The 56,823-nt window shown below is 74.0% G+C and carries 48 protein-coding genes (1 of these 48 cut by a window edge); 30 read left to right on the top strand and 18 right to left on the bottom strand.

Translation table 11 applies throughout. The features are described 5' to 3' along the window. Together ACIGAN_RS01835 and ACIGAN_RS01830 are read left to right on the top strand one after the other, a co-directional pair. Positions 1-812 carry the 3' portion of a DNA-3-methyladenine glycosylase 2 family protein gene (locus ACIGAN_RS01835; protein ID WP_399854438.1) on the top strand. 598 nt of this gene lie to the left of the window's left edge, so only the last 812 of its 1,410 coding nucleotides appear in the window; the start codon falls outside the window, past its left edge; its stop codon occupies positions 810-812. After that, positions 809-1,441 (top strand): methylated-DNA--[protein]-cysteine S-methyltransferase, encoded by a 633-nt coding sequence (locus tag ACIGAN_RS01830; RefSeq protein ID WP_399854437.1) that lies wholly within the window; start codon positions 809-811, stop codon positions 1,439-1,441. The genes ACIGAN_RS01835 and ACIGAN_RS01830 overlap by 4 nt, the downstream gene beginning before the upstream one ends. On the opposite strand, the gene ACIGAN_RS01825 is transcribed toward ACIGAN_RS01830, so the two are convergent. Next, complete coding sequence (locus ACIGAN_RS01825; protein ID WP_399854436.1) at positions 1,389-1,871, bottom strand: DUF456 domain-containing protein; 483 nt, start codon at positions 1,869-1,871, stop codon at positions 1,389-1,391. The two genes, ACIGAN_RS01830 and ACIGAN_RS01825, sit on opposite strands and share 53 nt — an antisense overlap. 1,299 nt (positions 1,872-3,170) lie before the next feature. Here ACIGAN_RS01825 and ACIGAN_RS01820 point away from each other — a divergent pair. Then, complete coding sequence (locus ACIGAN_RS01820) at positions 3,171-4,214, top strand: protein phosphatase 2C domain-containing protein (protein ID WP_399854435.1); 1,044 nt, start codon at positions 3,171-3,173, stop codon at positions 4,212-4,214. A gap of 66 nt (positions 4,215-4,280) precedes the next feature. Next, on the top strand, positions 4,281-6,023 hold the full coding sequence (locus ACIGAN_RS01815; RefSeq protein WP_399854434.1) for a pyruvate dehydrogenase: 1,743 nt from the start codon (positions 4,281-4,283) through the stop codon (positions 6,021-6,023). Between the two features lie 6 nt (positions 6,024-6,029). Here ACIGAN_RS01815 and ACIGAN_RS01810 read toward each other — a convergent pair whose 3' ends face one another. Then, complete coding sequence (locus ACIGAN_RS01810) at positions 6,030-7,844, bottom strand: helix-turn-helix transcriptional regulator (RefSeq protein WP_399854433.1); 1,815 nt, start codon at positions 7,842-7,844, stop codon at positions 6,030-6,032. A gap of 249 nt (positions 7,845-8,093) precedes the next feature. Between ACIGAN_RS01810 and ACIGAN_RS01805 the strand changes: the two genes are divergently transcribed. Together ACIGAN_RS01805 and ACIGAN_RS01800 are read left to right on the top strand one after the other, a co-directional pair. Then, a complete protein-coding gene (locus ACIGAN_RS01805) occupies positions 8,094-8,717 on the top strand; it encodes a hypothetical protein (protein WP_365088095.1) in 624 nt (207 codons plus the stop codon). 428 nt (positions 8,718-9,145) lie between these two features. Further along, complete coding sequence (locus tag ACIGAN_RS01800; protein ID WP_365088094.1) at positions 9,146-9,637, top strand: ATP-binding protein; 492 nt, start codon at positions 9,146-9,148, stop codon at positions 9,635-9,637. Between the two features lie 57 nt (positions 9,638-9,694). Here the strand turns inward: ACIGAN_RS01800 and ACIGAN_RS01795 are convergent, their stop codons facing one another. Continuing rightward, on the bottom strand, positions 9,695-10,735 hold the full coding sequence (locus ACIGAN_RS01795) for a DUF2637 domain-containing protein (protein WP_365088093.1): 1,041 nt from the start codon (positions 10,733-10,735) through the stop codon (positions 9,695-9,697). Between the two features lie 305 nt (positions 10,736-11,040). Further along, on the bottom strand, positions 11,041-11,892 hold the full coding sequence (locus tag ACIGAN_RS01790; protein WP_365738356.1) for a (2Fe-2S)-binding protein: 852 nt from the start codon (positions 11,890-11,892) through the stop codon (positions 11,041-11,043). Between the two features lie 175 nt (positions 11,893-12,067). Between ACIGAN_RS01790 and ACIGAN_RS01785 the strand changes: the two genes are divergently transcribed. Next, a complete protein-coding gene (locus tag ACIGAN_RS01785) occupies positions 12,068-12,862 on the top strand; it encodes a GntR family transcriptional regulator (protein ID WP_399854432.1) in 795 nt (264 codons plus the stop codon). 173 nt (positions 12,863-13,035) lie between these two features. Here the strand turns inward: ACIGAN_RS01785 and ACIGAN_RS01780 are convergent, their stop codons facing one another. Both ACIGAN_RS01780 and ACIGAN_RS01775 read right to left on the bottom strand, forming a co-directional pair. Next, positions 13,036-13,800 (bottom strand): hypothetical protein, encoded by a 765-nt coding sequence (locus ACIGAN_RS01780; protein WP_365088090.1) that lies wholly within the window; start codon positions 13,798-13,800, stop codon positions 13,036-13,038. 165 nt (positions 13,801-13,965) lie between these two features. Next, positions 13,966-15,654 carry a PucR family transcriptional regulator gene (locus ACIGAN_RS01775; protein WP_365088089.1) on the bottom strand — a complete coding sequence of 563 codons (1,689 nt, stop codon included), beginning with the start codon at positions 15,652-15,654 and terminating at the stop codon, positions 13,966-13,968. A 376-nt stretch (positions 15,655-16,030) separates the two neighbouring features. Between ACIGAN_RS01775 and ACIGAN_RS01770 the strand changes: the two genes are divergently transcribed. The 5 genes from ACIGAN_RS01770 to ACIGAN_RS01750 all read left to right on the top strand — a co-directional run bounded on the left by ACIGAN_RS01770 (position 16,031) and on the right by ACIGAN_RS01750 (position 22,745). Continuing rightward, positions 16,031-16,921, top strand: coding sequence for an FAD binding domain-containing protein (locus ACIGAN_RS01770; RefSeq protein ID WP_365088088.1), 891 nt, complete (start codon positions 16,031-16,033; stop codon positions 16,919-16,921). Then, positions 16,921-17,502: a (2Fe-2S)-binding protein gene (locus ACIGAN_RS01765; protein ID WP_399854431.1), complete on the top strand. Its 582-nt coding sequence runs from the start codon at positions 16,921-16,923 to the stop codon at positions 17,500-17,502. The genes ACIGAN_RS01770 and ACIGAN_RS01765 overlap by 1 nt, the downstream gene beginning before the upstream one ends. A 2-nt stretch (positions 17,503-17,504) precedes the next feature. Then, positions 17,505-19,892: a xanthine dehydrogenase family protein molybdopterin-binding subunit gene (locus tag ACIGAN_RS01760; protein ID WP_399854430.1), complete on the top strand. Its 2,388-nt coding sequence runs from the start codon at positions 17,505-17,507 to the stop codon at positions 19,890-19,892. A gap of 207 nt (positions 19,893-20,099) precedes the next feature. Next, positions 20,100-21,557: an NCS2 family permease gene (locus ACIGAN_RS01755; RefSeq protein ID WP_399854429.1), complete on the top strand. Its 1,458-nt coding sequence runs from the start codon at positions 20,100-20,102 to the stop codon at positions 21,555-21,557. A gap of 33 nt (positions 21,558-21,590) precedes the next feature. Continuing rightward, complete coding sequence (locus ACIGAN_RS01750; protein WP_399854428.1) at positions 21,591-22,745, top strand: XdhC family protein; 1,155 nt, start codon at positions 21,591-21,593, stop codon at positions 22,743-22,745. A 177-nt stretch (positions 22,746-22,922) separates the two neighbouring features. Here the strand turns inward: ACIGAN_RS01750 and ACIGAN_RS01745 are convergent, their stop codons facing one another. Beyond that, positions 22,923-23,363 (bottom strand): SRPBCC family protein, encoded by a 441-nt coding sequence (locus ACIGAN_RS01745; protein ID WP_365738342.1) that lies wholly within the window; start codon positions 23,361-23,363, stop codon positions 22,923-22,925. 168 nt (positions 23,364-23,531) lie between these two features. Next, complete coding sequence (locus ACIGAN_RS01740) at positions 23,532-24,320, bottom strand: polysaccharide deacetylase family protein (RefSeq protein WP_399854427.1); 789 nt, start codon at positions 24,318-24,320, stop codon at positions 23,532-23,534. Positions 24,321-24,510: 190 nt separating this feature from the next. On the opposite strand from ACIGAN_RS01740, the gene ACIGAN_RS01735 reads away from it, so the two are divergent. The 3 genes from ACIGAN_RS01735 (at position 24,511) to ACIGAN_RS01725 (ending at position 27,245) form a co-directional block, all read left to right on the top strand. Then, positions 24,511-25,119, top strand: a complete 609-nt coding sequence (locus tag ACIGAN_RS01735; protein ID WP_399854426.1) for a D-glycero-alpha-D-manno-heptose-1,7-bisphosphate 7-phosphatase — start codon at positions 24,511-24,513, stop codon at positions 25,117-25,119. Continuing rightward, the gene (locus ACIGAN_RS01730) at positions 25,116-26,105 is read left to right on the top strand and encodes a glycosyltransferase family 9 protein (RefSeq protein WP_399854425.1); all 990 of its coding nucleotides are present in this window, start codon (positions 25,116-25,118) and stop codon (positions 26,103-26,105) included. Before ACIGAN_RS01735 ends, ACIGAN_RS01730 begins: the two co-directional genes overlap by 4 nt. Before the next feature lie 114 nt (positions 26,106-26,219). Further along, on the top strand, positions 26,220-27,245 hold the full coding sequence (locus tag ACIGAN_RS01725; protein WP_399854424.1) for a glycosyltransferase family 9 protein: 1,026 nt from the start codon (positions 26,220-26,222) through the stop codon (positions 27,243-27,245). Positions 27,246-27,262: 17 nt separating this feature from the next. Here ACIGAN_RS01725 and ACIGAN_RS01720 read toward each other — a convergent pair whose 3' ends face one another. The 3 genes from ACIGAN_RS01720 to ACIGAN_RS01710 form a co-directional block, all read right to left on the bottom strand. Further along, positions 27,263-27,583, bottom strand: a complete 321-nt coding sequence (locus ACIGAN_RS01720) for a DUF3040 domain-containing protein (RefSeq protein ID WP_365088078.1) — start codon at positions 27,581-27,583, stop codon at positions 27,263-27,265. Positions 27,584-27,673: 90 nt separating this feature from the next. Continuing rightward, entirely contained in the window at positions 27,674-28,600 is a 927-nt protein-coding gene (locus ACIGAN_RS01715) for a polysaccharide pyruvyl transferase family protein (RefSeq protein ID WP_365738334.1), read from the bottom strand. A gap of 61 nt (positions 28,601-28,661) precedes the next feature. Further along, entirely contained in the window at positions 28,662-30,104 is a 1,443-nt protein-coding gene (locus ACIGAN_RS01710; protein WP_399854423.1) for a family 43 glycosylhydrolase, read from the bottom strand. 182 nt (positions 30,105-30,286) lie between these two features. Between ACIGAN_RS01710 and ACIGAN_RS01705 the strand changes: the two genes are divergently transcribed. Both ACIGAN_RS01705 and ACIGAN_RS01700 read left to right on the top strand, forming a co-directional pair. Next, complete coding sequence (locus ACIGAN_RS01705) at positions 30,287-31,129, top strand: helix-turn-helix domain-containing protein (protein WP_399854422.1); 843 nt, start codon at positions 30,287-30,289, stop codon at positions 31,127-31,129. Between the two features lie 63 nt (positions 31,130-31,192). Continuing rightward, positions 31,193-31,648 carry a VOC family protein gene (locus ACIGAN_RS01700; RefSeq protein WP_399854421.1) on the top strand — a complete coding sequence of 152 codons (456 nt, stop codon included), beginning with the start codon at positions 31,193-31,195 and terminating at the stop codon, positions 31,646-31,648. Between the two features lie 19 nt (positions 31,649-31,667). Here the strand turns inward: ACIGAN_RS01700 and ACIGAN_RS01695 are convergent, their stop codons facing one another. Further along, positions 31,668-33,203, bottom strand: coding sequence for an MFS transporter (locus ACIGAN_RS01695; RefSeq protein ID WP_399854623.1), 1,536 nt, complete (start codon positions 33,201-33,203; stop codon positions 31,668-31,670). 296 nt (positions 33,204-33,499) lie between these two features. Here ACIGAN_RS01695 and ACIGAN_RS01690 point away from each other — a divergent pair, with 296 nt between their 5' ends. Both ACIGAN_RS01690 and pntB read left to right on the top strand, forming a co-directional pair. Beyond that, positions 33,500-35,056, top strand: a complete 1,557-nt coding sequence (locus ACIGAN_RS01690; protein WP_365088073.1) for a Re/Si-specific NAD(P)(+) transhydrogenase subunit alpha — start codon at positions 33,500-33,502, stop codon at positions 35,054-35,056. A gap of 6 nt (positions 35,057-35,062) precedes the next feature. Next, entirely contained in the window at positions 35,063-36,496 is a 1,434-nt protein-coding gene (pntB, locus tag ACIGAN_RS01685; RefSeq protein WP_365088072.1) for a Re/Si-specific NAD(P)(+) transhydrogenase subunit beta, read from the top strand. Between the two features lie 83 nt (positions 36,497-36,579). Here the strand turns inward: pntB and argG are convergent, their stop codons facing one another. From argG to ACIGAN_RS01665, 4 genes are all read right to left on the bottom strand, one after another. Then, positions 36,580-38,034 (bottom strand): argininosuccinate synthase, encoded by a 1,455-nt coding sequence (gene argG / locus ACIGAN_RS01680; RefSeq protein WP_365088071.1) that lies wholly within the window; start codon positions 38,032-38,034, stop codon positions 36,580-36,582. Positions 38,035-38,107: 73 nt separating this feature from the next. After that, entirely contained in the window at positions 38,108-39,100 is a 993-nt protein-coding gene (gene meaB, locus ACIGAN_RS01675; RefSeq protein WP_399854420.1) for a methylmalonyl Co-A mutase-associated GTPase MeaB, read from the bottom strand. Further along, on the bottom strand, positions 39,097-41,283 hold the full coding sequence (gene scpA, locus ACIGAN_RS01670) for a methylmalonyl-CoA mutase (protein ID WP_399854419.1): 2,187 nt from the start codon (positions 41,281-41,283) through the stop codon (positions 39,097-39,099). The genes meaB and scpA overlap by 4 nt, the downstream gene beginning before the upstream one ends. Further along, positions 41,280-43,091, bottom strand: a complete 1,812-nt coding sequence (locus tag ACIGAN_RS01665) for a methylmalonyl-CoA mutase family protein (RefSeq protein ID WP_399854418.1) — start codon at positions 43,089-43,091, stop codon at positions 41,280-41,282. Before ACIGAN_RS01665 ends, scpA begins: the two co-directional genes overlap by 4 nt. A gap of 179 nt (positions 43,092-43,270) precedes the next feature. On the opposite strand from ACIGAN_RS01665, the gene ACIGAN_RS01660 reads away from it, so the two are divergent. Continuing rightward, positions 43,271-44,248 carry an SDR family oxidoreductase gene (locus ACIGAN_RS01660; protein WP_365738317.1) on the top strand — a complete coding sequence of 326 codons (978 nt, stop codon included), beginning with the start codon at positions 43,271-43,273 and terminating at the stop codon, positions 44,246-44,248. Positions 44,249-44,825: 577 nt separating this feature from the next. Here the strand turns inward: ACIGAN_RS01660 and ACIGAN_RS01655 are convergent. Then, positions 44,826-46,073: a cytochrome P450 gene (locus tag ACIGAN_RS01655; protein ID WP_399854417.1), complete on the bottom strand. Its 1,248-nt coding sequence runs from the start codon at positions 46,071-46,073 to the stop codon at positions 44,826-44,828. Between the two features lie 132 nt (positions 46,074-46,205). Here ACIGAN_RS01655 and ACIGAN_RS01650 point away from each other — a divergent pair, with 132 nt between their 5' ends. The 6 genes from ACIGAN_RS01650 to ACIGAN_RS01625 all read left to right on the top strand — a co-directional run bounded on the left by ACIGAN_RS01650 (position 46,206) and on the right by ACIGAN_RS01625 (position 50,464). After that, the gene (locus ACIGAN_RS01650) at positions 46,206-46,664 is read left to right on the top strand and encodes a DUF4383 domain-containing protein (protein WP_365088065.1); all 459 of its coding nucleotides are present in this window, start codon (positions 46,206-46,208) and stop codon (positions 46,662-46,664) included. 6 nt (positions 46,665-46,670) lie between these two features. Continuing rightward, entirely contained in the window at positions 46,671-47,144 is a 474-nt protein-coding gene (locus ACIGAN_RS01645; protein WP_365739758.1) for a hypothetical protein, read from the top strand. Further along, positions 47,141-48,316 (top strand): zinc-dependent alcohol dehydrogenase, encoded by a 1,176-nt coding sequence (locus tag ACIGAN_RS01640; protein WP_399854416.1) that lies wholly within the window; start codon positions 47,141-47,143, stop codon positions 48,314-48,316. Before ACIGAN_RS01645 ends, ACIGAN_RS01640 begins: the two co-directional genes overlap by 4 nt. 62 nt (positions 48,317-48,378) lie before the next feature. Next, complete coding sequence (locus ACIGAN_RS01635; protein WP_399854415.1) at positions 48,379-49,359, top strand: Rieske 2Fe-2S domain-containing protein; 981 nt, start codon at positions 48,379-48,381, stop codon at positions 49,357-49,359. After that, positions 49,337-49,885: a DUF1360 domain-containing protein gene (locus ACIGAN_RS01630; protein ID WP_399854414.1), complete on the top strand. Its 549-nt coding sequence runs from the start codon at positions 49,337-49,339 to the stop codon at positions 49,883-49,885. The genes ACIGAN_RS01635 and ACIGAN_RS01630 overlap by 23 nt, the downstream gene beginning before the upstream one ends. Before the next feature lie 45 nt (positions 49,886-49,930). Then, positions 49,931-50,464: a hypothetical protein gene (locus tag ACIGAN_RS01625; protein ID WP_399854413.1), complete on the top strand. Its 534-nt coding sequence runs from the start codon at positions 49,931-49,933 to the stop codon at positions 50,462-50,464. 847 nt (positions 50,465-51,311) lie between these two features. Here the strand turns inward: ACIGAN_RS01625 and ACIGAN_RS01620 are convergent. Further along, positions 51,312-51,986: a hemerythrin domain-containing protein gene (locus ACIGAN_RS01620; RefSeq protein WP_399854412.1), complete on the bottom strand. Its 675-nt coding sequence runs from the start codon at positions 51,984-51,986 to the stop codon at positions 51,312-51,314. A gap of 256 nt (positions 51,987-52,242) precedes the next feature. Here ACIGAN_RS01620 and ACIGAN_RS01615 point away from each other — a divergent pair, with 256 nt between their 5' ends. The 4 genes from ACIGAN_RS01615 to ACIGAN_RS01600 all read left to right on the top strand — a co-directional run bounded on the left by ACIGAN_RS01615 (position 52,243) and on the right by ACIGAN_RS01600 (position 56,671). Then, complete coding sequence (locus ACIGAN_RS01615; RefSeq protein ID WP_399854411.1) at positions 52,243-53,442, top strand: hypothetical protein; 1,200 nt, start codon at positions 52,243-52,245, stop codon at positions 53,440-53,442. 11 nt (positions 53,443-53,453) lie between these two features. Then, the gene (locus ACIGAN_RS01610) at positions 53,454-54,044 is read left to right on the top strand and encodes a hemerythrin domain-containing protein (RefSeq protein ID WP_365088057.1); all 591 of its coding nucleotides are present in this window, start codon (positions 53,454-53,456) and stop codon (positions 54,042-54,044) included. 293 nt (positions 54,045-54,337) lie between these two features. Then, on the top strand, positions 54,338-55,477 hold the full coding sequence (locus ACIGAN_RS01605) for a hypothetical protein (protein WP_399854410.1): 1,140 nt from the start codon (positions 54,338-54,340) through the stop codon (positions 55,475-55,477). Positions 55,478-55,555: 78 nt separating this feature from the next. Further along, complete coding sequence (locus ACIGAN_RS01600) at positions 55,556-56,671, top strand: winged helix DNA-binding domain-containing protein (RefSeq protein ID WP_399854409.1); 1,116 nt, start codon at positions 55,556-55,558, stop codon at positions 56,669-56,671. Positions 56,672-56,823 lie beyond the last annotated feature (152 nt).

Below are 56,823 nucleotides of genomic sequence, written 5' to 3'. Positions count from 1 at the left end.
CCCCCGGCGCCGGAATCCCGCTGCGGCTCGCCCACCGCGGCCCCTACCAGGCCGGACCCCTCTTCGACCTGCTGGAAAGCGAGGCCGTGCCCGGCATCGAGGAGGTGAGCGGCCCACCCGGAGCCCGCACGTACCGGCGCACCCTCCGCCTCCCCTACGGCACCGGCATCGTCGCCGTCGGCGAACGCCCCGGCACCGCCGGCTCCGGCGCCCACCCCGGCGGCTGGCTCGACGCCCGGCTGCACCTCACCGACCCCCGCGACCTGACCACCGCCGTGCAGCGGCTGCGGCGGCTGTTCGACCTGGACGCCGACCCCTACGCCGTCGACGAGCGCCTCGGCGCCGACCCGCGACTGGCGCCCCTGGTCCGCGCCCGCCCCGGCCTGCGCTCGCCCGGCACCGCCGACCCGGACGAACTGGCGGTGCGCGCGCTGGTCGGCCGCGGCGAGGCCGAACGCCTGGTACGCCGCTACGGCAAGGCCCTGGACGCCCCCTGCGGCAGCCTCACCCACCTCTTCCCCGAGCCCGCCGTCCTCGCGGAGGCCGAGCCCGGCGGCGCCCTCGGGGCGCTCACCGCGGCCCTCGCCGACGGGGCCGTGCGCCTCGACCCGGGCGCCGACCGGGACGACGCGCAGGTCGCCCTGCTGGCCCTGCCCGGACTGGACGCCCGTACGGTGGCCGAGATCCGCACCCGTGCCCTCGGCGACCCGGACGCCGCCCCGCCCGGCCTCGACATCCCCGACACGTGGCGCCCCTGGCGCTCGTACGCCCTGAACCACCTGCGCGCAGCAGGGGAGTGGGAGCTTCGATGAACCAGCCGACCCAGCCGACCGAGCCGACCCGGCCGACCCGGCCGACCCGGCCGACCCGGCCGACCCGGCCGACCGAGCCGACCTACTGGACGAGCGTGCCCAGCCCCGTCGGGCCGCTGCTGCTCACCGCCGCCCCGACCGGCGAGCTGACCTCGCTGTCCGTGCCCGGGCAGAAGGGCGGACGCATGGTCCGAGACGACTGGCGGCGGGACCCGGGGCCCTTCCGCGCGGCGCAGGAGCAGCTGGCCGCCTACTTCGCCGGGGAACTGACGGAGTTCCGGCTGGCGTGGCGTGCCGAGGGCACCCCCTTCCGGGAGCGGGTGTGGGCCGCGCTGGACGACATCCCCTACGGCTCGACCGTCAGTTACGGGGAGATCGCCCGGCGGATCGGGGCGCCCCGGGCGGCCGTGCGGGCCGTCGGCGGCGCGATCGGCGCGAATCCGCTGCTCGTGATCCGCCCCTGCCACCGTGTGATCGGGGCCGACGGCACGCTGACCGGCTATGCGGGCGGCCTGGACCGCAAGGTGCGGCTGCTGACGCACGAAGGGGTGCTCCGACCCCCGCCGCGCGACCGCCTCAGCCCCACAGGACCGCGCCCAGCCACGCCGCCGCGATCAGCTGGCAGGTGAACAGCTCGGCCAGGATCCCCAAGCCGCCCGAGCGCATCACGGTGCGCAGGGCGGACACCGCCTCGGCGCGACGGCCCAGCCGGACCCGTTCGAAGAGGTAGACACCGGCCAGGAAGCCGGGGATCGCGCCGAGGACGGGGAGCACGACGAAGCCGACGGTGGAGCCGGCTCCCGCGCAGGCCAGCATGCGGCGGCCGGTGCGGTTCGCCCGCAGCCGCCTCGGCGGCAGCGCCCAGCGCACGGCCTGGGAGACGAGCATCAGGACCGTGGCGGAGACCAGCACCCACCAGGCGACGGGCTGCGGGTCCTTCAGCGCCCACCACAGGACCGCGGCCCACACGAGCAGCGACCCCGGCACCGCGGGTACGAGTACTCCGCACAGGCCGAGCAGGATGACCAGCCCGACCAGCAGGAGGTCCCACACTCCCATCTGACCAGACTGCCGGAACCCGGCGGAAGGCGCAGGTCAGCGGCGTGGCCGCGGGCCAGACCCGCAGGTCAGCCGTCCACGGGCCGCCGGGCGCCGGTATCGCATGGCCGTTCTACGGCTCACTCGGCGCGCCGGGTACGGCGGACCGGCGGGCCGGATTTTTCCACAAGCCCCGTTTTCATCCCGCTCGCGCGGTGGACAATTACCGGCATGAGCCAGCAGGGGGGAAGGCCCACCGGTCACGAGGACGACTGGTGGGGGCAGTTGTACGACGACTCCACCGGCGACACGGGCCCCGCACCGGCCCCCGATTCCCTGGACGACCGCTTCGCGTCGGCGGCGGGGACGGTGGGCGGCCCGGGGGAGACCTCGCCGGCCGGCGCGGAACCGGCGCCGACGGGGCGGTCCGCCGACGCGGAGCCGACGGTTCCGGCGCCCCGGTCCGGAGCGGACGACGCGCCGGGCCCCGCGCGCCCCGCGGCCGGTCCCCCGCAACGGGCCCCGTGGGAACCGCCGCCCGCCCGGGCCGCGGGCCCCGTCACCTTCCCGACGGCAGCCCGCCCCCCGCTCCCCACGCACCGCAACCCGCCCGCGCCACCACGCCCTGCGGGCCCGGAGACCTCGCCCGCCGGGGCCGATGGGCCCGGGTCAGAGGGGGGTGACGTCTCCCGGGCGCCGGGCGAGGACCCGCGGGAAGCCGGTGGTTCCGGATCCTCGCCGGCCGGGAGCCGGTGGGAAGCCGGTGGTTCCGGATCCTCGCCGGCCGGGAGCCCGTGGGGAGCCGCTGGTCCCGGACCCTCGCGTGCCGGGGGCGATGTGCGTCCCGAGGACCCCCGCGAGGCCCGCGACACGGCATTCCCCGCCGCACAACCATCCCCGCCTCCGCCACCCGCCGCGCAGCCGTCCCCACCCCCGCCACCCGCCGCGCAGCCGTCCTCGCCTCCGCCACCCGCCGCCCCGCCACCCGCCGCCCCGCCACCGCCCGCCGCCCCTCCCGGGCCCGGGTCCGCGTCGGCGGCCGGTGGGGGCTCGTCCCCCGGGGTGGCCGGGCGGTCGGGGGACGCCGGTTCTCCGACCGTCGCCGACTGGCTCGCCCCGCCGGCGCCCGCCGACCCGCCGCCCACGCCTCCGGAAGCCGCCGGTCGGCCGGCCGCGTCATGGGGGCCCTCCGCCGGGCCGGAACCCGCGGCCCCGAGCGCCCCCGGCGCCCGGAACGCCCCGGAGGCACCGCCGGCGCCTCCCGTGCCCCCTGCACCGCCCGCGCCAGCCGCACCGCCCGCGGAGTCCGGTGCCGGGCCGTTGCCCCCGCCGCCCGCCGGGTTCGGCGCCGCACCCGGGGAACCCGGTCCGCGCATCGAGCCGCCCGAGTCCGTCCCCCGGGCCCGGGGGCACGTCGGGTCGCGGCCGCCCACCTACGACGCCGAACCCACCGCCCTCCCGCCCGCCGACCCGGACGATCTCGCCGGCCTGGTCGCGGACACCGTGCTGGACGGCGCCCGCTACGGCGTCTGCACCCTGCGCGCCGCGTCCGTGCGCGGGGACTCCGCGCGGTACCGGGGAGAGCCGCGGCGCGACTCCCTGCTCACCGCACGGTTCGGCACCGGCGAGCACGCGCTGCTGCTCGTGGCCATGGCGACCGGGGCCCGGACGGCACCCGGAGCGCACCGGGCCGCCGCCGAGGCCTGCCACTGGATCGGCCGGGCCGTCGGACGCAGCCACGCGCGCCTCGTGGACGACATAAGGGGCGGCCGGCGCGGCGACCTCAAGTCGGGACTGCACCGGCTCACCGACCGCAGCCTGGGCAAACTCCGCGCCAGCGCCTCCGAACAGGGCGTCGGTCCCGAGGAGTACGCGGCCAGCCTGCGTTGCCTGCTGCTGCCCGCCGACCCCGAGTGCCGGACGCGCGTGTTCTTCGGCGTCGGCCCGGGCGGACTGTTCCGGCTGCGGGAGGGGGAGTGGCAGGACATCGAACCGCAGGTCACCGACGTCAGGGGCGAAGCGGTCGTGGGCTACGGATCGCCGCCCTCCGAGACCCCCCAGGGCGACCGGCTCACCATGGACCTGGGCATCCCGACCCCGCCCAGCCCGTACGAACCCGCCCCGGAACCGCCCCGCGAACCCTTCCGCTTCCGCACCTCCGTCGCCCGCCCGGGTGACACGCTCCTGATGTGCAGCGACGGGCTCGCCGAGCCCCTGCGCGGCGAGCCCGAACTCGGCGAGTACCTCGCCGAGCGGTGGTCCCGGCCCGAGCCGCCCGGCCTCGCCGCCTTCCTCGCCGACTCCCAAGTACGGGTCAAGGGTTATGCCGACGACCGTACGGCTGCGGCCGTGTGGGAGGCGTGAGCGCCCGCCCTGTGACTTGATGGAACCCGGAGGGATCCCAGGAGACCGAAGGGGCAGACGAGAACCATGGCCAAACAGAACGTCGCGGAACAGTTCGTCGACATCCTCACCCGCGCCGGAGTGAAACGCCTCTACGGCGTCGTCGGCGACAGTCTCAACCCGATCGTCGACGCCGTCCGCCGCAACTCCGCCATCGACTGGATCCACGTCCGGCACGAGGAGACCGCCGCCTTCGCCGCCAGTGCCGAGGCCCAGGTCACCGGCAATCTCGCCGCCTGCGCCGGCTCCTGCGGCCCCGGCAACCTGCACCTCATCAACGGCCTCTACGACGCCCACCGCTCCATGGCCCCGGTCCTCGCCCTCGCCTCGCACATCCCCTCCAGCGAGATCGGCCTCGGCTACTTCCAGGAGACCCACCCCGACCGGCTGTTCGCCGAGTGCAGCCACTACAGCGAGATGATCTCCAGCCCGCAGCAGATGCCGCGGCTGCTGCAGACCGCCATCCAGAACGCCGTCGGCCGCAGCGGCGTCAGTGTCGTGACGCTGCCCGGTGACATCGCCGACCTGCCCGCCCCGGAGCAGGCCGCGCAGACCGCCCTCGTCACCTCCCGGCCCACGGTCCGCCCCGGCGACGCCGAGATCGAGCGGCTCGTCGAGATGATCGACGAGGCCGGCAAGGTCACCCTCTTCTGCGGCAGCGGCACGGCCGGCGCGCACGCGGAGGTCATGGAGTTCGCCGCGAAGATCAAGTCCCCGGTCGGACACGCCCTGCGCGGCAAGGAGTGGATCCAGTACGACAACCCCTTCGACGTCGGCATGAGCGGACTGCTCGGCTACGGCGCCGCCTACGAGGCCACGCACGAGTGCGACCTGCTGATCCTGCTCGGCACCGACTTCCCGTACAACGCGTTCCTCCCCGACGACGTGAAGATCGTCCAGGTCGACATCCGGCCGGAGCACCTGGGCCGCCGCTCCAAGCTGGACCTCGCGGTGTGGGGCGACGTGCGGGAGACGCTGTGCTGCCTGATCCCGCGGGTGAAGGAGAAGAAGAACCGCCGCTTCCTCGACAAGATGCTGAAGAAGCACGCCGACGCGCTGGAAGGCGTGGTGAAGGCGTACACCCGCAAGGTCGAGAAGCACACGCCCATCCACCCCGAGTACGTGGCGTCCGTGCTCGACGAAGTCGCCGCCGACGACGCCGTGTTCACTGTCGACACCGGCATGTGCAACGTCTGGGCCGCCCGCTACATCTCGCCCAACGGCCGCCGCCGCGTCATCGGTTCGTTCTCCCACGGCTCGATGGCCAACGCCCTGCCCATGGCGATCGGGGCGCAGTTCACCGACCGCAAACGGCAGGTCGTGTCGATGTCCGGCGACGGCGGCTTCTCCATGCTGATGGGCGACTTCCTGACGCTGGTGCAGTACGACCTGCCGGTCAAGGTCGTCCTGTTCAACAACTCTTCGCTCGGCATGGCCGAGTTGGAGATGCTGGTCGCCGGGCTGCCCTCGCACGGCACGGCCAACAAGAACCCCGACTTCGCGGCCGTCGCCCGCGCCTGCGGCGCCTACGGCGTGCGCGTGGAGAAGCCCAAGGACCTCGCCGGGGCCCTGAAGGACGCCTTCAAGCACAAGGGCCCGGCCCTCGTCGACGTCGTCACCGACCCCAACGCGCTGTCCATCCCGCCGAAGATCAAGGCCGAGATGGTGACCGGGTTCGCCCTGTCCGCGTCGAAGATCGTGCTGGACGGCGGGGTCGGCCGGATGCTCCAGATGGCCCGCTCCAACCTGCGCAACGTGCCCCGGCCGTAAGGGCGGTCAGCGGTAGGGCGCCCACGCGCGGGCCGAGGTGTCGTACAGGTAGCGGGGCAGGCCCGCGATGCCACTGGTGCGGAACGGGCGGCCGCCGTCGTCGACGCGGACCGTGCCGCTGCGGCCCTGGGAGGACCAGTCCAGCTCCAGGTACCAGCGGCAGTCGCAGCCCTGCGTCCGTGCGTTGACCAGCAGCACCTCCGGGTCCCGCGCCGAGACCCGGTAGGGCATGCTCACCGCCGGGATCGGCGTACCCGCGTCGTTCCCGGCGACCGCGCGGGCGATGGGGCGGTCCTTGTCCAGGTCCACGTCGAAGGAGCGCGGGGTGAGCGAACCGCCGCAGCCCTGGTCCATGGCGTAGGCGTTGCCCTGGACGGGGTCGGCCCGCCCGACCACGCGCACGCGCAGGGCTTCCAGCACGACGGCCGTGTCGCTCCGCCCCTGCACGGACAGCCGCACCAGCGTCTCACCGCCGTGCACCGCGTTCTCCGACGCCGCCCACGCACCGGCGTCCTGCGGGACCGGGGGCGGCGGGACCTGGTCCGGCGGCCTGGTCACCACGTAGTCGTGACCACAGCCGAGCTTCCACGCCTGGGAGTCGGCGGACCAGGTGAGGGGTGCGGCCGGATCGGAGCCGCTCCTGGGCGGAGCGGTGGTGGGGCCGGAGGGGGCGGGCACGGGCTTGCCCTTCGCCTTCGGCCCGGCGGAGGGCGACGACCGCCCGGGCGTGGGAGAGGTGCTCGGCGTCGGCGAGGCGCCGCGCCGCTCGGGTGCCGGGGACTTCGTCGCCCCGGGGGACACCGGACCGGCCTCACGGGCGCGGTCGCCGGCCTCCGCGCGCCGCCCGTCGGGCAGCGCGGCCAGACTCCCGAGGCCCGCGAGCGCGACGCAGGCGGCGGCCACCCCGACCGCGAGCCGCCTGCGGCGGTACCAGGGACGACGAGCGAGCAGCTCTCCACCGCCCGGTGCCTCACCCAGACGGACAGCCACGCCTGAGTCTTGGCCGGAGCGGGCGCCCGGCGAGCCGCCCGTACCCGGCCCCACGCACGCACCTGGCGCCGCACCCGAGCTCTGCGCCGCGCGCTCGCCCTGCGAGGCACCCGCGTCCCCCGCCGCGCGCTCGTCCTGCGTGCCACCCGCGTCCCGTGCCGCGCGGGCGTCTTGCAGGGCACCCGCGTCCCCCGCCGCGTGCTCGTCCTCCGTGCCGCCCGAGGTCCGAGCTGCGTGCTCGTCTTGCGGGGCGCCCGAGGTCTGAGCTGCGTGTTCATCCTGCGAGGCACCCCCGTCCCGTGCCGCGCCGTCGTCCTGCCCGGTACCCGAGTCGCCCACCGCACCCGTGTGTTGCGGGGCGCCCGGGGCCTGGGGCGCGCTCGTGTTCTGTGTCGTGCCGGCGGCCTGCGCCGCGCGTGGGTCCCGCGGGGGGACCGCGGGGAGCGGCGTGCGCCCCTCCTGCGCCGCGTCCGCGTCTTGCGCCGCGCCCACCCCCTCTGCCATACCGCCCGGGCCATCCGCCACGCCGTCCGTCGCCGTGCCGCGTGGGCGTCGGCGGGCCGCCACCGCGAGGAGCCAGCGGCGGTGGAGGTCCAGGCGTTCGTCGGGCGATGCCCCGCACAGCGCGGCGAACCGCTCCACGGGCGCGAAGTCGAGGGGCACCGCCTCGCCCGCGCAATAGCGGTGCAGCGTCGAGGTGTTCATCGCCAGGCGGCGGGCCAGCGAACCGTAGCTGCGGTCCGTGCGCTCCTTCAGCGCCCGCAGCGACGCCGCGAACTGAGCGACGTCGTCACCGCCCTCCACGCCTTCTACGCCCTCCACGCCGTTCACGTCGCCCCCTGCCGCCACCGTGCCCCCGTCCGTACCTGCGAACCGGCCCGGGACGGCATCCCAGGCACCCATGTACCTGCACGTCAGAGGGGCTGGGATGGTTCCACCCCGCTGGATCGGGCGCCGGCTGTTGCGCCCGCCCGCTGTGACCGCTGATGCTTCTGGTGTCGCCACCGGCCAGGCCCGGCCGACCGACGGGCCGTCACGGCGACCCATCACATCCACGCACCGCTTCACGGGGGGACACCCATGTCCATGCGCATTCGAGCCGCCGCGCTCACCGCCCTCACCACCGCCGCCCTCACGGCCGGCACGGTCCTCACGGCACCGGCCGCCGGCGCCGCGCCGAAGACCACCGCGCCCACGTTCCTGTCCGCGTCCCAGCTCCCGCCGCACCCGTCGTCGTCCTGGACCGCCGGGCCGGTCACCGAGGGCTTCCCGGAGGAACTCGGCTTCTGCGTGAGCACCGAGGGCGTGCCCTCCTACGACTACCGCCACCGCCAGTTCCGGACCGACCTGGACACCGGCGCCGTGCAGCTGACCGTCGTGGCGGACACGCCCGCCCTGGCCAAGGCCCTGGCGAGGCACTACGACGACCTGATCCGCACCTGCGCCGACCGCATCGAGAAGGCCGACCCGGACGTCGAGGCCGAGGGCCGCGACTACGGCAAGCTGCCGGTCGAGGAGGGCGCCCGCGTCCGCGGTCTGCACACCGAGACCTCCTGGGGCGCCAACGACATCTCCCTGATGTCCGTGGGCCGGGACGGCAGGACCGTCACCGTCGTGCGGTGGGCGCAGCTGGGCGACTTCGACGACGCCCCCGTGGCCGCCTTCAAGAAGACGACGACGACCGCCGTCAACAAGCTGTACTGACCGGCCGGCACCGGGAAGGGACCGGGGCCGTCCTCCCGCCACGGGGGTGGGGAGGACGGCCCCGTACCGGTCGGTGCCCCCGGGAAACCGTCGTACTTCGGCCAACTTCACCCGGGCGGCGCGCACCTGGCCCGGACGCGCCGTCGCCCCGCCGGGTACGCACGGATCGGCAGCCGGCTCTCGGCCCATCGTCCGATCTCCGGCGGTCAGGATCCGCGCGGGGCCCGGAACCGGCTACCCTCCTGTCCCCCTGTCCCTCTCCACAGCGGTGCCCGACGGCCCCTCACCCGGGTCCGCGGCGGCCCGTACGTGGCCGAACACCTGGTCGTCGACGACCCGCCATGACTGGCGCGTGCCCGATGGGGCATGGATCCCCGTGAACGTGTTCGAGCAGGAGGGGAACCGACATCGGCACGCGGGCGGGGGTCATGGAGAGGCAGGCACGAGGAGGCGGTCCCACAGCGGTCGGGGCCTTCTCGGCGAAGACGGTGGAGGACGGGACCGACGACGTCACCGAGCAGGCGCCGGCGCCTCAACTGAGGCGCAGACTGGGCAGGTCGGATCTGCGAGCCGTGCCGGAGGCCCGCAGGGCCCTGCGGGAACTGCTCGGGCAGTGGGGAAGGCCGGGCTGTTCGGACCTCTCCGACGTGGCGGAGCTGCTCACCAGCGAGCTCGTCACCAACGCGATCGTGCACACCGATCACGACGCGGTCCTGACGGCCACCGTCGGACCCCGCGGACTGCACGTGGAGGTGCGGGACTTCGTCGCCCGCAGGCCCCGGCCGCGGATGCCGGTCGCCGACGACGGCACCGGCGGCAGGGGCCTGTTCCTGGTGGAGACCCTCGCGGACTCCTGGGGCGTCCGCCCGCACGGCGTGGGCAAGGCCGTCTGGTTCGAGCTGGAGGCCGGGGCGGCGTGACAGCCGAAGGGGCGCGGCCCGCAGGCCACGCCCCCTCGCCGTACCGGTGCGGCTCGGCTAGCCGAACTGCTGCTCCAGGTCCTTGAGCTTGCGCTCCAGGGAGTCCAGTCGCGGCAGCGCCATGGTGTCGTCCTCCGCGGTGAGGTCGACGGTCACGGGGTCAGTCCCTTTGCGGACGGGCTGCAGGGAGGGACGCGAGCGGACGGGCAGTTGCTCCGGCCCGGATATGGCAGGCTCCGCGGTGACCTGCGAGGAGCCGCGCTCCACCTGGACGTCCAGCTGCCGGCCGCCGCCGCGGCCGAGGTGGCCCCGGTGACCGCGGCTGATCGCCTTCAACTGGGCGCGCTCCACGCGCTGCTGGTCGCGGCGCCGCTGCCGCTCGGCGTCCTTCCTGCGCTTGTCCTCGCGCACCTCGTCGACCGCCTCGTCGAGGCTGCGCACACCCTCCAGCAGCATCAGCGACCAGGCCTTGTAGGTCTCCCGGGGGGCCCGCAGCCAGCGCACGATACGGATCTGCGGCAACGGGCGCGGCACCAGGCCCTGTTCGCGCAGGGCGGCCCGGCGGGTCTGCTTCAGCGCGCGGTCGAACAGCACCGCCGCGGAGAGGGACATGCCGGCGAAGAAGTGAGGGGCGCCGTCGTGGCCGACACCCCGGGGCGCGTGCACCCAGTTGAACCAGGCGGCGGCCAGCGCGAACGTCCAGACCAGTATCCGCGAGCCGAGCGCCGCGTCACCGTGGCTGGCCTCGCGCACGGCGAGCACGGAGCAGAACATCGCCGCGCCGTCCAGGCCGAACGGGACGAGGTACTGCCAGCCGCCGGTCAGGCCGAGGTTCTGCTCGCCGAAGCCGACCAGGCCGTGGAAGGAGAGCGCGGCGGCGACGGCCGCGCAGCAGAACAGCAGGACGTAGGAAACGGTGCCGTAGATCGCTTCCTTGCGTCTGCGGCGTTCCTCGCTGCGCTCCCAGGAATCGTCCGCGCTCGTGTCCTTGACCGAGGAGCGCTTGCCGCGCGCGAGCACCGCCACCGCCGCCAGCATGCCCAGGAGAAGCACGGCGCCCGGAAGCAGCCAGTTCAGCGATATGTCGGTCAGTCTCATGTGGGTGGTCCCTTGCATGGGGATAGGGCGTAACGCCCGCCATAGTGGCCCAATCCCACCGGCCCTCAGGGGGTTTCGGGGCAAGAGGCCGCCAAGGAAGTGCAAGGGGATGCCCAGGGCGGCGTTCTGCTCGAACTGCCGCTTGAGGGGCGGGAGTTGAGTTCGAACAAGACTACCCGTACGAGTGGTTCTCCGGAAAGTTCCGGTGACGCGTGAGGGAGTTGTGAAGCGTCTGCGGGCGTGCGGGTGTCCGGTTCCGTGATGATCCTACGGGACGCCGGACGGAGTCGTCGCCCGACGGTGCGTCAACTGGCCGTGGCCAGCAGCTTGCCGACCCGGTCCGCGTCGCAGGTGCGCGGGCAGGTGGCGCAGGTGTCCTCGGGGCGCAGGGTGTAGAACATGCAGCAGCTCGCGCGGTCCCGGGTGCGCAGCGCCTCCCCGCCGGGGCCGGTCAGCTCGCGGAACGCGGCCGTGCCGACGTACGGCTTGGTCGCGCCCGGCAGGAGCAGCTCCAGTTCGCGCATCGCGCGCCGCTCCTCCAGCTCGCCGAACAGCTGCCCGACGTACCACAGGCCCTCGACGATCTCGTCGGTCGCCATGCCCCACAGGGCCCGGCCCCGGCGCCGCATCCGGGGGCCGAAGGCGGTCAGGACCGGCTCCAGGTGCTCGGCGACCGCCGAGCGCACCTCGGCGCGCAGGGCCTCCTCGTCCGCCACGACCCGGGCGCCGGGCAGCGCGGCGGCCTCGTCGCCGGGCAGGCAGGCGAAGTCGCCCGGGCGGACGGCGAGGTGACCGAGGGCGTGGGCGGGGTCGGTGCGGTCGTACGAGACGTGCGTCACGGGGTAGCGGGGGACGCGGCGGTGCAGGAACCACGGCACGGTGATCAGCAGGCAGGCGGGCCAGGCGTAGCGGTGCAGGCCGAAGCTGGCCACGACGTCGGGCCGGGCGGGCCGGTCGTAGTCCCGCTGGATCTGGGCCTCGTCCCAGGCCAGGAAGGCGTCCAGGGCCGGGCCCGCGGCGGCCAGGTCGGCGGCGCCGGCCCAGCCGCCGCCGCGCGGGGTCTCCTGCCCGGGGGCCAGCTCGGTGACGGTGAGTCCCGGCAGGACCTCGGCCAGACGGGCGTAGGCACCGGAGACGGCCGAACGGGTCGCGGGCATGTGATCACCGATCCGTGTCTGTAGACGGTCCCTCGCGGGCGGTCTTGAAGGTAAGCCTTACCTTACCGAAGATCGCCGGGATTTGAACTGGCGCCCGGTGCGCTTATCGTGCTTGACGGACGAGTAACAACCCGTCGTAATGACCCCAAGTACCGATACGTCCGGAGGAGGACCCGTGAAGCAGGGTGCGCAGGGCTCCGCCGGGACGGGCGTCCCGCAGGTCCGCGCGGACGCCGCCGGGCAGACCCGGGTGCCGCGGCAGGCGGGGACCGGGGCCGGGGCGGCGCGCGGGGAGCACACGCACTCCGAGCCGCCCGCGCCCCGGGCGCGGCCGGTCGTGCAGCGGGCCTCGGTGCGCGGACAGATCCTCGACGCGCTGCGCGCCGCCCTGGTGGCCGGGGACCTCCGGCCCGGGGAGGTCTACTCGGCGCCGGTGCTGGGGGAGCGCTTCGGGGTGTCGGCGACGCCGGTGCGCGAGGCGATGCAGCAGCTGGCGCTGGAGGGCGCCGTCGAGGTGGTGCCGAACCGCGGGTTCCGCGTGGTGGAGCGGGGGACGCGGGAGCTGGCCGAACTGGCCGAGGTCCGGGCGCTGATCGAGGTCCCGGTGATGCTGCGGCTGGCCCGGACGGTGCCCGCCGAGCGGTGGGCCGAACTGCGCCCGCTGGCCGAGGCCACGGTCCGCGCGGCGTCCTCCGGCTGCCGGGCGACCTACGCGGAGTCCGACCGGGGCTTCCACCGGGCGGTGCTGTCCCTGTCCGGCAACCGGCAGCTGGTGCGGATCGCGGAGGACCTGCACCGCCGGGCGCAGTGGCCGCTGGTCGGGGGCGGGCCGGGGGCGCGGGGGCGTGCGGACCTGGTCGCGGACGCGCACGAGCACACGGCGCTGCTGGACGCGCTGATCGCACGGGACCTGGAGGTGGTCCGGGCGCTGGTCGGGGAGCACTTCGCGGGCGCCGCGGGTCCCGCGTAGCGCGAAACGCCGGGATGCGCCGCCCGCCCGTGAACCGCACCGACTCCGCACCGCACGGCCGCGCGTCGGCTCAACGCGGGTGCGCACCGGCCGCCGTCGCGTCGCTGACGAGCCGGGTGGTGTGAGCCCGGACGGGCCCGGCCCGGCCCGGCTAGCGCCGGCCCGGGCCGCTGTCAGGCCGTCGCCGCCGGTGGGGCCGGGGTCAGGTGGCGTGCCAGCCACGTCGGCACACCGCCGAGCAGCCGGTGCAGCCGCCGCGCCTCCTCGCGCAGCCGGGACGCCTCCGGCTCCGTCTCCGTGTCCGCGAGGGACACCAACGCCGGTGCCGTGCCCACCAGATAGCCCAGTTCCTCGCGGATCCGCAGGGACTCGGTGAACCCGTGCCGCGCCTCCGCCAGTTCGCCGTCCCGCAGGGCCAGCCCCGCCAGGTGGCGCCAGGTGAAGGAGAGCAGCAGCGGATCGGCGTGGGCCGTGGCGCCCGCGTGGGCGCGCCGGTACGCGGCGCGCGCGGCCTGCGGCGAACGCGTCAGGTTCTCCGCCAGCAGCCCGCGCCGGAAGTCCAGCAGGGCGCGGGCCGGTGCCCCCGGCGGGACCAGCGCCGCCGCGCGGCCCAGCGCGGCCCGGGCCTCGTCGGCCCGGTCCCGGACCGCCAGCAGGGTGGCCGCGTAGGCCAAGTACCCGCGTTCACAAGCGGCCGCGCCGCGTTCGTCGTCGCTGTGCGCCAGGGCCTCGGCCGTGCGCAGCGCGTCCTCGGCCTCCTCCCAGCCCTCCTCGGTGTACAGACACCGTTCGACCAGCAGGGACGCGCGTTGCAGCGCCGCCGCGGGGGTGGCGGGCAGCAGCAGCGCGGCCGCGTCGGCCCAGCACCCGCGGGAGCGCAGCCGCCATACCGCGGTCTGGAGGGGATCGTCACCGGCGGTCGTTCCGTTACCAGACATGGCGGTATGCGCCACGTTGCCCTCCCCGAGCACGCCATCGAGCTGTTGAGTGGTGGCGGCATCTCAGCACGAATCGCGGGGCCGGGCCAAGAGGGTGGGTGAAGGATTTCACAAAGTCGTGGGACTCCGGGGCGCCCGGGGTCCGGGGCGGCGGACCCCCGTGCCTCAGCTCATCCGCAGGGCCAGGAAGAAGTCCAGCTTGTCCTCCAGCCGCGACAGGTCACGGCTCGTCAACTGCTCGATACGGCCGACCCGGTAGCGCAGCGTGTTGACGTGCAGGTGCAGCCGGGTGGCGCAGCGGGTCCAGGAGCCGTCGCAGTCGAGGAAGGCCTCCAGGGTGGGGATCAGCTCGGCGCGGTGACGGCGGTCGTAGTCGCGCAGGGGGTCCAGCAGGCGGGCCGTGAAGGCGCGGCGGACGTCGTCCGGCACGAAGGGGAGCAGCAGGACGTGGGAGGCCAGCTCCTGGTGGCCGGCCGCGCAGACCCGGCCCGGGCGGGCCGCGGCGACCCGCCGGGCGTGGCGGGCCTCCTCCAGGGCGCCGCGCAGCCCCTCCGCCGAGTGCACGGCGGCGCTGACGCCGAGGGTGAGGCGGCCGTCGTCCTCCAGGCCGGCCGCGAGCGGGGACCGCACCGACTCCAGCAGGGCGTCCGCGAGGACGCCGGCCTCCGAGCCGTCGTGCTCCGCGGACACGGCCGGCAGCGGGACCAGGGCGATGGCCTCGTCGCCGGTGTGCGCGACCGCGATGCGGTCGGAGTGCTCCGGGCCGGGCGACCGGGGGTCGACCAGGATCTCCTCCAGCAGGGCCTGCGCGACGGGGCCCGTCTCGGTCTCGGCGCCGTCCCAGTCGACGCGGGCCACCACGACCTGCCAGTGCGGCGCGGCGCCCAGGCCGGGCAGCAGCACGGGAGCGGCCACGCGCAGCCGGGCGGCGATCTCGGCGGGGGCCGCGCCCGCCTGGACCAGTTCCAGGACCTCCTGGGCGAGACGGCGGCGGACCGTGCGGGCCGCGTCCCGGCGGTCCCGCTCGACCGCGATCAGCTGCGTCACGCCGTGCAGCAGGTCCAGGCGCTCCTCCGCCCAGTCCCCGGCGTCCGCCTCGACCGCGAGCAGCCAGTCGGACAGCACGGTCTCCCGGACGTCCCGGGCGCCCGGCCCGGAGCGGCCCGCCGAGCGGATCGGGAACAGCGAATAGGTGGTGGAGCCCAGGATGACCCGGTGGGGGCCGCGGCGGCCGGTGCGGGTGGCGGACAGGTGCTCCGCCGCGAGACGGGCACAGGTCTCGGCGGGCAGGGCCGGGGCGGCTGTCTTCGAGCCCGCGGCCTTCGAACCGGCGATGAGACGGCCGGTGGGGGAGAGCACCCAGGCCCGCAGGTCGAGGTCCGAGCCGAGCAGGTCCAGCACGACGTCCGGGCCGCCGCCCGCCGGGCCCGAGGTCATCATCCGGCGGTGCCGGTCGACCACCGCGGCGAGGTCGCCGGCCCGCTCGCCGGAGACCTGCCGCACGACGTGCTCGGTGATCGTGGCGAAGGCCACCGACTCGTGCACCGCGAAGAGCGGCAGGCGGTGCCGGGCGCAGGCCGCGACCAGGTCCTCCGGCACATCGCCCAGCTCGGCCTCGCCCGCGGCCAGGGCCGCCACCCCGGCCTGCACCAGGATCCGCACGAACGGCTCCGAGTCCGCGGCGTCCCGGCGCCAGGCCAGGCCGGTGAGGACCAGCTCGCCGCCCGAGAGGTAGCGGCTCGGGTCGCGCAGGTCGGTGGTCATCACGCCGCGCACGGCGCGGTCCAGCTCGTCCTCGCCGCCGAGCAGCCTGAGGCCCAGCGCGTCCGTGTCCAGCAGTGCGCGCAGCCGCATTCTCGTCGCCGCCGTTCTTTGTCTAGAAATCTATGGTCGATCGTGAAGAGGTCGGAGGGAACGCCTGTTCGTCGGGCTGATGAGCGGCGCTCGCCGCCGCCGAACCGTGTCCCGGCTGTGTCCCAGGTCACGCGGCCGTGTCGCGTGTTTCCACAGGAGAACGAGGAGGTTTCCGCGGGCCTCCGTTCATACGAATCTACAAGATGCCTCTCCTGGCCAGCCAACTCCTTCATGGTTTCCGTGACTGACCCCGTCGGAGTACGGCGCTGTGTACTGAGGCCACGACGCGTTGACAGCACAGGAACGAGCCGGGACCGCCGCACACGGATTGGCTCAATCTGAACGCCCCACGAGAAGACGAAGAAGAGAGCCGGTCATGGACTTCCTTCGCCCCGCCAGCTGGGAGGAGGCGCTCGCCGCGAAAGCCGAGCACCCCACCGCTGTGCCGATTGCGGGCGGCACCGACGTGATGGTCGAGATCAACTTCGACCACCGCAGGCCCGAGTACCTCATGGACCTGAACCGCATCGGCGACCTCTCCGAGTGGGAGGTCGGCGAGGAGAGCGTGCGGCTCGGTGCCTCCGTGCCGTACACGAAGATCATGGAGAACCTCCGCGCCGAGCTGCCCGGTCTCGCCCTCGCCTCGCACACGGTCGCCTCCCCGCAGATCCGCAACCGCGGCGGCGTCGGCGGCAACCTCGGCACCGCCTCCCCGGCCGGCGACGCCCACCCCGCCCTGCTCGCCGCGGGCGCCGAGGTGGAGGTCGAGTCGGTGCGCGGTGCGCGCCGGATCCCCATCGACGCGTTCTACCAAGGCGTCAAGCGCAACGCGCTCGAGCCCGACGAGCTGATCCGCGCCGTGCACATCAGGAAGGCCGACGGGCCCCAGCAGTTCTCCAAGGTGGGCACCCGCAACGCCATGGTCATCGCCGTGTGCGCCTTCGGCCTGGCGCTGCACCCCGAGACCCGCACCGTGCGCACCGGCATCGGCTCCGCCGCCCCGACGCCCGTACGGGCCGAGGCGGCCGAGGAGTTCCTGAACGCCGCGCTGGAGGAGGGCGGCTTCTGGGACAACGGCAAGATCATCACCCCGTCGGTCGCCAAGCAGTTCGCGGACCTGTGCTCCGCCGCCTGCAACCCGATCGACGACGTCCGGGGCACCGCGAGCTACCGCCGCCACGCGGTCGGCGTCATGGCCCGCCGCACGCTGACCTGGACCTGGGAGTCCTACCGCGGCGCCCGCCGCGCTTCGGAGGGAGCTGCGTAATGCGCGTCAACTTCACGGTCAACGGCCGTCCGCAGGAAGCCGACGACGTGTGGGAGGGCGAGTCCCTGCTGTACGTGCTCCGGGAGCGGCTCGGACTGCCCGGCTCCAAGAACGCCTGCGAGCAGGGCGAGTGCGGCTCGTGCACGGTCCGCCTGGACGGCGTACCGGTGTGCTCGTGCCTGGTCGCCGCCGGGCAGGCGGAGGGCCGCGAGGTCGTCACCGTCGAGGGCCTCGCCGAGTACGCCAGGCGGCGCGCCGAGGGCGGCTGCGCCTCCGGGGCGTGCGGCACCTCGCTGCAGGACGCCCAGGGGTGGCAGGCCAGGGGCGCCGACTCGCAGACCGGCGAGGGCACCGAACTCTCCCCGGTGCAGCAGGCGTTCATCGACGCCGGCGCCGTCCAGTGCGGCTTCTGCACGCCCGGTCTGCTGGTCGCCGCCGACGAGATGCTGGAGCGCAACCCGAACCCGACCGACGCGGACATCCGCGAGGCCCTCTCGGGCAACCTGTGCCGCTGCACCGGCTACGAGAAGATCATGGACGCGGTCCGCCTGGCGGCCGCCCGGCAGTCAGAGGCGGTCTGATCGTGTCTTCCCCCAGCGGAACCCCCACCAAGATCACCCAGGGCTCGCACACCAAGGGCGGCATCGGCGAGTCCACGCTCCGCCCGGACGGCACCCTCAAGGTCACCGGCGAGTTCGCGTACTCCTCCGACATGTGGCACGAGGACATGCTGTGGGGCCAGATCCTGCGCTCCACCGTGGCCCACGCCGAGATCGTCTCCATCGACACCGCCGAGGCGCTCGCGACGCCGGGCGTCTACGCCGTGCTGACGTACGACGACCTGCCCACCGACGTGAGGAACTACGGCCTGGAGATCCAGGACACCCCCGTCCTCGCCCACGGCAAGGTCCGCCACCACGGCGAGCCGGTCGCCCTCGTCGCCGCCGACCACCCGGAGACCGCGCGCCGCGCCGCGGCGAAGATCAAGGTGGAGTACCGGGAGCTGCCCGTCGTCACCGACGAGGCCTCCGCCACCGCCCCGGACGCGGTCCTCGTCCACGAGCACCGCGACGACCACCACAGCGGTCACGTCCCGCACCCGAACATCGTGCACCGCCAGCCGATCGTGCGCGGGAACGTCGCCGAGGCCCGCGGGCGGGCCGATGTGATCGTCGAGGGCGAGTACACCTTCGGCATGCAGGACCAGGCCTTCCTCGGCCCCGAGTCCGGCCTCGCCGTGCCGGAGGAGGACGGCGGCGTCCACCTCTACATCGCCACCCAGTGGCTGCACAGCGACCTGCGCCAGATCGCCCCCGTGCTCGGCCTGCCCGAGGACAAGGTGCGCATGACGCTGTCCGGCGTCGGCGGCGCGTTCGGCGGCCGCGAGGACCTGTCGATGCAGATCCACGCCTGCCTGCTGGCGCTGCGCACCGGCAAGCCCGTCAAGATCGTCTACAACCGGTTCGAGTCCTTCTTCGGGCACGTCCACCGCCACCCCGCGAAGCTGTACTACGAGCACGGGGCCACCAGGGACGGCAAGCTCACGCACATGAAGTGCCGGATCGTCCTGGACGGCGGCGCCTACGCCTCCGCCTCCCCGGCGGTCGTCGGCAACGCCTCCTCCCTGTCCGCCGGCCCCTATGTCATCGACCACGTGGACATCGAGGCCATCGCCCTCTACACCAACAACCCGCCCTGCGGCGCCATGCGCGGCTTCGGCGCGGTCCAGGCGTGCTTCGCCTACGAGGCGCAGATGGACAAGCTCGCCGCGAAACTCGGCATGGACCCGGTGGAGTTCCGCCGGCTCAACGCCATGGAGCAGGGCACGCTGATGCCCACCGGCCAGCCCGTCGACTCCCCGGCCCCCGTCGCCGAACTGCTGCGCCGCGTCAAGGCGATGCCGATGCCGCCGGAGCGGCAGTGGGAGTCCAGCGAGGGCGCCGATGTACGGCAGCTGCCGGGCGGTCTGTCCAACACCACGCACGGCGAGGGCGTCGTCCGCGGGGTCGGCTACGCCGTCGGCATCAAGAACGTCGGCTTCTCGGAGGGCTTCGACGACTACTCCACCGCCAGGGTCCGCATGGAGGTCGTCGGCGGCGAACCCGTCGCCACCGTCCACACGGCCATGGCGGAGGTCGGGCAGGGCGGGGTCACCGTCCACGCCCAGATCGCCCGCACCGAGCTGGGCGTCACACAGGTGACCATCCACCCGGCCGACACCCGCGTCGGCAGCGCCGGTTCGACGTCGGCCTCACGGCAGACGTACGTCACCGGCGGCGCGGTGAAGAACGCCTGCGAACTCGTCCGCGAGAAGGTCCTGGAGATCGGCCGCCGCAGGTTCGGCTCCTTTCATCCGGCCTGGGCGACGGCCGAACTGCTCCTGGAGGGCGGCAAGGTCGTCACCGACGGCGGCGAGGTCCTCGCCGACCTGGCCGACGTCCTGGAGGGCGAGGTCGTGGAGGTCGAGGAGGAGTGGCGGCACCGGCCGACCGAGCCCTTCGACCTGCGCACCGGCCAGGGCAACGGGCACGTGCAGTACTCCTTCGCCGCCCACCGCGCCGTCGTCGAGGTCGACACCGAGCTGGGCCTGGTCAAGGTGATCGAGCTGGCCTGCGCCCAGGACGTCGGCAAGGCCCTCAACCCGCTGTCCGTGATCGGCCAGATCCAGGGCGGCACGACCCAGGGCCTGGGCGTCGCGGTCATGGAGGAGATCATCGTCGACCCGAAGACGGCGAAGGTCAAGAACCCCTCCTTCACCGACTATCTGATCCCCACCATCCTCGACACGCCGACCATCCCCGTCGACGTGCTCGAACTCGCCGACCAGCACGCCCCGTACGGGCTGCGCGGCGTCGGCGAGGCACCCACCCTGTCGTCCACCCCGGCCGTGCTCGCGGCGATCCGCGCGGCGACCGGGCTGGAGCTGAACAGGACGCCGGTCCGCCCCGAGCACCTGACCGGCACCGCGTGAAGAGCTCTCCGGGCGGCGCACCGGAACGTCACACGTCCGCGCCGCCCGGAGGACCGGGGGACCGCACCGCTCGCGGCCCTTCGGGAACCGACTGATCGTTCGTCTCGGGCCGTCCCCCGGGTCGTGCGGCCGAAGCACCTTCCCAAATCCCGCACGTCGCTTCCGACGAGCCGCGGGTGCCCCTGTGAACCTTGGGAGTAGGCCCACATGACCCAGCAGTCAGTAGAGCCGAGGACCACAGCCGACGACGCGGGCGAAGGCACCCGCGTCCCGGCCGGCAGGTCCTGGCTCGACCGGTACTTCCACATATCCCACCGAGGGTCCACCGTCGCCCGCGAAGTGCGCGGCGGCGTCACGACCTTCATGGCGATGGCGTACATCCTCCTGCTCAACCCCCTGATCCTGTCCGGCAAGGACGCGGCCGGGAACACGCTCGCCCAGCAGGGCCTGATCACCGCGACCGCGTTCGCGGCGGCCCTGACCACCCTGCTGATGGGCTTCGTAGGCAAGGTGCCGCTCGCCCTCGCCGCGGGCCTGTCCGTCTCCGGGGTCCTCGCCTCCCAGGTCGCGCCCGAGATGACCTGGCCGCAGGCGATGGGCATGTGCGTGATGTACGGCGTCGTCATCATGCTGCTGGTCGTCACCGGCCTGCGCGAGATGATCATGAACGCGATCCCGCTCGCGCTCAAGCACGGCATCACCATGGGCATCGGCCTGTTCATCGCCCTCATCGGCTTCTACAAGTCCGGCTTCGTGCACCAGGGCGAGGCCACCCCCGTCACGCTCGGCCCGGCGGGCGAACTCGCCGGCTGGCCGGTCCTGCTCTTCGCCGGCACCCTGCTGCTGATCTTCATGCTGCAGGCCCGGAACGTCCCGGGCGCCATCCTGATCGGCATCGTCGGCGGCACGGTCGTCGCCGCGGTGCTCAACGCCGCCGGTGTCATCGACCCCAGGCAGTGGGCGGGCGGCGCCCCCGAACTGCACGGCAGCGCCGTGTCCATGCCGGACTTCTCGCTCTTCGGCGACGTCGAGTTCGGCGGCTGGGGCGAGGTCGGCGCGATGACCGTCGGGATGATCGTCTTCACGCTGGTGCTGGCCGGGTTCTTCGACGCGATGGCCACCATCATCGGCGTCGGCACCGAGGCGAAACTCGCCGACGCCAAGGGCCGGATGCCGGGCCTGTCCAAGGCCCTGTTCATCGACGGGGCCGGCGGCGCGATCGGCGGGGTGTCGGGCGGCTCCGGCCAGACGGTGTTCATCGAGTCCGCCACCGGGGTCGGCGAGGGCGCCCGCACGGGACTCGCCTCGGTCGTCACCGGCGCGTTCTTCGCGGCCTGCCTGTTCTTCACCCCGCTCACCGCGATCGTGCCGCAGGAGGTCGCCTCCGCCGCCCTCGTCGTCATCGGCGCGATGATGCTGATGAACGCCCGGCACGTGGACTGGGCGGACCGCGCCACCGCCGTCCCGGTGTTCCTGACGGTCGTGCTGATGCCCTTCACGTACACCATCACCACCGGTGTCGCCGCGGGCGTCATCTCCTACGTCGCCATCAAGACCGCCCAGGGCAAGTGGCGTGAGATCGGCGCCTTCATGTGGATCCTCACGGCGGTGTTCCTCGCGTACTTCGCCCTCAACCCGATCGAGAGCTGGCTCGGCGTCCACTGACGCCCCGCCGCGACCTCAAGGAGACCGAGACAGATGCTGGACATCGCCGAGGAACTGAACCGGTGGGTCGAGCAGGGCCGTGACTTCGCCGTGGCCACCGTGGTGGCCGTCGGCGGCAGCGCGCCCCGGCAGCCCGGCGCCGCGCTCGCGGTGGACGCCGACGGCACGGCCATCGGCTCCGTCTCCGGTGGCTGCGTGGAGGGCGCGGTCTACGAACTGTGCGAGCAGGCGCTGCGGGACGGCGAGACCGTCCTGGAGCGCTTCGGCTACAGCGACGACGACGCCTTCGCCGTGGGTCTGACCTGCGGCGGCGTCATCGACGTCCTGGTCACCCCGGTACGGGCCGCCGATCCGGTCCGGCCGGTGGTGCGAGCCGCGCTCGCCGCCGCCGCGCGAGGGGAGGCGGCGGCGGTGGCGCGGATCGTGTCGGGCCCGCCCGAGCTGACGGGCCGGGCCCTGCTGGTCCGCCCCGACGGCTCACGGTACGGCGGCCTCGGCGCCCACCCGGAGCTGGACCGCACGGTCGCCGCCGAGGCGGGCGCCTTCCTCGACGCCGGGCGCACCGGCACCCTTGAGATCGGAGAGCAGGGCTCTCGCTGTGGAGCACCGCTCACGGTCCTGGTCGAGTCCTCGGTCCCCGCACCCCGCATGATCGTGTTCGGCGCGATCGACTTCGCCTCCGCCCTGGTCCGGGTCGGCAAGTTCCTCGGCTACCACGTCACGGTCTGCGACGCACGCCCCGTCTTCGCGACCCGGACGCGCTTCCCCGAGGCCGACGAGATCGTCGTCGACTGGCCCCACCGCTACCTGGAACGCACGGACGTCGACGCCCGCACGGTCCTGTGCGTGCTGACCCACGACGCCAAGTTCGACGTCCCGCTGCTGCGGCTCGCGCTGCGGCTGCCGGTGGCGTACGTCGGTGCCATGGGCTCCCGGCGCACCCACCTGGACCGCAACGCCCGCCTGCGCGAAGTCGGCGTCACCGACCTGGAGTTGAGTCGCCTGCACTCGCCGATCGGGCTGGACCTCGGCGCCCGTACGCCCGAGGAGACGGCCCTGTCGATCGCGGCGGAGATCGTCGCGGGCCGGCGGGGCGGGAGCGGGGCGCCGCTGACCGGCGCCCACACGCCGATCCATCACGAGCCCGGCCCGGTCGCGGCGGGGCGGCGGATCGGCTCGGTCGCCTGAGCGTCCCCGGTCACCGGGCAACCGCGTGCCGCGAGGACGCGCCGGGCCGGAAGGCGCGATGCCCGCGCGAGGCCCTCGGCGGGGGCGGGGCGACGCCCCCGAGGTCCTCGCGCGTGGCGAGTGCGGCACGGTCGCCGGCTGCGGTCCGGTCGTCCCGGACGAACGTTCCTCCCCGGGTCAGGGGCGGCGCAGCAGCCGGTTCAGGGCCCGGCCGAAGACGTACCGTGCCGACGTCCGCACGACGCCGTCGAACAGCGGTGGCAGGAAGCGCAGCCGGATCTCCTCCCGCCACACCACCCGGGTGCGTCCGCCCGGCCCCGGCCGCACTTCCAGCTCGGCCCAGCCGAGGACCACGCGCCCGCGCTTCTCCAGCCGGCAGACGCCCGGGCCGCCGTCCACCGGGGGCTGCCAGAGCGTGACCTCCATGGGGTCGTCGAAGGCGAGCGGTCCGATGCCCGAGCGGGCCACCACGCGTGTGCCCGCGTGCGTCGGGCCGGGCGGGACCACCCGGACCACCGTCAGCGGCACGACGTCACCGTGCCGGGGCCACGCCGTGATCCGGCGCCACGCCTCGTCGAGGGGGAGCGGGGCCGTGCGCTGGAGCTCGATGTTCGCCACGGCACGATCGTAGGGAACCCGCGGCGCCCGGCACGCCGCCCGCGCCCCGTTCACCCACCCGGCCCAGGCGACGACGCCGGGTTCAGCAGGCGGTTCGCCCGCGTTCCTCCCTCGCCGCCGCCCTCCCCGCGGTCGCGGGCGCCCGCGACCGCTGCGTCCGGCCGCCCCTCACCGGTACACGGCCCCCGGCTCCGCCTTCCCCGGCGCCAGCAGCTGCGGCACCGTCACGAAGACGTAGCCGCGCTCCTTGAGCGCGTCGATGATCCCGGGCACGGCCGGCACGGTGCCGTCGTAGATGTCGTGCAGCAGGATGATCCCGTCCCGGGAGGCCTGCTCCAGGACGCGGCGGGCGATCAGCTCCGAGTCGGTGGTCGCGTAGTCCTTCGCCGTCACGGTCCACAGCACCTCGGACAGGCCCAGTTCGCGGCAGATCGCGTGCACGGTGTCGTTCGTGCGGCCCTGCGGCGGGCGCATCAGGGTGGGGCGGCGGCCGGTGAGGCGCTCTATCGCGCGGTTCGGGCGCTCCAGTTCGGCGCGTATCTCCGCGGGTTCCAGACGGGTCAGGATCTTGTGGTCCCAGGTGTGGCTGGCCACTTCGTGGCCCTCGTCGGCCATGCGCCGCACCAGCTCCGGGTACTTCTCGATGTGCCGTTCGCCCAGCAGGAAGAAGGTCGCCGGGACCTGTTTCTCTTCGAGGATGTCCAGCAGGCGGGCTGAGTGCTCGCTCGGACCGGCGTCGAAGGTGAGTGCGATGCACTTGGCCTCGCGGCAGTCCACGGTGCCGAACCGGGCCGCCTGGGCGCCGGCGGCCGGTTCGGCCCGGACGGCGCTGGGGGCGGTGGTGTCGAGGCCCGAACAGCCGCTCAGGGCGAGGGAGAGGGCGGCGGCCGCCGCGAGCGTTCCGGCCGTCCGGAACGCGGTCCCCGTTTTCGTCGTCTTCTTGGTCGGAGAAGGCATGCCGGGACTATACACATCGCGTATACACATCGTGTATAGCGCGTCGCCCTGCCCGGCCGGGGCGGTCGAGGTTCTCCTCAGAGTGACGAATCGGTGCTTTTGTTGTAAGCAGGCATCAATTGTTTAAGTCAGCTCACTCGCGGCACTCGCCCGCACCGTAGTCCTCCGCACCCCACGAGGAGGTGTCCCCGTGAACCCGGCCCGCCCCGTCAAGGCCGTGCTCTTCGACCGCGACGGCACGCTCGTCGAGGACGTCCCCTACAACGGCGATCCCGGCCTGGTGCGCCCCGTCGCCGGCGCCCGCGAGGCGCTCGCGCTGCTGCGCGCGGCCGGCGTCGCCACCGGAGTCGTCACCAACCAGTCCGGCGTGGCGCGCGGCCTGCTCGGCGAGGCCGACGTCCGCCGCGTCAACCACCGCGTGGACGAACTCCTCGGCCCCTTCGACGTGTTCGCCGTCTGCCCGCACGGTCCCGAGGACGGCTGCCGGTGCCGCAAGCCGCAGCCCGGCATGGTGCTGTGGGCGGCCGGACGGCTGCGCACCGACCCCGCCGACCTCGTCGTCATCGGCGACATCGGCGCCGACGTGGAGGCCGCCCGCCGGGCCGGAGCGCACGGCATCCTCGTCCCCACCGCGCAGACCCGCCCCGAGGAGACCGCGGCCGCCGGTCACGTCGCCCCCGACCTGACCACCGCCGTGCGGGCGGTGCTGCGGGGAGTGCCGAGGGGCCGCGTCCTGGCCGACGAACGGCCGCTGCGGGAGGCCTTCAGCACCGGCCCGGGACCGGGGAGGCCGCGGTGAAGGCCCTGGTGACCCGCCTCGACAGCTTCGGCGACGTGCTGCTCGCGGGACCGGCGATCCGCGCGGTCGCCGCCCGCGCCGACACCGTCACCCTGCTGTGCGGACCCCGCGGCGCCCCCGCCGCCCGGCTGCTGCCCGGCGTGGACGGCATCCTCGTGTGGGACGCGCCCTGGGTGGGCTACGCACCCCCGCCCGTCGGCCGCGGCGAGGTGGACCAGCTCATCGACACCATCGACGCCGACGCCGCGCTGATCCTCACCTCCTTCCACCAGTCGCCGCTGCCCGCCGCCCTGCTGCTGCGCCTGGCCGGCGTCGGCTTCATCGCCGCCGACAGCGACGACTACCCCGGCTCCCTGCTCGACGTACGCCACCGCCGCGCCCCGCACGCCCACGAGGCGGAGGCCGCGCTCGACCTCGCCGAGGCCGCCGGGTTCCCGGCGGCCGACGACGGCCTCCTGCGGGTGCTCCCGCCACCGCCGACCGCCGGGCTGACCGGCCCCGGCCCCTATGTCGTCGTGCACCCCGGCGCCAGCGTCCCCGCCCGCGCCTGGAGCCCGGGGCGCTGCGCCGAGGCGGTGCGCGAACTGGCCGCCGCGGGCCATCGGGTGGTGGTCACCGGCGGTGCGGGCGAGAGCGGCCTGACCGCGTTCGTCGCGGGCGAGCAGGCCCTCGACCTCGGCGGCCGCACCGACGCGGCGGAGCTGTCCGGCGTCCTCGCGGGCGCGGACGCCGTCGTCACGGGCAACACCGGCCCCGCCCATCTGGCCGCCGCCGTCGGCACCCCCGTCGTGTCCCTGTTCGCGCCGGTGGTCCCCGCCGAACGCTGGCGGCCCTACGGCGTCCCGTACGTGCTGCTCGGCGACCAGGACGCGCCCTGCGCGGGCAGCAGGGCCCGGGAGTGCCCCGTGCCCGGCCACCCCTGCCTGGACACCGTCACCGCGCAGGACGTGGTCACCGCCGTGGAGAAGCTGCGGGGGGAGGCGTGAGGGGCCGGGCCGCGCGACGGCCCTGACGCGGCGGGCGGCGGAAGGAGCACGATGACCCACCCGATGAGCCGGGCCACGGGGGCGGACGCCGGGGACCCGCGGCAGTCTGCTGCCATGACACCGGACACGTCACCCGCCACCCCGCCCGGCCCGGCACCGGACGCGGCGCCCGGCCCGGCACCCGGCGCGGCGCCGCCGCGGCTGCTCGTTCTGCGCGCGCTGGGGCTCGGCGACCTGCTGGCCGGTGTGCCCGCGCTGCGCGGGCTGCGGCGGGCGTACCCGCGGCACGACATCGTGCTGGCCGCGCCCGCCGAACTCGCACCGGTCGCCGAGGCGACGGGAGCCGTGGACCGGCTGCTGCCCGCCGCCGCCCCGGGGCGAGCGGTACCGCGATCGCTCGACTGGAGCGGACCGCCCCCGGACATCGCCGTCGACCTGCACGGCAACGGCCCGCCCAGCCACCGGCTGCTGATGGCGCTGCGCCCGACGAGACTGCTCGCCTTCGCCCACCCCGGCACCCCCGAGGTCGACGGCCCGCCCTGGTACCCGGAGGAGCACGAGCGCGACCGCTGGTGCCGGCTGCTGAGGGCCTACGGCATCGACGCCGACCCCGGCGACGTGCACCTGCCGCGGCCGGGCACGGCCTCCCCGGCGCCCGGCGCGGTCGTGCTGCACCCGGGAGCCGGGTCACCGGCCCGCCGCTGGCCCGTGGAGCGCTACGCCGCCGTCGCGACGGAGCTGCGCGCCCGGGGCTTCCGGGTCGTCGTCACCGGCGGCGCCGACGAGGACGACCTCGTGGCCCGGCTCGCGAAAGAGGCCGGGCTGCCCGACACGGACGTCTTCGGTGGCGGCCTGCCCTACGACCGGCTGGCCGCGCTGGTCGCGGGCGCGCGGGTCGTCATCAGCGGCGACACCGGCATCGCCCACCTGGCGGTCGCGCACGCCACCCGCTCGGTCACCCTGTTCGGCCCGGTGGCGCCGAGCCGCTGGGGCCCGCCGCCCGACCCGCGCCACCGCGCGCTGTGGTACGGCCCCGAGGGGGACCCGCACGGCAGCCGGACCGACCCGGCGCTGCTGCGCATCACCCCCGGTGACGTCCTGGACGCCGTCGCGGCGCTGCCCGGCGCTCGGCACCCGTGAGCAGGGGCGCCCTCGGTTCAGCCGCCGCACCACCGGCACATCAGCCGGAACCCGGCGAACAGCGTCACGGGCCACAGGGCGGCGAACGCCCAGATGACGGCGGGCTCGGAGGTGACCATTCCGGCCACCATCAGCCCTGTCGAGACCGCGAACAGCAATGCCACGGTCAGCACGTGGGGACGGTACGCGGCCACCCGGCACAGCAGCCGGGCGGGATCGGGGCGGCGGCTCGGCCGCAGGGTGCGCATCCGGCGGTCGAGACGGCGGTCGCGGCGCAGGACGCGCTCCATCTCGTCGAGGATGCGCTGCTCGTGGTCGGGGAGTCGGCCGATGGACACGCGGTTCTCCTTCCGGGCGGCCGGACCGTGAGTCCTCCCGGCGGGACGTGCGGCGGGGACCTCAACCGGGTGCCCCGTGGGGTCCGGGAGCTAACCGGCGACGGGCCGCGCCAGCGCCTCGACGAGCCGGTCCGCGCTGTCCGGCACGGCACCCTCGCGGAACCCGTCCCGGATCTGCCGCGCGACCACCCGTCCGCCGGTCAGGCACCAGTCCCACCAGCGGTCCAGCCGCCGCACCTCCAGCCGCTCGGCCGGCACCAGCGCGGGCCAGCCGCAGGCCCGGGCCTGCGCGGTCAGCCTGGCTCCGCCGGGGACCGGATCGACGGCCAGCACCGGGGTACCGACCCGCAGCGCGATCACCAGGCCGTGCAGCCGGTCGGTGACCACGAGGTCCATCCGGGCCAGCACGGACTGCACCTGCGCGGGCGTGGCGCTCAGGTGCCAGTCGTGGGTGTCCAGCCGGGTCTCCAGCTCCAGCCGGGCGCAGTCCTTCACCGCCAGCCAGCGCGTCACCTCCTCGGCGATCTGGCCGTGCCGCCGCAGCCGCCCGTACTCGTCCTGCCCGTGCGTCAGGATCACCCCGACCACCGGCCGCGCGGGCACCTCGGGGGCGCGCGCCGCCAGGTCCTCCACCGGTTCGCTGTCGGGCGCGTCCCGGGGCAGCACCCGGTGGAAGCCGGTCACGGCCGCGCTGCCGGGGTCGATCACCGAGGTGCCGACGGCGATCCGCGCACAGTGCGCGAACCGCCGGTGCAGGTCCTCGACCTGGGGCCCGTGCAGCGGGCCGCAGACGAACACCAGGTGGCTGTAGTCACCGGGCCGCAGCCGGTCCAGATGCAGTGCCTCCGGCCGGAAACCGGGGCTCCAGGCGATGTCGTAGGGGATGCCCGTGCCCCGCAGTACGTCCTCCACGCGGCGCAGGGCCAGTACGTCCCCGGCGGTGGCCTCCCCGTCCCGGAAGCTGAACCACCCGGTGAGCAGCACCCTGCGCGGTCGGGTGCTCTGTTGTGTCCGCACACGCCCTGAGTGCCCGCCCACCGGATGCGCAATCAGGGCATCACGCGCATACGGTGCGCGGTCACTGCGCGTGGAAGGTGGCGTCCGCCCGGTCGGTGGCCGTGCTCACCGCCTGCACGCGCAGCAGGTACTCCCAGTGCCGGACGTACCGCCCGGGGTAGTTGTACGACTCGTAGGAGACCCCCGTGGAATCGGCGAGCCCGGTGCGCCGGTGGAAGGCGGCGTCGGCGGCGAACGACGCGCTGCCGTCGTCGCGCGCCAGCCACACCTCGAAGTCGTCGTGCCGCAGGTAGTACCCGGGGAAGTTCGCCGACTCCAGCGAGACGGTGCCGCCGCCGGCGAGACCGGGCACGACCCGGAACTGCGAGTCGGCGAGCGGGGTGACGTTCGCCTCGATCCGGGCCCGGTAGTCGTAGTGCCGGACGAACCGCTCCGGGAAGTTGTACGAGGACAAGCGCTGCGGGGTGACCCCGTCGGCCACGGGGATGCCGAAGTCCGGGGTGCCGTCGGCGTTCCAGTACACCTTCTGCACGCGGGTGCGGCGGTTGGGGTCGTTCAGCGGGTCGCCGCTGATGTCCTTGTAGGCGCGGTCGTGGTAGACGAGGATGTCGCTCTTTCCGTCCTCGGAGACCGTGAAGGAGTTGTGGCCCGGACCGTACTGGCCGGTCGCGGCGCTGCTCGCGAACACGGGGACGGGGCTCTTGCTCCAGGACGCCTGGCTGAGCAGGTTCGCGCTCGCGGACGCGGTGAGCATGCCGAGGCAGTAGTTGCTGTCGGTGGCGCTCGCGGAGTACGTCATGAACACCTTGCCGCCGCGCTGGATGACGGCCGGGCCCTCGTTGACCTTGTAGCCGACGGTCTCCCAGGAGTGGGTGGGGCGCGACAGCATCACCGGAGTCCCGGTGATGGTCCAGGGGTTGGCCATCTTCGCGAGGTAGAGGTCGGTGTTGTTGTTCACCGACGGGTCGCGCTGCGCCCAGGCCAGGTAGCGCACGCCGTTCACGACGAAGGTCGTGGCGTCCAGGGAGAAGCTCTCCCACTGGGTCTTGATCCGGCCCTTCTCCGTCCAGGCCGCGGTGAGCGGGTTGGCGCCGGTGCCCTCCAGGACGTACATCCGGATCGCCCAGATGTCGTTCGTGGCGCCCGCCGCGAAGTACACGTACCACTTGCCGTCGATGAAGTGGATCTCCGGCGCCCAGATGTGGGCGCCCATGACACCACTGGCGTGCTTGGTCCAGATCGTGGTCTCCGGCGCCGACTTCAGTCCCTGGATCGTGGTCGCCCGGCGCAGCACGATGCGGTCGTACTCGGGGACGGTCGCGGTGAAGTAGTAGTAGCCGTCGGTGTGCTTGAAGATGTGCGGATCGGCGCGCTTGTCCGCGATCGGGTTGGTGTACGTGACGGCGGGGGAGTCCGGAACGGCGGCCTGCGCGGGGGCGCCGGCGAGGCAGGCCGCGAGGGCCACCAGGACCGCGAGCAGCAGCCGAAGAGATGGGCGTCTCAAGGGAGTTCTCCGGGGGGCGGGGACGAGGGAGGCCGACTGTGTCCGGTATTTCGGACGTAGTTCGTAGAATCGACCGAGAAAGTGGTCCAGAAGATAGGGCGGGCCCCGCTCCCCGTCAACGGTTCGGGCAGAGGCGGCCGATGCGGCGGGCGCGCCGGGCACCTCCGTCCTAGGGTGGACGCATGCCTCCCACGGCGGAAGCGGCGCCCGTCGCCCTCACCGTCCGGCCCTCGGCACCCGCGCTCGCGCCGCTGGCCGGTGCGCTCGGCTATCTCGAGGGCCGGTACGCGCACGCCGCCGAACTGGCCCTGCCCACGGGCGGGGCGCAACTCCTGGTGAACCTCGACCGGGACGTCCTGTCCTCCGCCCCGGCCGGCGGGCCGCCGGTGCGCACCGGGGGCGCCGCCCTGCAAGGGCCGTACACCCGGCCGGCGTTGATCGATCCGGCGCAGCAACGCGCCGTCGTGTGGGTGGCGTTCCGGCCCGCCGGGCCGTACCCCTTCCTCACCGCTCCGGTCGGCGCGCTGAGCGACCGGCTCGTGGGACTGGACGAGCTGTGGGGCAGGGACGGCGCGGTGCTGCGTGAGCGGCTGCTGCAGGCCCGGGCCGCGGGCGGCCCCGAGGCCTGCCTGCGGGAGCTGGAGCGGGCCCTGCTGCACAGGGCGGTACGGCCCCTGGAACCCGACCCGGCGGTCCGCCTCGCCGCGGCCCTGCTGGACCGCGGGACGCCCGTCACCGAGGTCGCCGACCGGCTCGGCTGGACCTCCCGGCGCCTGGTGAGCCGGTGCACCGAACAGCTGGGGCTCCCGCCCAAGCGGTACGCCCGGGTGCGGCGCTTCCAGCGGCTCCTGCGGCGGGTGAACACCGGGCCGGGAACGCCGGACTGGGCGCTCCTCGCCGCCGACTGCGGCTACCACGACCAGGCCCACCTGATCCACGAGTTCCGCGCCCTGGCCGGCATCACCCCGACCGCGTACGCACCGCGCTCCCCGCGCGCCCGCAACCACGTACCGCTCGGCGGGTGACCGGGCCGCCCACCCGGCGCTTTTCTACAATCCACGGCCGCCGGGACCGGCCACCGTGGAGGCATGACCCACGCGACCCCCACCCCGCACATCACCCGGCTCCACGCCCGGCTCGTGGTCTCCGGCGGACCCGCCGCGATCGACTTCTACCGGACCGCGCTCGGCGCCGAGGAGATCGAGCGCTGCACCGGCCCCGAGGGCAGGATCGTGCACGCCCTGCTGCGCCTCGGCGACACGGTCCTCGCGGTCAAGGACGCGGACGGCGGCGACCCGGCTCCGCCCTCCCTCGGCGGAACTCCCGTGATCATGGCCCTGGACGTCACCGACGCGGACGCCGTCGCCGGCGCCATGGTGCGGGCCGGGGCGACGGTGGTGCATCCCGTCGCCGACCAGCCCTACGGACAGCGCGGCGGGCGGCTCGCCGACCCGTTCGGCCATCTCTGGATGATCTCGCAGACCATCGAGGACCTCACGGCGGAGGAGATCCAGCGGCGCACCGACGCGATGTCCTCGCCCTGACGGCCGCCGGCGGCGGGGCTCAGCGGGCCCGCGCCGCCGGTTCCCCGGCCGGTGCCGCCTGTGCCGCGCCGGCCTTGCCGCCCGGGTGGCGCAGGGCGCACAGGAAGCCGGCGCCCAGGGCGATGGCCATGCCGTAGAACACCCACTGGTTGGCCTCGGCGAAGTCCATGCGGATCGCGGACATCGCGTCCCGGGTCGCCTCGGCGGCCGACCCGGTGCCGGTGGGCGGCCGGGCGTCACCGTTGCCCGTGATCGACTCGGTGACGTCGCGGGCCACGGTCCCCGCCTCCCCGGCGGGCATCCCCCGCGACTGCAGGGTCTCCCGCACCCGGTCCGTCGTGACGTGCGTCAGGACCGTGCCGTAGACGGCCAGGCCCACGCTCGCCGCGTAGTTGCGCACCGTCTGGGTGATCCCGGTGACCTCCCCGTACGAGGCGCCGATGGACCGGTTCACGGCATCCGTGGAGGCCGGCGCCAGCACGAAGCCGATACCGGCCCCGGCCAGGGCCGCGTAGGGCCACTGGTCGTGCATGGACAGGTCGGTGAGCTTCCCCGCCCACAGCGCGAAGCCCACACAGCCCAGGGCCGTGCCCAGCTTCAGCGCCGGGCGCGCGCCCTGCTTGTCGAGGATCCGCCCGCCCCACTGCGAGGCGATCGCGAAGCCCGCGAAGAAGTACAGCAGGAACAGGGCCGCCTGGTTCGGCGAGGCGCTCAGGGACACCTGGGCGTAGACCGAGGTGAAGAAGAACAACGGGACGAAGGCGAGCATGGAGAAGAACAGCACCGCCGCGTCGACGGTGAACGCCTTGTCCCGGAAGACCCGCAGGTCGATCAGCGGATGCCGGACCCGGCGCTCGAAGCGGACGAAGCCGCAGAGCACCGCGATGCCGCCCGCGACGCACACCCAGGTCGCCCAGCTGTCCCAGCCCCAGGACCAGGCCTGCTGGAAGCCCAGGACGCTCAGGCCCATGCCGGCCGCGACGAGGACGGCGCCCCGCACGTCCAGCGTGCCGGACCGCCGCCGGCCGGGGATGTGCGCCAGGGCCGTGAGCACCAGCGCCGCGATCGCGACCGGGACGTTGACCCAGAAGACGGCCCGCCACGTCCAGCTCGTCAGCCAGCCGCCCAGCAGCGGGCCGATCGCGGTCAGCGCGCCGGTGACCCCGAAGAACAGGGCGAGGGCGCGGCCGCGCCGCTCGACCGGGAACACGGCCACCACCACCGCCAGCGCCGCGGGGAAGAGCAGGGCCGCCCCGAGCCCCTGGGTGGCGCGGAAGGCGATGAGCCAGGTCTGCGCCGCACCGCCGTCGGGCACACAGCCGCACAGCACCGACGAGACGACGAAGACGAGCGTGCCGGCGACGACCACCCGGCGCGGCCCGTAGAGGTCCGCGAGGCGCCCGCCGAGGGCGAAGAAGGCCGCGAGGGCCAGCAGATAGGCGTTGACCACCCACTGCATGCCGGAGGACGACAGATCCAGTTCGCGGACGATGTCCGGAGCCGCGATCGACACGATGGTCTGGTCGATGAAGGTCATGGCGACGGCGAACATCATCGCCGCGAGCGCCACGGACTGGTGCGGTGCGGTACGGGAGGGGGACGCGGTCCCGCGCCCCGGGCGCGCAGTGCTCACCACCTCAGTCTGCGCCCGGCCCTGGCCTGTCGCATCGCGGGCCCCGTGCGGCTCACGCGTCACGGCGATACCGCCGAACGCCTCTCCCGGCAACCCCCCTGCGGTGTGAGGACGACCTCTCCGGCCATGTGACCACGGCCCGCCCCGGATGCCGCGTCGAACGTGCAGGATGCGGGCACCAAGGAGGACAGACACACGAACGACGGGAGAGGCAGACGATGGTCCCAGCGGAACCAGAACCCCAGAGGATCGGCGTCCCGGCCGAATCCACTGCGGGCGAGACCAGGGTGGCGGCGACGCCCGCCACCGTGGGGAGACTTGTCGCGCTCGGGTACGACGTCGTGGTCGAACCGGGAGCGGGGGCCTCGTCCCGCTTCTCCGACACGGCGTACGAGGAGGCGGGGGCGCGGCTCGGCGACCCGTGGGCGGCCGAGATCGTCCTGAAGGTCAACGCCCCCTCGACGGAGGAGATCGGCAGGCTCCGCGACGGGACCACGCTGATCGCGCTGATCAGCCCCGCCTTCGACCCGGAGCTGGTCGAGGAGCTGGCCCGGCGGCCGATCACGGTCCTGGCCATGGACGCCGTGCCGCGCATCTCGCGCGCCCAGTCCCTGGACGTGCTCAGCTCGATGGCGAACATCGCCGGCTACCGGGCCGTGGTCGAGGCCGCGCACGCCTTCGGCCGGTTCTTCACCGGCCAGGTGACCGCCGCCGGCAAGGTGCCGCCGGCCAAGGTGCTGGTGGCCGGCGCCGGTGTGGCCGGGCTCGCGGCGATCGGCGCGGCCCGCAGCCTCGGCGCGGTGGTCCGCGCCACCGACCCGCGGCCCGAGGTCGCCGAGCAGGTCCGCTCCCTGGGCGGCGAGTTCCTGACGGTCTCCGCCGAGCAGGAGGTGAGCACCGACGGCTACGCCAAGGCCACCTCCGAGGACTACGACCGGCTCGCCGCGCAGCTGTACGCCGAGCAGGCCGCCGACGTCGACATCATCATCACCACCGCGCTCATCCCGGGCCGCCCGGCGCCACGGCTGATCACCGCCGAGCACGTGGCCCGCATGAAGCCCGGCAGCGTCATCGTCGACATGGCCGCGGCCCAGGGCGGCAACGTCGAGGGCACGGTCCCCGGCAAGGCCGTGGTCACCGACAACGACGTGACGATCATCGGCTACACCGACCTGCCCGGCCGGCTCCCCGCCCAGGCCTCGCAGCTGTACGGCACCAACATCGTCAACCTGATGAAGCTGCTCACGCCCGGCAAGGACGGCCGGCTCGTCCTCGACTTCGACGACGTGGTGCAGCGCTCGATCACCGTGGTCCGCGAGGGCGAGAAGACCTGGCCGCCGCCCCCGGTGCAGGTGTCCGCCGCACCGGCCCCCGCCGCCGCGAAGGACGCCGCGGCGCCCGCTCCCGCGACGCCGGCCAAGCCCGCCCGGCCCGCGTGGGCCTCCTACGCCCTCGTCGCCGCCGGCGCGCTCGCGCTGTTCCTCGTGACGGCCTTCTCCCCGAGCGAACTCCTCGGCCACTTCACGGTGTTCGTCCTGGCGATCGTCATCGGCTTCTACGTCATCGGCAACGTGCACCACGCCCTGCACACCCCGCTGATGTCCGTCACCAACGCCATCTCCGGGATCGTCGTGGTCGGCGCGCTGCTGCAGATCGGGCAGGGGGACACGGCCGTCACCGTGCTGTCGTTCGCCGCGATCCTGCTGGCGAGCATCAACATCTTCGGCGGATTCGCCGTCACCCGCCGCATGCTCGGCATGTTCTCGAAGGGCTGATCAGGGATGACCACAGACACGGCCGCACAGGCCGCCTACGTCGTCGCGGCGCTGCTGTTCATCCTCAGCCTCGCCGGCCTCTCGCAGCACCGCACCTCCCGCTCCGGAGTCGTCTGGGGCATCGCCGGCATGGTCGTCGCGCTGGCCGCCACCGTCGGACTCGCCTCGCGCAGCATCTCCGCCACCGGGCTGGTGCTGATCGCCGTCGCCACGGCCGTCGGCGCGGGCATCGGGCTCTGGCGGGCCAAGGTCGTCGAGATGACCGGCATGCCCGAGCTGATCGCCATCATGCACAGCCTCGTCGGCCTGGCCGCCACGTTCGTCGGCTGGAACGGCTACCTCGACGTCGACGCCGACCTGTCCGGCTCGCTGCTCGGCATCCACCACGCCGAGGTGTTCATCGGCGTGTTCATCGGCGCCGTCACCTTCACCGGCTCGGTCGTCGCCTATCTCAAGCTCTCGGCGCGCATCGCCTCCCGCCCGCTGACGCTGCCCGGCAAGCACGTGCTGAACATCGGCGCGCTGGTCGCCTTCGTGGGGCTGACCATCGCGTTCGTCGCCCGCCCGAACATGGGCCTGCTCATCGCCGTCACCGTGATCGCCCTCGCCCTCGGCGCGCACCTGGTCGCCTCCATCGGCGGCGGCGACATGCCGGTCGTCGTCTCCATGCTGAACAGCTACTCGGGCTGGGCGGCGGCCGCCTCCGGCTTCCTGCTCTCCAACAACCTGCTCATCGTCACCGGCGCGCTGGTCGGCTCCTCCGGTGCCTACCTGTCGTACATCATGTGCAAGGCGATGAACCGGTCCTTCATCTCGGTGATCGCCGGCGGCTTCGGCACTCCCGCCGCCGCGGGCGACGAGGGCGAGCAGGGCGAGCACCGCGAGATCAGCGCCGAGGAGACCGCGGAACTCCTCGGCAACGCCACCTCGGTGATCATCACGCCGGGCTACGGCATGGCCGTCGCCCAGGCGCAGTACCCGGTCGCCGAACTCGCCCGCAAGCTGCGCGAGCGCGGCGTCGAGGTGCGCTTCGGCATCCACCCGGTCGCCGGCCGGCTGCCCGGGCACATGAACGTGCTCCTCGCCGAGGCGAACGTGCCGTACGACATCGTCCTGGAGATGGACGAGATCAACGACGACTTCGCCGCCACCTCGGTCGTGCTGGTCATCGGTGCCAACGACACGGTCAACCCGGCCGCCACGGACAACCCGTCCAGCCCCATCGCGGGCATGCCGGTGCTGCACGTGTGGGAGGCGGCGAACGTGGTCGTCTTCAAGCGGTCCATGGCCGCCGGCTACGCGGGCGTGCAGAACCCGCTGTTCTTCCGCGACAACACCCAGATGCTCTTCGGTGACGCCAAGCAGCGGGTGGAGGACATCCTGCGCGGCCTGGACGGCCTGGACACACCGGTCCGCGAGATGGCGGGCACGTCCCGCTGAACCCGCGGGCCCGCACACGGCGAAGGCCGGCCCGACACCGTCGAGCCGGCCTTCCCGCGCCCTACGCGGATCCCGCCGTGCGGTCAGTCCGTGCCCGACTCCATCGCCGCGCGGTCCAGCCAGGCGTCCTGCTCGGAGACCTCGCCGCGGGAGGCGATGGCCTCGGCGCCGCCCTCGGGCAGCTCGGGCATGGTGCCGATCAGACCGGTCGCGGCGGCCTGGGAGGCGCCGATGGTGGGGCTGCCGGTGCCGATCAGGCCGATGCCGGCGTACTGCTCCAGCTTGGCGCGCGAGTCGGCGATGTCCAGGTTGCGCATGGTGAGCTGGCCGATCCGGTCCACCGGGCCGAACGCGGAGTCCTCGGTGCGCTCCATGGACAGCTTGTCCGGGTGGTAGCTGAACGCCGGGCCGGTCGTGTCGAGGATCGAGTAGTCCTCGCCGCGCCGCAGCCGCAGCGTGACCTCGCCGGTGACGGCCGCGCCGACCCAGCGCTGCAGCGACTCGCGGATCATCAGCGCCTGCGGGTCCAGCCAGCGGCCCTCGTACATCAGCCGGCCGAGGCGCCGGCCCTCGGTGTGGTACTGGGCGAGGGTGTCCTCGTTGTGGATGGCGTTGACGAGGCGCTCGTAGGCGGCGTGCAGCAGGGCCATGCCCGGGGCCTCGTAGATGCCGCGGCTCTTGGCCTCGATGATCCGGTTCTCGATCTGGTCGGACATGCCCAGGCCGTGCCGGCCGCCGATGGCGTTGGCCTCCATGACCAGGTCGACGGCGGAGGCGAACTCCTTGCCGTTGATCGACACCGGGCGGCCCTGGTCGAAGCCGATCGTCACGTCCTCGGTGGCGATCTCGACCGACGGGTCCCAGAACTTCACGCCCATGATGGGCTCGACCGTCTCGATGCCGGTGTCCAGGTGCTCCAGGGTCTTGGCCTCGTGCGTGGCGCCCCAGATGTTGGCGTCGGTGGAGTACGCCTTCTCCGTGCTGTCGCGGTAGGGGAGGCCGTGGGCGAGCAGCCACTCCGACATCTCCTTGCGGCCGCCCAGCTCGGTCACGAACGCCGCGTCCAGCCAGGGCTTGTAGATCCTCAGGTGCGGGTTGGCGAGCAGGCCGTAGCGGTAGAACCGCTCGATGTCGTTGCCCTTGAACGTCGAGCCGTCGCCCCAGATCTGGACGTCGTCCTCCAGCATCGCCCGCACCAGCAGCGTGCCGGTGACGGCCCGGCCCAGCGGGGTGGTGTTGAAGTACGCCCGCCCGCCCGAGCGGATGTGGAACGCGCCGCAGGTCAGCGCGGCCAGGCCCTCCTCGACCAGCGCGGCGCGGCAGTCGACCAGGCGCGCGATCTCGGCACCGTAGGTCCGGGCACGGCCGGGCACCGACGCGATGTCGGGCTCGTCGTACTGGCCGATGTCGGCGGTGTAGGTGCACGGGACGGCGCCCTTGTCGCGCATCCACGCGACCGCGACGGACGTGTCGAGACCGCCCGAGAAGGCGATGCCGACGCGCTCGCCGGCGGGCAGGGAGGTGAGGACCTTGGACATAGAAAGAGTATGTATCACTTTGCATAGTCATGCAAGCGGGGGATGCGGAATTCCCGGCCCCACCGGTCAGGGGTCAGGAAGGCGTCGCTCCGGAACCGCCGAGCGCGCCCAGGATTCGCTCGGCCGCCAGGGTCGGGGTCAGCTCGCCCTCCCGGACCTGCCGCTCCAGGACCGGCGCCAGGGACCGCACCGCGGGATCGGCCTGGAGGCGGCCGAGGAGTTCGTCGCGGACCATGCTCCAGGTCCAGTCGACCTGCTGGTCACGGCGCTTGGCGGTGAGCCGGCCCGTGAAGTCCAGCAGCGTGCGGTGCTGCTCCAGGCGCTCCCACACCGCGTCCAGACCGGTCGACTCGCGGGCGCTGCAGTGCAGCACCGGCGGCGTCCAGAACGCGTCCTTGCCGTGCATCAGCCGCAGGGCGCCCGCCAGTTCCCGCGCGGCGGCCCGGGCGTCGCGCTCGTGCGGCCCGTCCGCCTTGTTGACGGCGATCACGTCGGCCAGTTCCAGCACGCCCTTCTTGATGCCCTGGAGCTGGTCGCCGGTGCGCGCGAGGGTGAGCAGCAGGAAGGAGTCGACCATGTTGGCGACGGCCGTCTCCGACTGGCCGACACCGACCGTCTCCACCAGGATCACGTCGTAGCCGGCCGCCTCCATCACCACGATCGACTCGCGGGTGGCCTTGGCGACCCCGCCCAGCGTGCCCGCGGTGGGGGAGGGGCGCACGAACGCCGCCGGGTCCACCGCCAGGCGCTCCATGCGGGTCTTGTCGCCCAGGATGGAGCCGCCCGTGCGGCTGGAGGACGGGTCGACGGCCAGCACCGCGACCCGGTGCCCGAGCGAGGTCAGCAGCGTGCCGAAGGCGTCGATGAACGTCGACTTGCCCACGCCGGGCACCCCGCTGATCCCGATGCGCCGGGCCCGGCCGCTGTGCGGCAGCAGGGCCGTCAGCAACTCCTGGGCCAGCGCGCGGTGTTGCGGCCGGGTCGACTCGACGAGCGTGATCGCGCGGGCGACGATCGCCCGCTTCCCGTCGAGCACGCCCTTCACATACGCGTCGACATCGATCACAGGTCGTGCCCGAGGTCGTCCGACAGCCGCTTCACCAGGTCGTAGGCCGCGTCCGGGATCACCGTCCCGGGCGGGAAGACGGCCGCCGCGCCCATCTCCAGCAGCGTCGGCACGTCCTGCGGCGGGATCACGCCGCCGACCACGACCATGATGTCCTCGCGGCCCTCCTCGGCCAGCGCCTCGCGCAGCGCCGGGACGAGGGTGAGGTGACCGGCCGCCAGCGACGAGACGCCGACGATGTGCACGTCCGCCTCCACGGCCTGCCGGGCCACCTCGGCCGGCGTCTGGAACAGCGGGCCGACGTCCACGTCGAAACCGAGGTCGGCGAAGGCCGTGGCGATCACCTTCTGGCCGCGGTCGTGGCCGTCCTGGCCCATCTTGGCGACCAGGATGCGCGGGCGGCGGCCCTCGGCCTCCTCGAAGGCGGACACCAGGGCGCGGGTGCGGTCCACGCTCGGGGACTCTCCCGTCTCGTTGCGGTACACACCGGTGATCGTACGGATCTGGCTCGCGTGCCGGCCGTACACCTTCTCCAGGGCGTCCGAGATCTCCCCGACCGTGGCCTTGGCGCGGGCCGCGTGCACGGCCAGCTCCAGCAGGTTGCCCTCGCCCGCGGCGGCCCGGGTCAGCGCGTCCAGCGCGTCCCGGCAGGCCGTCTCGTCGCGCTCGGCACGCAGCCGCCGCAGCTTCTCGATCTGCTGGGCGCGTACCGAGGAGTTGTCGACCTTCAGCACGTCGATCTGCTCGTCGGTCTCCACGCGGTACTTGTTGACGCCGATCACCGGCTGGCGGCCCGAGTCGATCCGGGCCTGCGTACGGGCCGCTGCCTCCTCGATGCGCAGCTTGGGGATGCCCGCGTCGATGGCCTTGGCCATGCCGCCCGCGGCCTCGACCTCCTGGATGTGCTGCCAGGCCCGCCGCGCCAGGTCGTAGGTCAGCCTCTCCACGTACGCGCTGCCGCCCCACGGGTCGATGACCCGGGTCGTGCCGGACTCCTGCTGGAGCAGCAGCTGGGTGTTGCGGGCGATGCGCGCCGAGAAGTCGGTCGGCAGGGCCAGCGCCTCGTCCAGGGCGTTGGTGTGCAGCGACTGCGTGTGCCCCTGCGTGGCCGCCATCGCCTCGACACAGGTGCGCGTGACGTTGTTGAACACGTCCTGGGCGGTGAGCGACCAGCCCGAGGTCTGCGAATGCGTGCGCAGGGAGAGGGACTTGGCGTTCTGCGGGTCGAACTGCCGCACCAGCTTCGCCCACAGCAGGCGCGCCGCCCGCAGCTTGGCGACCTCCATGAAGAAGTTCATGCCGATCGCCCAGAAGAACGACAGCCGGGGCGCGAACGCGTCCACGTCCAGGCCGGCTTCACGGCCCGCGCGGATGTACTCCACGCCGTCGGCGAGCGTGTACGCCAGCTCCAGGTCGGCCGTCGCCCCGGCCTCCTGGATGTGGTAGCCGGAGATGGAGATGGAGTTGTAGCGCGGCATCCGCTGCGAGGTGAAGGCGAAGATGTCGGAGATGATCCGCATCGACGGCTTCGGCGGATAGATGTAGGTGTTGCGGACCATGAACTCCTTGAGGATGTCGTTCTGGATGGTCCCGGCCAGCTTCTCGGGCGGCACGCCCTGTTCCTCGGCGGCGACGATGTAGAGCGCCAGCACCGGCAGCACGGCGCCGTTCATCGTCATCGACACGGTCATCTTGTCGAGGGGGATCCCGTCGAACAGCTGCCGCATGTCGAGGATCGAGTCGATGGCCACGCCCGCCATGCCGACGTCACCGGTCACGCGCGGGTGGTCGCTGTCGTAACCGCGGTGCGTGGGCAGGTCGAATGCGACCGACAGGCCCTTCTGCCCGGCCGCGAGGTTGCGCCGGTAGAAGGCGTTGGACTCCTCGGCGGTGGAGAATCCGGCGTACTGGCGGATCGTCCAGGGCTGGTTGACGTACATCGTCGGGTACGGGCCGCGCAGGTACGGCGCCGCGCCCGGGTAGGTGTCCAGGAAGTCCAGGCCCTCCAGGTCACGGCCGGTGTAGAGCGGCTTGACCGCGATGCCCTCCGGGGTCTCCCACAGCAGGTCGTCACCGCCGGAGGCGTTCTTCAGCGCCGCGCGCCACTCGTCCGGGCCGCCGTCGGCGGCCGGGGTGCCCAGCTCGATCCCGGAGAAGTCGGGGATGCCATGGGGGGCGGTCATCGGGCAACTCCCATGCGGTCGAGGGTCGCGGACAGCACGGCCACGGCGTCACAGCCCGCGAAGACGTAATCGTCGACACCCGGGTACTCCCCGGGCCGTCCGGCGAGGAACACGCGCGAGGCGCCCGCCTCCTTGAGCTCCGCGGCCCGGGCCGCCGCCTGCTCCGCGTAGAGGGCGTCGCTGGAGCACAGCACGGCCTCGGCCGCGCCGCTGTCCGCGAACGCGCCCTCGGTGACCGGCTCGATGCCGCCCGCCTGGAACAGGTTCGAGGCGAAGGTGAGGCGGGCGGTGTGGGCGGCGGCCGGACCGAGCGCCGCCAGGTAGATCCGGGGGCGGGAGCCCGTCGCGGCCAGGTGCGCGTCCGAGCGGGCACGCAGGGCCTCGAAGGCCTCGTCGCGGCGCACCCGCGGCAGCCCGCCGGACGGCCGCTCGGGCGCGCTCTCGCGCACCACCGGCTTCTCCGCCAGGAACGGGAACTCGCTGACGCCGGTGACGGGTTCGCGCCGCTCGGCCAGCTTCAGGCTTCGCGCCCGCCACGTCTCGGCGAGGTCCCGCTCCACGTCCCCGGAGCGCAGGGCGGCCGCCATGCCGCCCAGCCGCTCGATCCGCTGGAAGAACTCCCAGCCCGCGTGGGCGAGTTCGTCCGTGAGCCGCTCCACGTACCAGGAGCCGCCCGCCGGGTCGATCACCCGGGCCAGATGGGACTCCTCGATGAGGATCGTGGAGGTGTTGCGGGCGATGCGGCGGGCGAACGCGTCCGGCAGGCCGAGGGCGTGGTCGAAGGGCAGCACGGTCACCGCGTCGGCCCCGCCCGCCCCGGCGGCGAGCGTGGCGATGGTCGTGCGCAGCATGTTCACCCACGGGTCGCGCCGCGTCATCATCACCGGCGAGGTGACCACGTGCTGCGCCTGCGCCCCGGCGCGCGGCGCGCCGCACACCTCGGCGACCCGCGCCCACAGCCGGCGCGCGGCCCGCAGCTTGGCGATGGTGAGGAACTGGTCCGCGGTCGCCGCGTACCGGAACTCCAGCTGCCCGCAGGCCTGTTCGACACTCAGCCCGGCCCCGGTCAGCTCCCGCAGGTACGCCACCGCCGTGGCCAGCGAGGCGCCCAGTTCCTGCGCGGCCGACCCGCCGGCCTCGTGGTACGGCAGCGCGTCCACGGTCAGCGCCCGCAGCCCCGGGAACCGCTCGTCGCACAGCCGCGCCAGTTCCGCCGCCGGCGCCGCGTCGTCCCGCTGCCCGGTGCGGGCCTCGTGGCCCAGCGGGTCGACGCCCAGGTTGCCGCGCGCGGCCTGCGGGGCCACGCCCCGCTCCTCGTACAGCCGCAGCAACTCCCGTGCGGCGGAACCGGCGTCGGCACCCGCGTCGAGCACGACCGGGGCGAGATCCAGGTACACGCCGTCCAGGACCCGGCCGAGCTCCGGCACCGGGATGCCGCCCTCGCCCACCGTCAGCCAGAGGGACGTGACCCCGTTCTCCAGGTCCGCGAGCACCGCGTCGTGGTCGGCCGTGGTGTGCCGCTGCCGTACGTCCCAGCCGCCGACCGTGTTCCCCTCGGGGCGGCCGCCGCGCACAAAGGGCGCGAAGCCCGGCAGGCCCGGCTCGGGTGAGGTGTCGCGCGCGGTGTAGAGAGGCCGGGTGCGCAACCCGTCCTCCAGTGCGGTGGACAGGGCTTCCTCGGCCTCGGCGCCCTCGACGTCCTTGCCCGACTTGCGCAGCACACCCGCCACTAGGCGCTGCCACTGCTCATGGGGCACGTCAGGGAACTCGCCGGCCAGCTCAAGCCCGTCGTCAGGCAGGACCGTCATGCTCGGATGCTAGGACACGAGCCCGAAGGAGCAGCAGAGGGCGCGGCTGTGACCTTTCCCTCGCCCTGACTGTGACCCCGCTTACCGGGCCGGTGCCGTCCCGGGCGGCGCGGGTACCCGGCGGGCGGCGGAGGCGGGCCCGAGGCGCCCGGCCCGCGGCAGACGCGAGGAGGTGCGGGATGCGACTGCGGGATCACGTGGTGGTGGTGACCGGGGCGTCCAGCGGGATCGGACGGGCCACAGCGGAGGCGTTCGCCCGCGAGGGCTGCGCGGTGGTGCTGGCGGCGCGGCGCGAGGAGGCGCTGCGGGCGGCGGCCGAGGAGTGCGGCAGGCACCGGAAGGCACGGACGCTGGTCGTGCCGACCGACGTCAGCGACGTCGAGGCGGTGGAGGAGCTGGCGCGGCGCGCGGTGCGGGAGTTCGGCCGGATCGACGTCTGGGTCAACAACGCGGCGGTCAACGCCTTCGGCCGCTTCGAGGACGTGCCGCTGGAGGACTTCCGCAAGGTCCTGGACGTCAACGTCATGGGGTGCGTGTACGGCGCCCGGGCCGCGCTGCCCGTGATGCGGGAGCAGGGCTCGGGCACGCTGATCAACGTCTCGTCCATCGTGGGGGCCGTCGCCCAGCCCTACAGCCACCCCTACGGCATGTCCAAGCACGCCGTCCGGGCGCTCGGCTCCGGTCTGCGGCAGCAACTGCGGGTGGAGGGCGTCAAGGGCATCGACGTGTGCACGGTGCTGCCCGCGACCATCGACACGCCCCACTTCCAGCAGGCGGCCAACCACACCGGGCACAAGGTCGTCGCCATGCCGCCCGTCTACACGCCCGAGCGCGTCGCCAAGGCGGTCGTGGCACTCGTGCGCCGGCCGCGCCGCGAGGTCGTGGTCGGCCCGGCCGGCCGCGCGCTGGTGCGCCAGGCCCGGCTGGCACCGGGCCTCGCCGAGCGGGCCATGGCCCGGCAAACCCATCGGGGCCATCTGGACCACGACCAGGACGCTCCGGCCACGCACGGCGCGCTGCACGTCCCGGCACCCGGTGAGGGCGCGGTGCACGGCGGCTGGGGCGGACGCCGGCGCACCGCGCTGCGCAGGGCCGCCCTGGCGACCGCGCTGGCGGGCGCGGCCGTGACCGCGGGACGACGCCTGTCCCGCACCTGACCGCACACGGCGGCGGCCCGCCCCTCAGGGGCAGGCCGCCGCCGCGCTGTGATCGGCCCCGAGGGGGCCACCTCCGTGCCGGATCCGGCACGGCTGTGATCGGCCCCGAGGGGGCCACCTCCGTGCCGGATCCGGCACGAAAGGGGCTCTCCGCGCCGCGTCCGGCCCGAGAGGGGCTATCTCCGCGCCGCGACCGGCTGCGTGGGGCGGGGCTACCGCCGTGTCGTGATCGGCCCCGATGGGGGCCAGCGCCGTGATGCGATCCGTCCCGAGCGGGCGGGCGCCGCTGTTCCCTGTCCGGCCCGAGGGGGGCATCTCTGGGTCGTGACCGGCTCGGCGGGGCTGGTTACCGCCGTGTCGCGATCGGCCCCGCCGGGCGGGCCGCCGCCGGGCCGTGATCGGCTCCGAGGGGCAGGCGCCTCGGAGCCGCGATCGGCCATCAGGGGCGGGCCGCCGCTGTTCCGCGATCGGCCTTCAGGGAGTGGCCGCCGCCGTGCCGCGTCCGGCCCGAGGGGGGAGCATCACCGTGCCGCGTCCGGCCCGACAGGGGCCGTCTCCGTGCTGTATCGGCGGTGGGTTACGCCACGGGCACCGGCGCCCGGACCGAGTCGATGGCGAATCCGCTGCGCACCCGTGCCGGCACCCGGTTCAGCGGGATCCGCAGATCCTGCTCGGGCACCTCGTACTCCAGCCGGGCCAGCCGGGGCGCGAGCGCCGCCAGCAGGGCGACCGTGATGTCCTCGCCGGGGCACCGGTGGCCGGTGGCCCGGTCGCCGCCGCCCTGCGGGATCAGCTCGTCCCGGGCGGGCGGATGCCCGAGGAACCGCTCCGGCCGGAAGGCGTACGGCTCGTCCCAGATGCCCGGGTCGTGGTTCTGCCCGTACAGGTCGAGCAGGACCATCGCGCCGGCCGGGATCGGCTCGCCGTGCCAGTCCAGATCGGTGACGGCCCGGCCGCCGACGAACGGGGCGAACGGATAGAAGCGCCGCAGCTCGTGCGCGAACGCCACGGCGTAGGCCCCGTCGTCCGCGCGCAGCCGCTCCCGGACGTCCGGGCGGCGCAGCGCGTGCCCGGCGTAGGAGACGAACCAGCACACGGCGACCGTCGGCCGGATCACGTTGAGCAGCTCGACCGCCGCGGTGCGCGGATCGAGGAGCCGGCCGTCGGCGTCCCGGTGCCGCACCACCGCCTCCAGCACCGACCCGTCCGGAGCGCTCGCGTTCCCCGCCCGCACGTCCTCGACCAGCCCCGCCAGCCACGCCTCGCTGCGGGCCCGGGCGCGGCGGGCCCGCCAGTGGCGCGGCCCCGCCGTGGCGAAACCGTCGACCATGGCGACCAGGTCCCGCGCCAGTGCCCCGGCGTCGTCCAGCGGGACCCCGGCCCACCGGCACACGCCCCGGGTGAGCACCCGGCTCGCCTCGTCGAACAGCACGACCCGGCGCCCGGGCCAGGTGCGCACCGTCTCCTCCCACACCGCCGCCACCTCGTCCACGACCCCGGCGACCGCCTTCGGCCCCGTCAGCAGCGACAGGAACATCTCCTTGCGGCCGCGGTGGGACAGCCCGTCCAGCGTGTGCACCGCCCCGTGCCCGAACAGGGTGCTCAGCACCGGGCCGGGCAGCGCGGATGCGCGCTCCACGTGCTGCTCGTCGTAGAAGAACCGCACCGCGTCGGTGCCGTACAGGGCGACGGCGTGCCGGCCCATGAGACGGGTGCGCACCAAGGGCCCGCCGGTGCGGCGCCTGCGGTCGGGCAGCCAGGTGTAGCCCTTGGCCAGCAGGGCGAGCGAGCTGTCCGCGAGTGGTGCACGACGACTGTCATCCATGGCGCGGTGAGTGCCCGCCGGCCCCGCCCGGAAACGCGGCCCGGCACCAAGCGATTGCTCCCCCGAGCGGGGGTACTCGCCGCGCATCGGGCGCTCATCCTGACGCGCCCCCCGCGCCGGAAGGCCACCGTCATGAACACACGCACTTCGCCGACGAGAACGGCCCGCACCCCCGTGCAGCAGGCGGCGCTGCTGGTCGGAGCGGTGTTCCTGCTGGTCGGGATCCTGGGCTTCATCCCGGGGATCACCACGGACTACGACACCATGAAGTTCGCCTCGCACGACTCCGGGGCCGAGCTCCTCGGGATCTTCCAGATCTCGATCCTGCACAACCTCGTCCACCTCGCGTTCGGCGTCGCGGGCCTGGCCCTGTCCCGCACCGCCTCCGGAGCCCGCACCTACCTCCTGGCGGGCGGCGCCATCTACCTGGTCCTGTGGCTGTACGGCCTGATCATCGGCCACGACAGCGACGCCAACTTCGTCCCGCTCAACACGGCCGACGACTGGCTGCACTTCGTCCTCGGCATCGGCATGATCGCGCTGGGCGCCCTGCTCACCCGCCGTACGGCCGCCACCTCCCGGAGGATGTGACCGCCCATGGCGCACACCAAGACCCTGTGGACGGCCGCCGCCGGACTCACCGCCGGCGCGGTCATCGCCTGGCAGCGCAAGGCGGCGGGCCCCTCCGGCCCCGCCGCCGCGGACGACCGCTGGCTCGCCGTGACGATCAACGTCGACCCGGGCGAGCTCCAGCCGGACAAGCTGCCCGCGCCCCTGCGGGAGTACGGCGACCGCATCGAGACGCGCATCGGCCCCGCCCCCGGTGACCGCGGCACCGAACTCGCCGTACGGCTGCGGGAACCGCAGCCCGAGGGCGCGCACTCGCTGCCCGCCCGGCTCGCCGGCGAGGACCCGCGCCAGGACCTGCGCCGGGCGCTGCGCGACGCCAAGTCACTGCTGGAGGCCGGGGAGGTCCTCGAACCCGACGCGCCGCCCACCACCCACGACACCCCGGGCGGAAAGCTCGTCGGACTGCTCGGCCGCCGCGCCGGTGGGGAGGGAGTGCTGTGAAGGCCCTGTGCTGGGAAGGCGTCAACAAGCTCTCCGTGGAGCAGGTGCCCGATCCCGAGCTGCGCAACGACCAGGACGTGATCGTCCGGCTCGTCGCCGGCACCACCTGCGGCTCCGACCTGCACCTCATCGGCGGCTACATCCCCTTCATGCGGTCCGGGGACGTCATCGGCCACGAGTTCGTCGGCGAGGTCGTCGAGACCGGCTCCGCCGTGCGCAAGCACAAGGTCGGCGACCGGGTCGTGGTCTGCTCCTTCGTCGGCTGCGGCCGCTGCTGGTACTGCACCCACGACCTGTGGTCCCTGTGTGACAACACCAACACCAACCCGGGCATCGGCCAGGCCCTGTTCGGCGCCGACACCGGGGGCATCTTCGGCTACTCCCACGCCATGGGCGGGCTGCGCGGCAGCCACGCCGAGTACGTGCGGGTGCCCTTCGCCGACCACGGGGCCTTCCCCGTCCCGGAGGGCGTCGACGACACCAGCGCCCTGTTCGTCTCCGACTCGGTGCCGACCGGCTGGATGGGCGCCGACCTGGGCGGCGTCAAGCCCGGCGACGTGGTCGCCGTCTGGGGCTGCGGGGCCGTCGGCCAGATGGCGGCCCGCGCCGCGATCCTGCTCGGCGCGGAGCGCGTGATCTCCATCGACCGCATCCCCGAACGGCTGGCGATGACCGAACGCCACATCGGCAGCGAGGTCATCGACTACACCGCCACCGACGTCGGCGCCGAACTGCGCGAACGCACCGGCGGCCGCGGCCCCGACGTGTGCATCGAGGCGGTCGGCATGGAGGCTCACAGCGACAGCCCGGTCCACCTCTACGACCAGGTCAAACAGCAACTGCGCCTGCAGACCGACCGCCCCACCGCCGTACGGCAGGCCATCCACGCCTGCCGCAAGGGCGGCACCGTCTTCGTCCTCGGCGTCTTCGCCGGCGCCGTCGACAAGTTCCCGCTCGGCGCCGTGATCAACAAGGGTCTGACGATCCGGGGCGCCCAGCAGCACGGCCAGCGCTACATCCCCATGCTGCTGGACCGGCTGGCGGCCGGGGAGCTGAGCACCTCCCACCTCGCGACCCACAGCGTGCCCCTGGACGAGGCGCCGCGGGCCTACGAGATGTTCAAGGACAAGAGCGACGGCTGCGTCCGCGCGGTCATCCGGCCGGGCGGCTGACGATGTCCCACCACCGCACACTGTTCCGTTTGCCGCCCATACCGGTGGAAACCCGGCGGGGCATGAGTGCAACGCGACGCCGCCTGCTGCGGCAGAACCGGGTCCTGTGGCTGCTGGACCGCCTGGAGCGCGAGCCCCGGGCCGACGCGGTGATCGACACGCTCCGCAAGGGCGTGCGGTCGCTGCCGCTGGGCCGCGGCCGGGACCTGCTGCACGGCCGCCCGCTCGGACACCCGGTGCACCCGCTGATGGTGCAGGTGCCGATCGGCAGCTGGCTGTCGGCGGCCGTGCTCGACCTGCGGCCCGGCCGCTCCCGCGAGTCCCGGCTGCTCATCGGCGTCGGCCTGGCCGCCGCCGCTCCCGCGGCCCTCGCCGGCTGGACCGACTGGGCGGAACTCCACCGCCAGCAGCAGCGCGTCGGCCTGGTGCACGCCCTGTCCAACACAGCCGCCGTCGGCCTCTACGCCGCCTCGCTCGCCTGCCGGGTCACGGGACGCGAGGCGGTGGGCCGCACCTACGGCTTCCTCGGCATGACGGCCGTCGGGATCGGCGGCCTGCTGGGCGGCCACCTCGCCTACCGGCAGGCCTCCGGCGCCAACCACGCCGAGGAGGTCCCGCACGTCGTCTCCGAGGGCTGGCACCCGGTGGGAACCGTGGACGAGTTCCCCGCCGGCCGCCCGGTGCGCCGGGTCGTCGACGACGTGCCGGTCCTGGTGGTCCGCGAGACCGGCGGGCAGGTCCACGCCCTCGCCGAGCGGTGCAGCCACCTGGCGGGACCGCTCGCGGAGGGCACCGTGGAGGACGGCTGCGTCCGGTGCCCGTGGCACGGCAGCGTCTTCCGGCTCTCCGACGGCTGGAACGTCCGCGGCCCGGCCACCGCGCCCCAGCCCTCCTTCGAGACCCGGATCACCGAGGGGGGCCGCGTCGAGGTGCGGCTGCGCCACCAGGACGGGGGAAAGCGTGCCGAACAGCGCCGGGAACCGGCCGTACAGGGGAGTGGAAAGCGAACGGATGCCGCACATGGACACGACGCCCGTGACTGACAGCCGCCCGGTACGAGGCCTGCGCGGCCTGCTGCGGCGCGCGGAACGGGACTACTCGGCGGGACACGACCGGCCGCTCGGCGGCTACGTCGCCGCCATGACCGGCTTCGCCGCCTTCACGACGGCCTGGGCCACGGCGGTCCGGCTGCGCGGCCGCCCCGTGCCCGACCGCCCCGAGCCGTGGGACGTCGTCCTGACCTCCGTGGCCACCTTCCGGCTCAGCCGGCTGCTCACCAAGGCCCCGGTGACCAGCCCGCTGCGCGCCCCCTTCACCCGGTACGCCGGACCGCAGGGCCCGGCCGAGCTGCACGAGGAGGCCCGGTCCGAATCGAGCAGGCACACCGTCGGCGAGCTGGCCACCTGCCCGTTCTGCATGAGCGTCTGGGTGGCGTCGGCCCTGACCGCCGGCCAGCTGCTGTGGCCCCGCGCCACCCGCACCGCCATGGGCACGCTCACCGCCCTGGCCGGGGCGGACACGCTGCAACTGGCGTACAGCGCCCTCATGGAGAAGACCACCGGCGACTGAGCGGCGGCGCGTGACCCGGTCCCGGAACCGGGTACTCGCCGGGACATGCTCAAGCGCGCACTGTGGCAAGGACTGCTCGCCGGTACGGCCGGGGGTGCGGTGATGACCCTCGGCGAGAAACTGGAGCAGGCCGTCACCGGCCGGCCCGACTCCCATGTGCCGGCCCGCGTCCTGCAGCGGCTGACCGGCCTGCCGGAGCGGACCGGCACCCAGCCGCTGACGGTCAACTGGGCCATGCACTTCGGCCAGGCCGCCCTGCTGGGCGTACTGCGGTCGGTCATGGCCCAGGCGGGGCTGCGCGGGCCGGTCGCCTCCGCCAAGTTCACCGTCGTCCGCCTCACCAACGACCAGATCCTGGAGAACGCGACCGGCGTCGGCGCCCCGCCCGAGACCTGGCCGCGCCGGGAACTCGTGGTGGACGTGGTGCACAAGGCCGTCTACGCCTTCGTCACGGGCGCCGTCGCCGACGCCCTGGCCGCGCGCGGCGGCCCCGGCCCCGGACAACGACACGCCGCCCGACGCCCGGGCCGCCACGAGAACATCGGCCCCCTGCCCCGCGAAACCGCCCGCGACCGCTGACCACGGGCTCACGGCGGGGCCGCACGGGCGTGGCCGCCGACTCGTGGGCCCTTCAAGCGCGGTGGTCCCGGCGGCTCACGGCGGGGCCGGTAACGGGCGCTGGCCTCATCGCAGGGCTGCCCACAGACCGTGGGCCAGCTGGCCCACGGCGGGCTGCCCCGGGCGCGGCCGCCGGCTCAGGGGCGGCAGCCTGTCGGCCGACCGTGTGGCGGCGGTGGCCGTGCGCTCAACGCCGGACGCCGAAAGCGAGGCCCCCGACGACTCAAGGCGGGGCTGACCGGGCGCTGACCCCACCGCACGGCTGGCCGCTGGCGGTGGGCCCGCTGGCTCTCGGCGGGGCTGGTAGCGGGCGCTGATCCACCGCAGGGCTGCCCACAGACCGTGGGCCAGCCCACGGCGGGCTGCCCCGGGCGTGGCCGCCGGCTCCGCGGCTCCGCGGGGCCGCTCAGGGGCGGCAGCCTGAAGGCGGGCCCGCCGACTCAAGGCGGGCTCGACAGCGGGCGCTGATCCACCGCAGGGCTGGCTTACGGACGGTGGGCGCGTCGGCTCACGGCGGGGCTGCCTCCGGGCGGGGCAAGCGGCTCGGTGGGGCCGCTCAGGGGGCGGCAGCCGCACGCTCAACGCGGGGACGCCCACGGCGGTGACCCGCGCGCTCACCCCGGGCAGCTCACGGCGGTGGGCTCGCCGACTCACCCCGGGGCCGCCCACGGGCGTGGTCGCCGGCCCGTGGGGCGTCTCACAGGTGTGGGCCCGCCGGCTCCGTGGGCCTTCCAGGGTGGTGCCGCCGCCGGCACCACCCTGGTGCCGGCGGCCCCGCCGGGTCACCCGGGGGCGGTGGCGTGACGACTCATCGCCGTTTGCGCACGAGTACGGCGACCGCGCCGGAGACCAGCAGGCCGATCAGGCCGGACAGGATTCTGCGGCCCCACGGGCCGGACACGCCGAGTCCCAGTCCGTCGCGGAGCCGGTCGTAGAGGCTGAGCGGCACGCCCAGGACCGCGTTGCCCGGCGGACGCCGCGGCACGACCGGATGCGGATGGGTCGGCGCGCTCCTGCGCACGGCCTCCCACGCCGCACCGAGCCGCCGCAGCCGGGCGGTGTCCAGCGCCTCCTGCAGCCGCGGCAGCACGAGGTCCTCCTCGTCCCGGATGTCCTGCCGGATCAGGGCGAAGACCCGCTCCACCTTCTCCTCGCGCTCCGCCGTGCCGGGCTCCAGGCGCTCGATCGCGGCGACGAGGTCGTTGATCTCCTGGTGTTCCTCCTCGACCCGGGAGGTCAGCTCCTCCCCGTCCGTGACCGCCCGCCGCACGGCCGGCCAGAGCACCGTCTCCTCGGCGAAGGCGTGGCTGAACACCAGCTGGACGATCTCCTTCAGCACCCGCTCCCGCTCCGCACCGTCCCCCAGCGCCCGGTACCGGTCCATCAGCCGGTCCATCTCCGCGTGATCGCGGCGCTGACGGGCCAGGACGCTGCCCGGGCCTCCCAGCTGTCCGACGCTCTGTGTCTCGATGGTCGTGGCCATGCCCCGCTCCTTCCCGCGCCGCCGGCATCACGCCGGCGTCCGCCGCGGTACCCACTGGCGCCGCAGCGCGCGGGTACCCCTTTCCGGCCGGTGTCCTCCCGTCACCCGGCCGGCGGAACCCGCACGTCGACGGGGCGTGAGCGGTGGCCGGACCCCGGCCCGGTCGGAAGACTGCGAGGGACGACCCCGTGCTCGCCGGCCCCGGCGGGGCTCTCCGCCGGCGCGCGAGTGCTTCCCCCCACCCAGGAGACCGTCCGTGACCTTCAACCCACTGGAGCAGCGGGGCATCCCGCTGGACCGCCAGTTGCGCAGCTGGCGCGAGCTGAACGTGCAGCCCATCGACCCCGACCGCTGCGACCCGTACACCCGCTGCCGGATCATCACGATGAACGGCATCGAGGTGGAGGCGATCCTCTTCAGCCACCAGCTCGCCCGCAACACCGTCGACCCGGAGGTCAAGCGGCAGCTCGCGCAGACCCGGTACATCGAGGCGCAGCAGCAGAAGGCCGTCAACTGGCTGCTGCCCGGCGTCTCCTCCGTGCTGGAGACGACCATCGCCTACGAGCAGGTGGCCGTGGACCTGACCGCCTGGGTGGCCCGCATGGAGCCCGACCCCTACCTCAAGCAGGCGTACCAGTTCGGCGTGCTGGAGGACTTCGACCACCTGTACCGGTACGCCAACCTCTACGAGATGATCGAGCACCGCAAGGCGGAGTCGATCGTCGACGGGCTGACCGAGGTGATGCCGGGCCGCCCGACGAAGTACCACCACCGCCACCCGGCCGACAACGTCCGCGACCCGTACGACAAGGACCGGACGGACCCGCTGTCGAAGCTGCACGCCCTGACGATCATGTCGGCGGAGCAGCAGACCATGAACTTCTACATGAACACCGGCCCCACCTACATGGAGCCGATCGCCCGCCAGCTCTACCAGGAGATCGGGCTGATCGAGGAGGAGCACGTCACCCACTACGAGTCCCTGGTCGACCCGGGCGAGACGTGGTGGGAGCAACTCGTCAACCACGAGTACAACGAGTGTTACCTGTACTACTCGTTCATGGAGCAGGAGAGCGATCCCAAGGTCAAGGCGATCTGGGAGCTGCACCTGAACATGGAACTGGAGCACCTGCACACCGCCTGCGAGCTGATGCGCCGGCACGACGGCCGGGAGCCGCAGGAGGTCCTGGCGCCGGAGCTGCCGAACGTGCTCACCTTCGAGCCGAACAAGCAGTACCTGCGCGAGCTGCTGGAGACCCAGATGGACCTCACCACCCTGGGCGCCGGCTATGTACGCGAGGCCCATGAGCGGTTCGAGAAGCTGCAGGAGCAGATCCACGGCGGTGAGGAGCCGCCGAGCGAGCGTGTCATGGCCGAGCACGACGCGATGTTCGGCCGCGAGTACCGGGTGCAGTCCGAGGGCGAGCACCCCGACCCCGCGATGCGCGAGAAGTGAGGCGGCCGGTCATGACCGAACTGCACACCCCCCAGGCGGGCGACGACCGGGCGCGGGACACCGACGTGGTCGCGCTGCTGATGCGCCAGCACGGCGACATCCGCAACCTCTTCGACGAGGTGGAGGCGTGCGAGGGCGAGGAGCGGCGGGACGCCTTCCGGCGTCTGGTGCGGCTGCTGGCCGTGCACGAGACCGCCGAGGAGGAGGTCGTCCACCCCTTCGCCCGCCGGTCGCTGCCGGGCGGCGAACAGGTCGTCGAGGACCGGCTCGCCGAGGAACGCGCGGCCAAGGAGACCCTCGCCGCCCTGGACGACATGGACACCGACGACCCGGAGTTCCTGCCCCGGCTGCGGGAGCTGCGCACGGACGTGCAGGAGCACGCCCGGGCGGAGGAGCGCTACGAGTTCACCCACATCCGCCGCAGCACCGACACCTCGGGCCTCGCCTCCATGGCCAAGGCCGTGAAGGCCGCCGAGGCGATGGCCCCCACCCGCCCGCATCCCGGCGTCGAGTCCGGCGCGGCCAACGTGGCCCTCGGACCGGTGGCGGCGCTGATGGACCGCACGAAGGACGCGGTCCGCAAGGCCATGGGCAAGGACTGACCCGCTCCGCCCGGCGCGGGACGCGCACGACCGGATCGACCCGCGCCGGGCAGCGGTCCCGACCGAGGGCTCCGACCTGCGGTTGCCCGCACCGGGAGGCACCACCCTAGGACTTCCGCAGCCCCGTGCATTTCTGAGCGAAGTCGTCGATCAGCGACCGTTGTTGCTCGTACAGCGCCATGAACGCACCACGCCTGCCCGCGTCTTCTAAGCTGCGGGTTCACGCGGCGCATATCCGCATGCATGGCTGAGGTGGGTTCTCCTCGGCGTGGAGCGAAAGGGTGGCTGTGGACATGGCCGAACAGCCGGTGTTCGTGCTCGGCGGGGACCTGCAGGCGCTGGAGCCCGCCGGATTCGAGTCCGAGGCCGATTTCCAGGAGCTGCTGGCGCGCCACCCCCGGGTGCTGGAGTTCGGGTCGCTGGTGGACGGCCGGCCGCTGCGGCTGGTGCTGGTCGCCCGTGAGATGCAGGTCCCGACGAGCCCCGAGAGCGGGGCGGCGTACTGGCTGGATCATCTCTTCGTGGACGCCGACGGCGTGCCGACCCTGGTGGAGGTCAAACGCGCCACGGACACCAGGATCCGCCGCGAGGTCGTCGGGCAGATGCTGGACTACGCGGCCAACGCCGCCCGTTACTGGCCCGCGGCGCTCCTGCAGCGCTCCTTCGAGGAGACCTGCCTCCAGGACGGACGGTCGCCGGAGGAGGCCTACGCGGACCTCCTCGGCGGCGACCGTGCCGCCGAGGACTTCTGGTCGGCGGTGGAGGAGCGGCTGGCGGCCGGGCAGATGCGGCTGCTCTTCGTCGCCGACCGCATCCCGCTGGAGCTGCGGGCGATCGTCGAGTTCCTCAACCGGCAGCTGCGCCAGACCGAGGTGTACGCGGTCGAGCTGGCGCAGTACCGCAACGGGGGAGACCTCCGGGTCATCGTGCCGCGCGTCCACGGGGAGGTGGCCACGGCGGCGAAGTCCCCCTCCGGGCGTCGCTCCGTGCGGCGGACCACGCGGGAGGACATGGAGGCGGTCATCCGGACCCGCCCCGATCCCGAGGTGCGGCGCGCCGCGACCGCACTGCTCGACCACGCGGCGGCCCACGGGCGGCCGGAGGGCGGCACCGCCCGGTACCGGAGCATGTCCGGCTACTACACGGTTTCCGGACGGCGCGTCCCGGTCTGGAGCCTGTCCCTGCAGGACGGTCCGCCGAGGGACGACCTCTCCTTCGCCTTCGGCTCGATCGCGTACCACCTGGGCCGGGACAGGGCGGCCGCCTTCGCGGACCTGCTGCCGCCGGTGCCCGAACTGGCGGCGCGGCTGGAGTCGTTGCCGGCGAAGGACTACAACGCCTGGCCGTCCGTCTCGCTGGCCGCCCTCGCGGCGGTACCCGGCGCGGTGGAAGGCGTCCTGTCCGCGATCCAGCGCCTCGCCGACGGCCCCTGACCCTGCCTCCGGCCGTGCCGGCGCCGGCCGTCCGAGTCGCGGACAGAACCTGTCCGCGACCCCCGATACCGTCCCCCCATGACGAACACCAAGCGGAGCGTCGCCGGTGCGGTACCCCACCTCGGGGTCAGGGCACTCAACCGCGCCACCCTGGAACGGCAGTTGCTGCTGCGGCCCGCCCGGATGTCCGCCGCCGGCGCCGTCGAGCACCTGGTCGGGCTGCAGGCGCAGAACGTCAAGCCCCCGTACTACGCGCTCGCCGCCCGGCTCGACGGGTTCGCGCCGCAGGAGCTGTCGCGGCTGATGGCCGACCGTGAGGTCGTACGGATCGTCACGATGCGCTCCACCCTCCACACCCACACCGCGGACGACTGCCTCGCCCTGCGGCCGCTGGCCCAGCCCGCGCTGGACCGGGAGGTGGCGCACTTCCGCAAGGGTCTCGTCGGTGTGGACCTGGACCGGCTCGGCCGGCTGGCCCGTGACCTCGTCGAGGCCGAGCCGCGCACCATGAAGCAGGTGCGCGAGGCCCTGAGCCGGGAGTGGCCCGACGCCGACCCGCAGGCCCTGGCCGTCGCCGCCCGCTGCCGTCTGCCGCTCGTGCAGGTCACCCCGCGCGGCCTGTGGGGCAGGAGCGGGCAGGTCCGTCTCACCACCGCCGAGCGGTGGCTCGGCCGCGCCGCCGGGGAGCCCGCCACGCCCGACGCGGTCGTCCTGCGCTACCTCGCCGCCTTCGGCCCGGCCTCCGTGCGGGACATGCAGACCTGGGCCGGACTGACCCGCCTGGGCGAGGCCTTCGAGCGCCTCCGCCCGCGGCTGGTGACCTTCCGCGACGACCGGGGCGCCGAACTCTTCGACCTGCCGGACGCCCCGCGCCCCGACCCGGACACCCCGGCCCCGCCGCGTTTCCTGCCCGAGTTCGACAACCTGCTGCTCTCCCACGCCGACCGCACCCGGGTCGTCCCGGCCGAGCACCGCGGCCGCAGTTGGCAGGGCAACATCGCCTACCGCACCCTTCTCGTCGACGGCTTCCTCGCGGGTCTGTGGCGGCTGGAGGAGGACGCCCTCGTGATCGAGCCCTTCGAGCGGCTCGGCACGGCCCGGCGCGCGGAGGTCACCGCCGAGGGGGAGCGGATGCTGAGGATCATGCACCCGGGCACGTCGTACGACATCCGCTTCGGCACCGTACGCGGGTGACCCGTGGAGAGGGGGGGGGGGGGGGGGGGGGGGGGGGGCCCCCCCCCCCCCCCGGGGGGGCCCCCCGGGGGGGGGGGGGGGGGGGGCCGCCCCCGGGCGGGGGGGGGGGGGGGCCCTTTCCGGAGTAGGGTTGCCCGGGGGGTTAAACCCCC

Source organism: Streptomyces sp. NPDC085931 (assembly GCF_044540565.1).
In the GTDB taxonomy this organism is placed as follows: Bacteria; Actinomycetota; Actinomycetes; order Streptomycetales; family Streptomycetaceae; genus Streptomyces.
This window is presented reverse-complemented; position numbering and strand designations above follow the sequence as displayed.

Excerpts from the sequence above, each read along its gene's own strand:
- ACIGAN_RS01645 (WP_365739758.1), top strand. The coding sequence starts at position 46,671 with ATGGCGCACACCAAGACCCTGTGGACGGCCGCCGCCGGACTCACCGCC.
- ACIGAN_RS01630 (WP_399854414.1), top strand. The coding sequence starts at position 49,337 with ATGGACACGACGCCCGTGACTGACAGCCGCCCGGTACGAGGCCTGCGC.
- ACIGAN_RS01690 (WP_365088073.1), top strand. The coding sequence starts at position 33,500 with ATGGTCCCAGCGGAACCAGAACCCCAGAGGATCGGCGTCCCGGCCGAA.
- pntB (WP_365088072.1), top strand. The coding sequence starts at position 35,063 with ATGACCACAGACACGGCCGCACAGGCCGCCTACGTCGTCGCGGCGCTG.
- ACIGAN_RS01660 (WP_365738317.1), top strand. The coding sequence starts at position 43,271 with ATGCGACTGCGGGATCACGTGGTGGTGGTGACCGGGGCGTCCAGCGGG.
- ACIGAN_RS01775 (WP_365088089.1), bottom strand. The coding sequence starts at position 15,654 with ATGCGGCTGCGCGCACTGCTGGACACGGACGCGCTGGGCCTCAGGCTG.
- ACIGAN_RS01825 (WP_399854436.1), bottom strand. The coding sequence starts at position 1,871 with ATGGGAGTGTGGGACCTCCTGCTGGTCGGGCTGGTCATCCTGCTCGGC.
- ACIGAN_RS01805 (WP_365088095.1), top strand. The coding sequence starts at position 8,094 with ATGTCCATGCGCATTCGAGCCGCCGCGCTCACCGCCCTCACCACCGCC.
- ACIGAN_RS01815 (WP_399854434.1), top strand. The coding sequence starts at position 4,281 with ATGGCCAAACAGAACGTCGCGGAACAGTTCGTCGACATCCTCACCCGC.
- ACIGAN_RS01665 (WP_399854418.1), bottom strand. The coding sequence starts at position 43,091 with ATGACGGTCCTGCCTGACGACGGGCTTGAGCTGGCCGGCGAGTTCCCT.
- ACIGAN_RS01740 (WP_399854427.1), bottom strand. The coding sequence starts at position 24,320 with ATGCCTTCTCCGACCAAGAAGACGACGAAAACGGGGACCGCGTTCCGG.
- ACIGAN_RS01610 (WP_365088057.1), top strand. The coding sequence starts at position 53,454 with ATGACCGAACTGCACACCCCCCAGGCGGGCGACGACCGGGCGCGGGAC.
- ACIGAN_RS01705 (WP_399854422.1), top strand. The coding sequence starts at position 30,287 with ATGCCTCCCACGGCGGAAGCGGCGCCCGTCGCCCTCACCGTCCGGCCC.
- ACIGAN_RS01650 (WP_365088065.1), top strand. The coding sequence starts at position 46,206 with ATGAACACACGCACTTCGCCGACGAGAACGGCCCGCACCCCCGTGCAG.
- ACIGAN_RS01795 (WP_365088093.1), bottom strand. The coding sequence starts at position 10,735 with ATGAGACTGACCGACATATCGCTGAACTGGCTGCTTCCGGGCGCCGTG.
- ACIGAN_RS01830 (WP_399854437.1), top strand. The coding sequence starts at position 809 with ATGAACCAGCCGACCCAGCCGACCGAGCCGACCCGGCCGACCCGGCCG.
- ACIGAN_RS01700 (WP_399854421.1), top strand. The coding sequence starts at position 31,193 with ATGACCCACGCGACCCCCACCCCGCACATCACCCGGCTCCACGCCCGG.
- ACIGAN_RS01655 (WP_399854417.1), bottom strand. The coding sequence starts at position 46,073 with ATGGATGACAGTCGTCGTGCACCACTCGCGGACAGCTCGCTCGCCCTG.
- ACIGAN_RS01755 (WP_399854429.1), top strand. The coding sequence starts at position 20,100 with ATGACCCAGCAGTCAGTAGAGCCGAGGACCACAGCCGACGACGCGGGC.
- ACIGAN_RS01750 (WP_399854428.1), top strand. The coding sequence starts at position 21,591 with ATGCTGGACATCGCCGAGGAACTGAACCGGTGGGTCGAGCAGGGCCGT.
- ACIGAN_RS01635 (WP_399854415.1), top strand. The coding sequence starts at position 48,379 with ATGAGTGCAACGCGACGCCGCCTGCTGCGGCAGAACCGGGTCCTGTGG.
- ACIGAN_RS01770 (WP_365088088.1), top strand. The coding sequence starts at position 16,031 with ATGGACTTCCTTCGCCCCGCCAGCTGGGAGGAGGCGCTCGCCGCGAAA.
- ACIGAN_RS01780 (WP_365088090.1), bottom strand. The coding sequence starts at position 13,800 with ATGTCTGGTAACGGAACGACCGCCGGTGACGATCCCCTCCAGACCGCG.
- ACIGAN_RS01800 (WP_365088094.1), top strand. The coding sequence starts at position 9,146 with ATGGAGAGGCAGGCACGAGGAGGCGGTCCCACAGCGGTCGGGGCCTTC.
- ACIGAN_RS01790 (WP_365738356.1), bottom strand. The coding sequence starts at position 11,892 with ATGCCCGCGACCCGTTCGGCCGTCTCCGGTGCCTACGCCCGTCTGGCC.
- ACIGAN_RS01765 (WP_399854431.1), top strand. The coding sequence starts at position 16,921 with ATGCGCGTCAACTTCACGGTCAACGGCCGTCCGCAGGAAGCCGACGAC.
- argG (WP_365088071.1), bottom strand. The coding sequence starts at position 38,034 with ATGTCCAAGGTCCTCACCTCCCTGCCCGCCGGCGAGCGCGTCGGCATC.
- ACIGAN_RS01620 (WP_399854412.1), bottom strand. The coding sequence starts at position 51,986 with ATGGCCACGACCATCGAGACACAGAGCGTCGGACAGCTGGGAGGCCCG.
- ACIGAN_RS01695 (WP_399854623.1), bottom strand. The coding sequence starts at position 33,203 with ATGATGTTCGCCGTCGCCATGACCTTCATCGACCAGACCATCGTGTCG.
- ACIGAN_RS01600 (WP_399854409.1), top strand. The coding sequence starts at position 55,556 with ATGACGAACACCAAGCGGAGCGTCGCCGGTGCGGTACCCCACCTCGGG.
- ACIGAN_RS01725 (WP_399854424.1), top strand. The coding sequence starts at position 26,220 with ATGACACCGGACACGTCACCCGCCACCCCGCCCGGCCCGGCACCGGAC.
- scpA (WP_399854419.1), bottom strand. The coding sequence starts at position 41,283 with ATGACCGCCCCCCATGGCATCCCCGACTTCTCCGGGATCGAGCTGGGC.
- ACIGAN_RS01625 (WP_399854413.1), top strand. The coding sequence starts at position 49,931 with ATGCTCAAGCGCGCACTGTGGCAAGGACTGCTCGCCGGTACGGCCGGG.
- ACIGAN_RS01605 (WP_399854410.1), top strand. The coding sequence starts at position 54,338 with ATGGCCGAACAGCCGGTGTTCGTGCTCGGCGGGGACCTGCAGGCGCTG.